General features: G+C 46.9%; 54 protein-coding genes (1 of these 54 running past the window's edge). 18 read left to right on the top strand and 36 right to left on the bottom strand.

Annotated features, from left to right (window positions below):
* The 3 genes in view from B3N34_RS00395 to B3N34_RS00385 are tightly spaced (at most 29 nt apart) and all read right to left on the bottom strand, a layout consistent with a single transcriptional unit that may run on beyond the window.
* Positions 1-595 carry the 5' end (the start) of a sensor histidine kinase gene (locus tag B3N34_RS00395; RefSeq protein ID WP_286973806.1) on the bottom strand. 785 nt of this gene lie to the left of the window's left edge, so 595 of the gene's 1,380 nt are visible here — the first part of the coding sequence; it begins with the start codon at positions 593-595; the stop codon falls past the left edge of the window.
* A complete protein-coding gene (locus B3N34_RS00390) occupies positions 592-1,275 on the bottom strand; it encodes a response regulator transcription factor (RefSeq protein ID WP_286973804.1) in 684 nt (227 codons plus the stop codon). Before B3N34_RS00390 ends, B3N34_RS00395 begins: the two co-directional genes overlap by 4 nt.
* A 29-nt stretch (positions 1,276-1,304) precedes the next feature.
* The gene (locus B3N34_RS00385) at positions 1,305-1,430 is read right to left on the bottom strand and encodes a hypothetical protein (RefSeq protein ID WP_286973803.1); all 126 of its coding nucleotides are present in this window, start codon (positions 1,428-1,430) and stop codon (positions 1,305-1,307) included.
* Between the two features lie 214 nt (positions 1,431-1,644).
* Between B3N34_RS00385 and B3N34_RS00380 the strand changes: the two genes are divergently transcribed.
* The 13 genes from B3N34_RS00380 (at position 1,645) to B3N34_RS00320 (ending at position 14,621) form a co-directional block, all read left to right on the top strand.
* A complete protein-coding gene (locus tag B3N34_RS00380) occupies positions 1,645-4,245 on the top strand; it encodes a glycosyltransferase family 39 protein (RefSeq protein ID WP_286973801.1) in 2,601 nt (866 codons plus the stop codon).
* Positions 4,246-4,256: 11 nt separating this feature from the next.
* Positions 4,257-5,276, top strand: a complete 1,020-nt coding sequence (locus B3N34_RS00375; RefSeq protein ID WP_286973800.1) for a GHMP kinase — start codon at positions 4,257-4,259, stop codon at positions 5,274-5,276.
* Positions 5,277-5,278: 2 nt separating this feature from the next.
* The gene (locus B3N34_RS00370) at positions 5,279-6,280 is read left to right on the top strand and encodes a GDP-mannose 4,6-dehydratase (protein ID WP_286973797.1); all 1,002 of its coding nucleotides are present in this window, start codon (positions 5,279-5,281) and stop codon (positions 6,278-6,280) included.
* A gap of 7 nt (positions 6,281-6,287) precedes the next feature.
* The gene (locus B3N34_RS00365) at positions 6,288-6,470 is read left to right on the top strand and encodes a lipid-A-disaccharide synthase N-terminal domain-containing protein (RefSeq protein WP_286973794.1); all 183 of its coding nucleotides are present in this window, start codon (positions 6,288-6,290) and stop codon (positions 6,468-6,470) included.
* Positions 6,454-6,783: a hypothetical protein gene (locus B3N34_RS00360; protein ID WP_286973792.1), complete on the top strand. Its 330-nt coding sequence runs from the start codon at positions 6,454-6,456 to the stop codon at positions 6,781-6,783. The genes B3N34_RS00365 and B3N34_RS00360 overlap by 17 nt, the downstream gene beginning before the upstream one ends.
* Positions 6,784-6,818: 35 nt before the next feature.
* The gene (locus tag B3N34_RS00355) at positions 6,819-7,184 is read left to right on the top strand and encodes a hypothetical protein (protein ID WP_286973789.1); all 366 of its coding nucleotides are present in this window, start codon (positions 6,819-6,821) and stop codon (positions 7,182-7,184) included.
* A 175-nt stretch (positions 7,185-7,359) separates the two neighbouring features.
* Complete coding sequence (locus tag B3N34_RS00350) at positions 7,360-8,139, top strand: DeoR/GlpR family DNA-binding transcription regulator (protein ID WP_286973787.1); 780 nt, start codon at positions 7,360-7,362, stop codon at positions 8,137-8,139.
* Positions 8,136-9,080, top strand: coding sequence for a 1-phosphofructokinase (pfkB, locus tag B3N34_RS00345; protein ID WP_286973786.1), 945 nt, complete (start codon positions 8,136-8,138; stop codon positions 9,078-9,080). Before B3N34_RS00350 ends, pfkB begins: the two co-directional genes overlap by 4 nt.
* On the top strand, positions 9,077-9,541 hold the full coding sequence (locus tag B3N34_RS00340) for a PTS sugar transporter subunit IIA (protein WP_286973784.1): 465 nt from the start codon (positions 9,077-9,079) through the stop codon (positions 9,539-9,541). Before pfkB ends, B3N34_RS00340 begins: the two co-directional genes overlap by 4 nt.
* A gap of 19 nt (positions 9,542-9,560) precedes the next feature.
* The gene (locus B3N34_RS00335; protein WP_286973782.1) at positions 9,561-10,931 is read left to right on the top strand and encodes a fructose-specific PTS transporter subunit EIIC; all 1,371 of its coding nucleotides are present in this window, start codon (positions 9,561-9,563) and stop codon (positions 10,929-10,931) included.
* A gap of 162 nt (positions 10,932-11,093) precedes the next feature.
* Complete coding sequence (locus tag B3N34_RS00330) at positions 11,094-12,188, top strand: succinylglutamate desuccinylase/aspartoacylase domain-containing protein (protein WP_286973781.1); 1,095 nt, start codon at positions 11,094-11,096, stop codon at positions 12,186-12,188.
* Between the two features lie 43 nt (positions 12,189-12,231).
* The gene (gene ggt, locus B3N34_RS00325) at positions 12,232-13,959 is read left to right on the top strand and encodes a gamma-glutamyltransferase (protein ID WP_286973779.1); all 1,728 of its coding nucleotides are present in this window, start codon (positions 12,232-12,234) and stop codon (positions 13,957-13,959) included.
* Positions 13,960-14,018: 59 nt separating this feature from the next.
* Positions 14,019-14,621, top strand: a complete 603-nt coding sequence (locus B3N34_RS00320) for a response regulator (RefSeq protein ID WP_349679677.1) — start codon at positions 14,019-14,021, stop codon at positions 14,619-14,621.
* 33 nt (positions 14,622-14,654) lie between these two features.
* Here the strand turns inward: B3N34_RS00320 and hydA are convergent, their stop codons facing one another.
* Entirely contained in the window at positions 14,655-16,013 is a 1,359-nt protein-coding gene (hydA, locus tag B3N34_RS00315; protein ID WP_286973778.1) for a dihydropyrimidinase, read from the bottom strand.
* A gap of 136 nt (positions 16,014-16,149) precedes the next feature.
* Between hydA and B3N34_RS00310 the strand changes: the two genes are divergently transcribed.
* The 4 genes from B3N34_RS00310 (at position 16,150) to B3N34_RS00295 (ending at position 19,461) form a co-directional block, all read left to right on the top strand.
* The gene (locus tag B3N34_RS00310; protein WP_286973777.1) at positions 16,150-17,313 is read left to right on the top strand and encodes a metallophosphoesterase; all 1,164 of its coding nucleotides are present in this window, start codon (positions 16,150-16,152) and stop codon (positions 17,311-17,313) included.
* Between the two features lies 1 nt (position 17,314).
* The gene (xth, locus tag B3N34_RS00305) at positions 17,315-18,100 is read left to right on the top strand and encodes an exodeoxyribonuclease III (protein WP_286973774.1); all 786 of its coding nucleotides are present in this window, start codon (positions 17,315-17,317) and stop codon (positions 18,098-18,100) included.
* 66 nt (positions 18,101-18,166) lie between these two features.
* A complete protein-coding gene (locus tag B3N34_RS00300; RefSeq protein ID WP_286973773.1) occupies positions 18,167-19,045 on the top strand; it encodes a DMT family transporter in 879 nt (292 codons plus the stop codon).
* Positions 19,046-19,092: 47 nt separating this feature from the next.
* On the top strand, positions 19,093-19,461 hold the full coding sequence (locus tag B3N34_RS00295) for a hypothetical protein (protein ID WP_286973772.1): 369 nt from the start codon (positions 19,093-19,095) through the stop codon (positions 19,459-19,461).
* A 60-nt stretch (positions 19,462-19,521) separates the two neighbouring features.
* Here the strand turns inward: B3N34_RS00295 and lpdA are convergent, their stop codons facing one another.
* From lpdA to B3N34_RS00215, 16 genes are all read right to left on the bottom strand, one after another.
* On the bottom strand, positions 19,522-20,919 hold the full coding sequence (lpdA, locus tag B3N34_RS00290; protein ID WP_286973771.1) for a dihydrolipoyl dehydrogenase: 1,398 nt from the start codon (positions 20,917-20,919) through the stop codon (positions 19,522-19,524).
* Between the two features lie 88 nt (positions 20,920-21,007).
* A complete protein-coding gene (gene gcvPB / locus B3N34_RS00285) occupies positions 21,008-22,465 on the bottom strand; it encodes an aminomethyl-transferring glycine dehydrogenase subunit GcvPB (RefSeq protein WP_286973767.1) in 1,458 nt (485 codons plus the stop codon).
* Complete coding sequence (gene gcvPA, locus B3N34_RS00280) at positions 22,462-23,805, bottom strand: aminomethyl-transferring glycine dehydrogenase subunit GcvPA (RefSeq protein WP_286973765.1); 1,344 nt, start codon at positions 23,803-23,805, stop codon at positions 22,462-22,464. Before gcvPA ends, gcvPB begins: the two co-directional genes overlap by 4 nt.
* A complete protein-coding gene (gene gcvH, locus B3N34_RS00275) occupies positions 23,805-24,200 on the bottom strand; it encodes a glycine cleavage system protein GcvH (RefSeq protein WP_286973764.1) in 396 nt (131 codons plus the stop codon). Before gcvH ends, gcvPA begins: the two co-directional genes overlap by 1 nt.
* A gap of 37 nt (positions 24,201-24,237) precedes the next feature.
* A complete protein-coding gene (gene gcvT, locus B3N34_RS00270; protein ID WP_286973763.1) occupies positions 24,238-25,335 on the bottom strand; it encodes a glycine cleavage system aminomethyltransferase GcvT in 1,098 nt (365 codons plus the stop codon).
* A gap of 111 nt (positions 25,336-25,446) precedes the next feature.
* Positions 25,447-26,814, bottom strand: a complete 1,368-nt coding sequence (locus B3N34_RS00265) for a V-type ATP synthase subunit B (protein ID WP_213698871.1) — start codon at positions 26,812-26,814, stop codon at positions 25,447-25,449.
* Positions 26,815-26,819: 5 nt separating this feature from the next.
* Positions 26,820-28,598, bottom strand: a complete 1,779-nt coding sequence (locus B3N34_RS00260) for a V-type ATP synthase subunit A (protein WP_286973758.1) — start codon at positions 28,596-28,598, stop codon at positions 26,820-26,822.
* A 13-nt stretch (positions 28,599-28,611) separates the two neighbouring features.
* Positions 28,612-29,229, bottom strand: coding sequence for an ATPase (locus B3N34_RS00255; protein WP_091461492.1), 618 nt, complete (start codon positions 29,227-29,229; stop codon positions 28,612-28,614).
* Positions 29,226-29,537 (bottom strand): V-type ATP synthase subunit F, encoded by a 312-nt coding sequence (locus tag B3N34_RS00250; protein WP_009202217.1) that lies wholly within the window; start codon positions 29,535-29,537, stop codon positions 29,226-29,228. Before B3N34_RS00250 ends, B3N34_RS00255 begins: the two co-directional genes overlap by 4 nt.
* A 1-nt stretch (position 29,538) precedes the next feature.
* Positions 29,539-29,943, bottom strand: a complete 405-nt coding sequence (locus B3N34_RS00245) for an ATP synthase subunit C (RefSeq protein WP_286973750.1) — start codon at positions 29,941-29,943, stop codon at positions 29,539-29,541.
* 24 nt (positions 29,944-29,967) lie between these two features.
* Positions 29,968-31,932 (bottom strand): V-type ATP synthase subunit I, encoded by a 1,965-nt coding sequence (locus tag B3N34_RS00240; protein WP_349679676.1) that lies wholly within the window; start codon positions 31,930-31,932, stop codon positions 29,968-29,970.
* Complete coding sequence (locus B3N34_RS00235; RefSeq protein WP_286973748.1) at positions 31,923-33,017, bottom strand: V-type ATPase subunit; 1,095 nt, start codon at positions 33,015-33,017, stop codon at positions 31,923-31,925. The genes B3N34_RS00240 and B3N34_RS00235 overlap by 10 nt, the downstream gene beginning before the upstream one ends.
* Positions 33,014-33,358: an ATPase gene (locus tag B3N34_RS00230; protein ID WP_009202213.1), complete on the bottom strand. Its 345-nt coding sequence runs from the start codon at positions 33,356-33,358 to the stop codon at positions 33,014-33,016. Before B3N34_RS00230 ends, B3N34_RS00235 begins: the two co-directional genes overlap by 4 nt.
* A gap of 18 nt (positions 33,359-33,376) precedes the next feature.
* Positions 33,377-34,000: a V-type ATP synthase subunit D gene (locus B3N34_RS00225; protein WP_286973744.1), complete on the bottom strand. Its 624-nt coding sequence runs from the start codon at positions 33,998-34,000 to the stop codon at positions 33,377-33,379.
* Positions 34,001-34,032: 32 nt separating this feature from the next.
* Entirely contained in the window at positions 34,033-36,219 is a 2,187-nt protein-coding gene (locus tag B3N34_RS00220) for an FAD-dependent oxidoreductase (RefSeq protein ID WP_286973743.1), read from the bottom strand.
* Between the two features lie 34 nt (positions 36,220-36,253).
* A complete protein-coding gene (locus B3N34_RS00215; protein WP_286973740.1) occupies positions 36,254-37,264 on the bottom strand; it encodes an alpha-hydroxy-acid oxidizing protein in 1,011 nt (336 codons plus the stop codon).
* Between the two features lie 81 nt (positions 37,265-37,345).
* On the opposite strand from B3N34_RS00215, the gene ade reads away from it, so the two are divergent.
* The gene (gene ade, locus B3N34_RS00210) at positions 37,346-39,139 is read left to right on the top strand and encodes an adenine deaminase (protein ID WP_286973739.1); all 1,794 of its coding nucleotides are present in this window, start codon (positions 37,346-37,348) and stop codon (positions 39,137-39,139) included.
* A 72-nt stretch (positions 39,140-39,211) separates the two neighbouring features.
* Here ade and B3N34_RS00205 read toward each other — a convergent pair whose 3' ends face one another.
* The 16 genes from B3N34_RS00205 to B3N34_RS00130 all read right to left on the bottom strand — a co-directional run bounded on the left by B3N34_RS00205 (position 39,212) and on the right by B3N34_RS00130 (position 57,459).
* Complete coding sequence (locus B3N34_RS00205) at positions 39,212-40,195, bottom strand: ornithine cyclodeaminase family protein (protein WP_286973738.1); 984 nt, start codon at positions 40,193-40,195, stop codon at positions 39,212-39,214.
* Between the two features lie 14 nt (positions 40,196-40,209).
* Positions 40,210-41,169, bottom strand: coding sequence for an MBL fold metallo-hydrolase (locus B3N34_RS00200; protein ID WP_286973737.1), 960 nt, complete (start codon positions 41,167-41,169; stop codon positions 40,210-40,212).
* A 108-nt stretch (positions 41,170-41,277) separates the two neighbouring features.
* Entirely contained in the window at positions 41,278-42,432 is a 1,155-nt protein-coding gene (locus tag B3N34_RS00195) for an NAD(P)/FAD-dependent oxidoreductase (RefSeq protein WP_286973736.1), read from the bottom strand.
* 1 nt (position 42,433) lies between these two features.
* Positions 42,434-42,724 carry a (2Fe-2S)-binding protein gene (locus tag B3N34_RS00190; RefSeq protein WP_286973735.1) on the bottom strand — a complete coding sequence of 97 codons (291 nt, stop codon included), beginning with the start codon at positions 42,722-42,724 and terminating at the stop codon, positions 42,434-42,436.
* Positions 42,721-43,236 (bottom strand): NADH-quinone oxidoreductase subunit I, encoded by a 516-nt coding sequence (locus tag B3N34_RS00185; RefSeq protein ID WP_286973733.1) that lies wholly within the window; start codon positions 43,234-43,236, stop codon positions 42,721-42,723. Before B3N34_RS00185 ends, B3N34_RS00190 begins: the two co-directional genes overlap by 4 nt.
* Positions 43,233-44,342 carry an NAD(P)/FAD-dependent oxidoreductase gene (locus B3N34_RS00180; RefSeq protein WP_286973730.1) on the bottom strand — a complete coding sequence of 370 codons (1,110 nt, stop codon included), beginning with the start codon at positions 44,340-44,342 and terminating at the stop codon, positions 43,233-43,235. The genes B3N34_RS00185 and B3N34_RS00180 overlap by 4 nt, the downstream gene beginning before the upstream one ends.
* Positions 44,339-44,671 (bottom strand): (2Fe-2S)-binding protein, encoded by a 333-nt coding sequence (locus B3N34_RS00175; protein ID WP_286973728.1) that lies wholly within the window; start codon positions 44,669-44,671, stop codon positions 44,339-44,341. Before B3N34_RS00175 ends, B3N34_RS00180 begins: the two co-directional genes overlap by 4 nt.
* A gap of 152 nt (positions 44,672-44,823) precedes the next feature.
* On the bottom strand, positions 44,824-44,946 hold the full coding sequence (locus tag B3N34_RS00170) for a MetS family NSS transporter small subunit (RefSeq protein ID WP_286973725.1): 123 nt from the start codon (positions 44,944-44,946) through the stop codon (positions 44,824-44,826).
* A gap of 12 nt (positions 44,947-44,958) precedes the next feature.
* Positions 44,959-46,419 (bottom strand): sodium-dependent transporter, encoded by a 1,461-nt coding sequence (locus tag B3N34_RS00165; protein WP_286973722.1) that lies wholly within the window; start codon positions 46,417-46,419, stop codon positions 44,959-44,961.
* 641 nt (positions 46,420-47,060) lie between these two features.
* On the bottom strand, positions 47,061-48,407 hold the full coding sequence (locus tag B3N34_RS00160) for a purine-cytosine permease family protein (RefSeq protein ID WP_286973721.1): 1,347 nt from the start codon (positions 48,405-48,407) through the stop codon (positions 47,061-47,063).
* 107 nt (positions 48,408-48,514) lie between these two features.
* Entirely contained in the window at positions 48,515-50,251 is a 1,737-nt protein-coding gene (locus B3N34_RS00155; protein ID WP_286973720.1) for a hydantoinase B/oxoprolinase family protein, read from the bottom strand.
* Between the two features lie 11 nt (positions 50,252-50,262).
* A complete protein-coding gene (locus B3N34_RS00150) occupies positions 50,263-50,598 on the bottom strand; it encodes a cupin domain-containing protein (RefSeq protein ID WP_286973718.1) in 336 nt (111 codons plus the stop codon).
* 4 nt (positions 50,599-50,602) lie between these two features.
* Entirely contained in the window at positions 50,603-52,684 is a 2,082-nt protein-coding gene (locus B3N34_RS00145) for a hydantoinase/oxoprolinase family protein (protein ID WP_286973716.1), read from the bottom strand.
* 233 nt (positions 52,685-52,917) lie between these two features.
* Positions 52,918-54,153: a metal-dependent hydrolase family protein gene (locus B3N34_RS00140; RefSeq protein ID WP_286973714.1), complete on the bottom strand. Its 1,236-nt coding sequence runs from the start codon at positions 54,151-54,153 to the stop codon at positions 52,918-52,920.
* 96 nt (positions 54,154-54,249) lie between these two features.
* Complete coding sequence (locus tag B3N34_RS00135; protein WP_286973713.1) at positions 54,250-55,605, bottom strand: purine-cytosine permease family protein; 1,356 nt, start codon at positions 55,603-55,605, stop codon at positions 54,250-54,252.
* 222 nt (positions 55,606-55,827) lie between these two features.
* Positions 55,828-57,459 carry an S-layer homology domain-containing protein gene (locus B3N34_RS00130; RefSeq protein ID WP_286973712.1) on the bottom strand — a complete coding sequence of 544 codons (1,632 nt, stop codon included), beginning with the start codon at positions 57,457-57,459 and terminating at the stop codon, positions 55,828-55,830.
* Between the last annotated feature and the right edge of the window lie 212 nt (positions 57,460-57,671).

The raw sequence follows: 57,671 nt of genomic DNA, 5'->3' as shown, positions 1-57,671 counted from the left end.
GTTCTAGATTCTTCTCGCTTATATCTCGTGCTAAATCTTTCATTTGACTTATGGGTTTTAGTATTTTGCCCGTTATAAAGTGACTGATGAGGATCAAAATTAAAACAGAAAAAATGAGGCCCAGTGGGATACCCCAAACCAGCTCTCTTATCTCTTCTTCAACCTTTCCCAAGGAACGACCGACTTGAACGATATAATCTTTATCGCCTAAGAAAACCGGAAAGGCCCTAAGCCTGAACGCTTCGACCTTACTTTTACCGGAGGCATCGTTTACGACTACATCTCTTATGGTGACAGCAGAGCTTGGTTTTACCGAAGGAAGCCTGACGAAGTCTGCCAGGTTTGAGCGAAAGATGACTTCGCTGCTTTGTCGGTCGTAAATCACGATCCAGTACCCGTCATCTATATGCAAATTGGGTTGTCCTTTTTCGTGTTCCAGCAACTCTATAACCTTATAAGCTTCCTCCTCAAGCATGGAATCTAAAAGCCTGAACGATTGCTCTATAAACTCATAAAACACCACACCGGAGAAGAGAAAGCCTGACACCAAACCTGTTCCAACGATGAGAAGCATAATCCTTTTTCTTACTGTCATTGTTCACCATCTTCGATCATATAACCAACGCTACGTACGGTCTGAATGATTTTATCGTTCCCGGCATCACCGAGTTTACGGCGCAAATTTTTAATATGAACATCTATAAAATTAGACATGGTAAAGGGATCAAAGGCGTCCCCCCATACATGTTCAGCCAAACTGAAACGCGATACGACCCTGTTTTTGTTGTATAGCAGAAATTCGAGGATTAAAAATTCTTTTTGGGTGAGATCTATCGGCTCTCCATCTTTCGTGACCTTGCGGCTTACCGTGTCTAATCTCAGTCCTTTGGCATCCAAAATCGCACTATGCCGGCCTTCAGATCTCCTCAATAACGCGCGAACGCGCGCAAGTAATTCGTCGATAGAAAAAGGTTTTGCCAGATAGTCATCAGCTCCTAGATTAAGCCCTTTGACCTTGTCCTCCACGTCCCCCTTTGCCGTAAGCATTAACACCGGAATATTGATCCCTCCTTTTCGTATTTGCTCAAGCAAATTCAACCCATCTATATGGGGCATCATGACGTCCAGTATCACCAAATCGAAGACAGCATCATAAAGCTTATCCATGGCCTCGATTCCATTGCTTGCAGTATCTACCGTGTAGCGCTCACTGGCCAAGATCTCTCGAAGTTGTTCGAGGAGAGAGGTATCGTCGTCTGCTATCAAAACCCTCATCATGTCACTCTCCTAGAATAATGTTAACGTTAATTATATACCAACGACTTGCCAGGTAATTTTGCCCAATTCGTAACCGCAACTTCATAAAATTCGATCTTATCTGTCGGCCTTCTAGCATCCGCATCGTTATGAGGGTTGCTGAAAAATGACAAGGGAAGCTGTCCCTCCATATTTATATCAACGGCAACCCGATTGAACGAAGCGTGCAATGCAACGAAAGCACCCTGACACAGAAATTTTCATGGGCTCAGGGCGTCAAGATCATCATTTTACGATCCCTCAAAGGTAATCTTCACGAAAACTTCATCATAGGGTAGCTAAAATTAGCTTCGCATCTTTTGAAATAAATATTTGGAGGGATTGAATTTGTCTAAGGTCTCGGTCATCGTTCCCACCATAAACGAGGTCGGAAATATCGATGATCTTATTTTCCGTATTTTCGCGCTTAAGGATGAGATTTCATATGACCTTGAAATATTGGTAGTAGACGATGGCTCTACCGACGGCACGCGCGAACACGTCCTGAAATGGCAAGAACATCACCCCATACGCCTCATTGCCCGCGACGACGACAAAGGCGTGGCCAAATCGGTAATAGCGGGAGCCCGTGCGGCCACCGGTGATATCCTGGTGGTCATGGACGCCGATTTGAGCCATCCGCCAGAGGTCATCCCCGACCTGGTCAAGCCCTTATTGGAAGGCACATGCGATATGACCGTAGCAAGCCGTTACATAAAGGGAGGATCCACGCCCGGATGGCCCTTCTACAGGAGGCTGGCGTCCTTTATCGCCACTGTCATAGCGAGGATCTTCGTCGACGTATGCGACCCCATGTCCGGCTTTTTTGCCGTACGTCCCCAACTGCTTCGCTCGCTCGATCCTGAGAAAGCTTGCTTTAAGGTGTGCATGGAGGCGCTCATAGCAGGAGGTCCATCCTTAAGGGTAATTGAGGTTCCCATAACTTTCAAGGATAGGGCAAGCGGACATTCAAAGATCAATCTCATAAAGATGGGATGGTCTTATCTGTGTCGGCTGGCTGCCTTAGCCGGAGGTAACATGTCGGCAAAAAGTGGCATTCGCTTTGGGATTGTGGGCCTTCTTGCCATGGTTCTCGATCTTTTTGTATTTTCTGTTCTTATCGCCTTAAAATTTCCCATTGGACAATCTCACGTGATTAGCTTTTTTGCCTCGACTGCATTTAACTTCACGTGCAATGCTAGATGGTCCTTTGCGCAAGACAATACACAAAGGCTTTCTTTCGCCGGCTTCGGACGTTTCCTGCTTTTGGCCTTGGCGTCGCTGTTTTTGCGGGGAGGAGTGCTTGCTACCTTAAATCAATTATTAGGATGGCCACCCTTATTAGCCGTAATTGGGGGGATCTTTGCTGCCGCCGTCTCAAATTACGTGGGGAATGCCTTCTTCGTGTTTCCTCTGAAACCTAAACATAAAGGGCTTCGCTGGCGGGCTGTATCTGTCATATTTCTGATTTATGCCATAGTGTTGCGCCTGTTTTATATGGGAGTGATGGAGCTGATTTATGAGGAAGCATACTACTGGAATTACGCTCAGCACCTGGACATAGGCTACCTCGACCACCCTCCCATGGTGGCCTGGATCATAGCCTTTTTTACGTCCGTCTTCGGCAACGCTGAATTTGGCGTAAGGATAGGAGCACTGGTTTCTTGGGCGGTTATGGGGGCGTTCGTCTTTGCCCTTGCACGAAAGCTCTACGGTAGGGAAATTGCCTTCGTCTCTCTTTTCTTAGTGACAGGACTCCCCTTTTTCTTTGGGATAGGCATGCTTATGACACCTGACGCTCCCCTTGCTGCCTGCTGGGCGGGGACGCTTTACTTCTTGGCCAAGGCATTTTTTGACAAACGACGTTCATCCTGGTGGGGCGTGGGCATTTGCGGCGGGCTGGGACTGCTTTCCAAATACACCATCGTCCTTCTGGCACCAGCAAGTTTGTTGTTCATGGCCATAGACCCGATGTCTCGTCAATGGTTAAAGAAAAAGGAGCCCTACTTGGCTGCCATCCTTGCTCTTTTTATCTTTTCGCCTGTCATCGTCTGGAACGCCAAACATGGATGGGCATCTTTCGTCTTTCAGGGATCCGACAGGCTTGCCGGTTCCTTTAGGTTCTATCTGCCTCAATTTCTGGGCTATGTAGCCGCGCTCCTTACGCCTGTCGGTTTAGTCGCTGTTTCTGGCACCTTTTTGGGCACAAAGGGCGACCGAAGATCTCGGTTTTGCATGATCATGGCGCTTTTTCCGGCATGTGTCTTTTTGGCCTTTAGCTTATTTCGAGAGGTCAAGTTGAACTGGACGGGGCCTGCCTGGATTTGCCTAATTCCTTTAATGGCATATCAGGTTATGGAAAGCGATACTACATCTCGAATTATTAATTTTCTCAGAAAGGCCTGGATCCCTACTGTTGTAGTTGTCTATCTTATCTTTGGAGCAGCTTTGCACTACTTCGTTTTAGGCCTACCCTTTGCTGCTTACCCCCGTGATCTGTCCTTACTTGGATGGAGCGATCTGGCCAGACAGGTTGAGGCCATAGAAAACGAGCTTGAGCTGTCTACGGGACACGAACCCCTGGTGTTGGGCATGGACAAGCACATGATTGCAAGCGAACTTTCCTTTTACAGGACGAAGTTGGCAGGCAAAAGCCGTGACCACGGTGAGGGCGTAAGATACACGGCCGGTCCCAACTTCTTCGGGCACGAAAGTCTGATGTTCAAATACTGGTTTCCCAAAGACAAAGGTTTACGTGCTTATAGTGACGTGATTGTGCTGGTCGGTCCGGATCCTAAGAGTCTATGTTTGGACGAATTGGTCAAAGATGGCTGGAACGTAGGAAGCGTAAAAGAGCTGATTGTACGAAAAAACGGCATTCCTGTTGGATGGTACTACTATGCCATAGGACGGTCGGCGAGCGCTAATTCTATAAGTGCTTTAAAGTGAGGATTGAAAACATGTTAATAAGATCAAGGGTTCCTTTGAGGATAAGCTTTGGCGGCGGCGGGACTGACGTCTCCCCGTACTGTGAGAGACACGGAGGCGTTGTCATGAATGCCACTATCGATCGATACGCTACCGTGAGCCTGTCTCCGCTCGTCGATAAGACCATAGAGATAGAAAGCATAGATTACGATGCAGCCCTGAAATACGACGTGGATCAGTTTTTGGCTTACGACGGACACCTCGACTTGATAAAAGGTGTAGTTAACTTCATGAGAAAAGCTTACAACGTCAGTCATGGTTTTAGGTTACGGATACATAACGATGCTCCTCCCGGTTCGGGTTTGGGGTCATCTTCTGCTGTCTGCGTCGCAGTCGTCGGGACATTTAGACATTGGCTCAACCTTCCCATGACGCCCTATGAGGTGGCCGAGATGGCCTACCAAATCGAAAGACATGAGCTGGGCATCAAAGGCGGTAGACAGGATCAATACGCTGCTGCCTTCGGTGGCTTTAACTTCATAGAGTTCAATGGCACGAAGACGATAGTCAACCCCTTGAGGCTGCGAAATGACGTGGTCTGCGAGCTCAATCATAGACTGATCCTGGCCTACGTGGGAGGCTCTCACGATTCGTCGAAGATCTTGAGCTCTCAGATAAAGGATATGGCCTCAGGCAACGAGGAGACATTAAAGTCACTTGACAAGGCCAAAGAGCTTGCCATAGCCATGAAGGCCGCGCTGCTGACTGATAATCTCGACGACTTTGGCCTTCTCTTAGACGAGGCATGGAAATCAAAAAAACGTTTTACCGCAGGCATAACGACCCCAAAGATCGACGCCATCTACGAAAAGGCCAAATCGGTCGGCGCTTTGGGAGGAAAAGTCTCGGGAGCAGGTGGCGGCGGGTTCATGTTCTTTTTCGCCAAACCCGACAAAAGATATGCAATTACTAAAGTGCTGCAGGACGAAGGGGTACAAACCGTCAATTATTCCTTCACTGATATGGGATTATACAGCTGGGAGGTGCGATGATCTTGATATTAATAACAGGAGCCGGCGGAATGATAGGAAGTCATCTCATAGACAGGCTCTCTTGCCTTGCGGGAAAAGACAATATCATAGCTTCTTATTACAAACCTACGATTGATATGAAAGAAATCGAGGGGAAGGCCATATTTGTGGAGACGGACGTACGCTACTTCGAGGATCTCTACAGAATTGTCGAACGATACAGGCCAAATTTCATATATCATCTGGCAGCCCAAAGCTTCCCTGCCGTCTCGTGGGACAGGCCGCAAGAGACCTTGGAGACAAACGTCATAGGCACTGCAAATTTATTCGAGGCGATAAAGCTCATACAAGCCAAAGATTTCTACGACCCTACGGTGGTCGTGGCATGCTCCAGCGCCGCTTACGGCTATGTTAGCGAGCAAGAAGTCCCAATAAATGAAGATCACGCCTTGCTTCCCCTGCATCCGTACGGAGTAAGCAAGGCCGCCCAAGATCTCCTTACATATCAATATTGGGCCACATGGGGCATCAAAGGCATAAGGGCCAGGATATTTAACACAACGGGGCCGAGAAAGACGGGCGACGTATGTTCAGATCTGACCTTTAGAGCAGCCCAGATAGAAAAGGGCAACATCCCACCCATACTTCGGGTAGGAAACACAAAAAGCCGCAGGGCCATACTTGACGTCAGGGACTTGGTTTCCGCCCTTATCTTGCTTGCCCAAAGGGGCATGCCTGGCGAAGCTTACAACATCAGTGCCCAGAAAGCATATGCAGTTAATGAGATTATAGAAATCATTGAGAAAGAGCTGAATACTTCCTTCGATGTGCAAATAGACTCGATGCTGCTGCGGCCTAAAGACGAACCCATAATACTGGGGGATTCGTCAAAGCTCATATTAGCCACAGGCTGGAGGCCCAAACATGATCTTGCCGCCACTGTAAGGGATATGCTGCAGTATTGGCGCCAAAAGGTGCAGGCGGGCCTTGACAGTAACAAATTAAAGCCGGTGCTTGCACATTAAGGGAACCATGATTAAGTTCTCCTCTCCCTTTTGGATATTGAGCCTCGTAGGGGGGATATTGCTTTTCATATATGCTGCAGCAAGGCGTGACCCCGTTTTCATGGTTGGGCAGGCCAGTGGGGTATTCATCTATATACGAAACATATACTTCATCCTAAGAGAACATAAAGAAATTGTCCACGCAAAGTAAAACTTCCTCACGCAGGCAATTTCTCTTCGTAGTCCTTTTGGCATTGCTTGCCTCCATAGCCTTTCAGGGAAGCAGGGGCTTATACGAGACCACCGAAGGAAGGTACGCTGAAGTGGCCCGCGAGATGTTGCGCAGCGGGAATTACCTTGAGCCGACACTGCTTGGCCTTCAGCTGCTGTCGCTGGTCCTGTTTTTCATGGCTAAGTCCAAGCTCCAGCTTTACATATTGCCGCTTTTTCTTCCCCTGTCCTTGATCATGGGACGGGCACTGGCGGCCTTTTTAGATCTCAACGTGATAAAAAAAGAAGCATAATACGAATCCTTGCCATATCCAGTTGCATCTTCATCGTGGCGCTTAAGGCCCTTTCGGGCACTTCCGTCGTCTCCTCACCCCACGACATGAAAAGGCTTAGTGCGAGCATTGATGAAGCCATCGCTGCCAGGAGTTTTCAGCTTCTTGTAGTCTACGATAAAAAGCTGAACGGCCTTGCTTTCTATAGGGATGAGATATTGGATCACATAAACCCCGGCATGTCGGACCAGTTGTCAGAAAAGGTCATAGCAACGTTTCGCAATGGCAAAACGCCGGTAGTGTTGCTTCGGGCAGGCAATGTAAACTTGGTATCAGATGCATTGAGGCGATCAGGAATACCCATTACCGTAAAGGACCTGTATGGAGGTTGGATGCTCATCACCTGTGAGCAACGATCGTAATCGAGCAATAACGAAACCCCCATTAATTAAAACACTAAAAGCAGGACAGACGTCTTAAGCATCGTCTGTCCTTTTTTATTTTTCATCAACTTTCTACAAAAGGGTATTGCATTTTTGAAAGAGGCGTAATATAATGATCACAAACAATCATAAATGATCAAAAACAATCAAGGTGATGGCAGTGTTCGCAGAGGAAAGAAGGGCCGCCATAATAAGCAAGATCAAATCGGGTGCTCCCATATACGTGGCAGACCTGGTTCAAGAGTTCGGCGTCTCCGAGGCTACGATACGTCGGGACCTGGCAGTTCTTGAAGACATGAACCTGCTCAAGCGGACTCACGGCGGGGCCGTTCCTCCCAATTACGGCCTTGAACCCACCTTTCAAGAGAAGGAAATTCAAAACCTTAACCTCAAGGCAGCTATCGGAAAAATGGCCGCATCCTTAGTAAAAGACGGAGAAACCGTATTGCTTGATGCTGGCACCACTACCCTGCAGATCGCCTCAAACCTTCGCGGACGCAATGTGACAGTCGCCACCAACTGCATAGATGTTGCAAATGTATTCCTCGACGATCCTTCGGTAGAGGTTTGGTTATTGGGCGGAATCCTGCGAAAGGGCCCCCGATCCCTCGTCGGATTTTTGACCAACCAAGCGTTAAAGGCCCTTCGCTTTGACAAGGTCTTTCTGGCAGCAAATGCCATTGACGCCGATTTCGGCGTTACCACACCAAATATGACGGAAGCCGAGACAAAGCGCCATATGCTCTTCGCCGGCAAAAAAAAGATACTCGTCGCAGACCATTCAAAGATAGGTCTGGAGGGCTTATGCAAGATATGTGATCTCAATGAACTTGATTTGTTCATCACCGACGACAAGGGAGATGAAAGAAAGGTCGAGCAATTAAAAAGAAAGGTAAAAGTAATTATCGCTAGCGAAGGGAGCGATGAAAGGTGACATCTATCGTAACGGTCACCCCAAACCCTGCAATAGACCATACCATATTTATCCCTGACTTCACGGCAGGAAGGGTGAACAGAGTCAAAAAGGAGCGCAAAGACATCGGGGGCAAGGGTTTCAACGTGGCTTCTTTTTTAAAGGACTACGGCATAGAAGAAGTAGTTGCTACAGGTTTTCTGGGCAAGCACAACAAAGAGTTGTTCGAGAACTTCCTTGCAGCCAGAGGGATAAAAGACGAATTCGTGCTTTTAGACGGAGAAACGCGCACCAACATCAAGATCGTTGATGAGCAAAAAAAGGAGATAACGGACATAAATTTTCCCGGGCTTCAATGCGACGAAAAAGTGCGCGCCAATTTACAAAATATATTAACACGATTGGCCGAAAATAACGATTATTTCGCCCTCTGTGGCAGCCTTCCTCCCGGTATCTACGACGATTTTTTTGCCGAAGTTACATCCATACTTAAATCCCTGGGCAAATTTGTAGCTTTAGACACGAGTGGCCCCGCATTGAAAAAGGCCTTGAAATCTAAGCCTGACCTCATAAAGCCCAACATCGCAGAATTTTGCGAGATTTTTGGCCTCTCAAATCCCTCCTTCGACCAAATCGTAGAGGGCTTAAAAAAACTGCTTTCCCTGGGTATCAAAACCGTATGTCTCTCCATGGGCGAGAAGGGAGCTTTGTTCGCTGAAGACCACACCCTCATACAGGCCATACCTCCCAAAATCGACGTTTTGACCACTGTTGGCGCCGGAGATGCAATGGTAACCGGTTTAATTGCAGGTGCGGTAAAAGGAGAAGCTCTATTGGAACGGGCTAAACTAGCGACGGCTTTTTCCCTCTGTGCCCTCACAAAATTGGGAACAGAACGAACGACACGGGAAAGAGTCCTGTCCGTTATTGAGAAAATTTCCGTAAAGGAGGTCAAGATATGAATATCAAGGATTTATTATCGGAAGGAAGGATACTGCTCGACTTAACGGCCGACGCAAAGGAGGATGTCTGGAAGGCTCTGGCAAACAAGATGTATGAGGATGGGATAGTCGCAGATGTAGAGGCATATTTAAGGGATGTGACCGAGAGGGAAAAACAGGGGACTACGGGAGTCGGATTCGGAGTTGCCATACCTCACGCTAAATCCGAAGCAGTAAAGGCTGCCGGCTTAGCTATGGCCAGGACCACCCAAGGAATAGACGTAGCATCCCTCGACGGGACAAAGGCCGACATCTTCTTTCTGATCGCTGCGCCAAAGGATGCAGATAAAGTTTATCTGCAAGCCCTTTCTAAGCTCGCAAGGTTGCTTATGCACGAAAACTTCAGGGAGTCGCTGAGAAACGCCAAGTCTCCCCGGGACGTCTTGGGCGTCATCGAAAAACAAGAAGAACAGATGAGTTAGAGGGAAGGAGGAAACAAAGATGGCAAAGATAGTTGCTGTAACAGCTTGTCCGACAGGAATTGCCCATACCTACATGGCAGCAGAATCTTTGAAGGTTGGAGCAGAAAAGTTAGGCCACGAAATAAAGGTCGAGACAATGGGGTCGGCGGGTTCTGAGAATAAGCTAACGGATGAAGATATAGCACAAGCTGACATCGTCATCATCGCAGCCGACACAAACGTAAATACGGAGAGGTTTGCAGGGAAACCAATATACATGACATCTACGGGAATAGCGATCAAAGACGGCGTTGCCGTGATAAATGAGGCATTAAAGAAAGCCACGGTTACCATGGAAAAAGAGGTCGCCAAGATAGAGGAGATGAAGGCTCAGCGATCGGCACAAAGGTCAGGCGTGTACAAGCACCTCATGACGGGCGTTTCCTACATAATACCCGTCGTAGTGGCGGGAGGTTTGTGCATCGCCTTGTCGTTTGCCTTTGGAATACATGCCGCAGAACAGGAAGGCAGCTTGGCTGCTGCGCTCATGAGGATAGGCGGCGGAGCGGCGTTTGCCCTCATGGTCCCGGTCCTTGCCGGTTATATCGCCTACTCCATAGCCGATAGGCCAGGCCTTACTCCGGGCCTCATAGGCGGTATGCTCGCCAATCAAATAGGAGCAGGTTTTCTCGGGGGTATATTGGCAGGTTTTATCGCCGGTTATATTACGCTTGGGCTTAAAAAATCCATAAAACTCCCGAAAAGCCTGGAGGGGCTCATGCCCGTTTTAGTCCTGCCTCTTTTATCTTCTCTAGCAACGGGATTGCTCATGATATACGTTATAGGCACGCCGGTAAAAGGCATAATGGACTGGCTTACCGTGAGCCTTAACAATATGAGCACCGCTAACGCGGCTATTTTGGGACTGATACTTGGAGCAATGATGGCCGTCGATATGGGAGGCCCCGTCAATAAGGCAGCTTACGCCTTTGCCGTGGGTCTTCTTGGGAGTAACACTTTCGAGCCCATGGCCGCGGTTATGGCCGCAGGTATGACGCCTCCATTGGGAATTGCTTTGGCCACGTTCATCGCAAAAAATAAGTTCACAAAAGAAGAAAGGGAAGCCGGCAAAGCCGCAGCGATCCTTGGAGTGTCCTTTATAACTGAAGGAGCTATACCCTTTGCCGCTGCCGATCCTTTGAGGGTAATACCCTCAATCATTGCCGGCTCAGCCGTCACTGGAGCACTTTCCATGTTCTTCCGCTGTACCCTCAGAGCTCCCCATGGAGGTTTTTTCGTCCTCCCCATCCCGAATGCCGTCGGAAATCTTGGGTTTTATATAATAGCCATAATCGCCGGAACTCTAGTAACGGCTGCCTTGGTAAGCGCACTGAAACCCAGGAAACAATAAAAGCTAAACATGCCTTAAACAAACAAAGAGGTGTCCGCAAAGGGCGCCTCTTTGTTTGTTTAAGTTAGCATAGTTCTATTTTTAGCAATTTATTATAGTTAGCCATGAGAAAAATGAGAAATATTATGTACTTGGACTGGGGTATCGTAATAGGTTAGGACCATGACTCTATTTTGGCCCGAGGGTTTTTACAAAATTCTCATGGTTGGCACCTTTGTCTTTGGTGCCTTCTTTTTAAAACTCCCTATAGCAATATCCATGGTCTTGGCGGCAATTGCGGGTAGTATTGTGGCAGGCGAGGGGCTTCCTTTACGACATCTCGTCGAAGGCACTTTTGGATATCTAGACACTATTTTAAGCATTGCAACGGCTGGATATCTTGCTGCAATCCTCTTCCTAGAACGCGCACAAGTTCAGAAGGGGCGACTTATCGTGGTTCCCTTCGCTAACAATATGGGCTTTACCCATAATTCGCCACAGGAAGCGCATCCTCAATTTATTCACTTTTCCCTTCCCGACGGTTCGACGAGAATGTTCAGATATGGCTCCAGAAGTACAAACCCCATATTTCAGTGGCCCAACCCCGACGTTTTCATACACCCACAGTCAGGGCAAAAGCTTGCGGGAAGCGAAAAAAGCAATCTCAATAGAGCTCACCCAGGAACCCCCGATGGCGCTCTCACTCAACGTCTAGCCTATGCTCTTCGCCAGCTTGTCATTGCGGAAAATGTTGACCTTGCCTTCGATCTGCACGAGGCATCTCCCGAATATCCCGTCGTCAATGCCATAGTTGCTCACGAACGCAGCATGGAATTAGCCGCCATGGTTGCCATTGAGATGGAAACCGCCGGAATTCCAATACGCCTGGAGCCGTCGCCAAAGAACTTGCGTGGACTCACCCATCGAGAATGGGGAGATGCAACAAATTCCATGCCAATTTTGATGGAAACGGGCAACCCTAGCCAAGGTCGACTAAGGGGCAAAACGAACGAAGAGCTGGTCCTAACGGGCAGAGATAAATATTACGCATGGGCTTCGAAATTGGGACTACTCTTTATCCCCTATGAAGAAGACCAATCAATTGGCCTGCGCATAGCAAGACATGTAACTGCAATTCAATCCTTTTTTGATGCAATTGGCTTTTGCGACCCTACAAAGGAAATTGTTATCTACGGAATTCCAAAATTCAATGAGCTACTCCATAAGGGGCTAGGATCGTTTTTGTCACCCCTAAATTCTGACAATCTAAGAATGTAATGTTATATTAATGTTAAAATATAAAAAAAGGGGAGGAATAGGTATGAAAAAAATTCTTTCGTTGATGGTAAGCATTATCATAGCAATCGTAGTAATGTCAACAATGGCGCCGGCTCAGGAGCCTCTTATTAAGGACGTATATGTAAAACACGGCATGGTATCGTCGGCACATTTATTGGCCTCAAGAGCGGGTGTAGAGATACTCAAAAAAGGGGGCAACGCTATAGATGCTGCTGTAGCGACAGCTTTAGCGCTCAACGTCGTGGAACCAAACGCCTCAGGCATTGGTGGCGGGGGGTTCATGATCATTCGATTTGCAAAAACAGGAGAGATTATAGAACTGGACTACAGGGAAACCGCTCCAGCTAGCGCTACCAAGGATATGTTTGCCTCTGAGAAAGCTAAGGAAGAAAAATGGTCTCAGCTCGGCGGGAAATCCGTTGGAGTTCCCGGTTACATCATGGGAATGTGGATGGCCCTAGAAAAATATGGCACAATGCCATGGTCTGAGGTGGCAAAACCTGCGATCAAACTTGCCGAGGAAAGTTTCGTTATAGTGGAAATGCAAACAGAGATCATTACGGACAATCTCGAGAAACTCTACGCCTTTAACGATCCCTCTGACGTCCCTTTCCTGAAGGATGGCTACCCCATTGAAGCCGGAAAGGTCTTAAAGCAGCCAAATTTAGCCAAGGCCTTCAGGATGATAGGTGAACATGGACCGAAGGTATTTTATGACGGCCCAATTGGAGAAGCCTTTGTAAACGCTGTGAACAAAAATGGCGGGAATATGACGATGGATGATCTCAGAAACTATAAAGTTGAAACAAGAGAACCGGTGAGCGGCACCTACAGAGGTTACCACGTATATTCTACACCGCCAGCATCAAGCGGAGGAACCCACATTGTTCAATTGTTAAATATCATGGAGAACTTTCCTATCTCCGATTGGGGACACAATAGCCCAAGATACCTCCATACTCTAGGCGAAGCAATGAAACTGGTCTTTGCCGACAGAGACGCCTACATGGCAGATTCTGCTTTCATAGAAGTTCCTCTAAAAGGACTTACCAACAAAGATTACGCAAGAAAACTTGCAGAAAAAATACGGCGCAATGCGGTAATGACTGAGGTTCAGCCCGACGATCCCTGGATGTTCCAAGACAACATGACGACGAACCACATCGCAGTGGCAAATGATACCCACATATCTACGAGCCATTTTTCTGTTGCCGACGAAGAAGGGAACGTCGTAGCATCCACCAATACAATTAATTATTTCTTCGGTTCAGGAATTGTGGTCCCCGAATATGGCATTGTAGCCAACAATGAAATGGATGACTTCTCGCCTAATCCTAATAGCGTTAATGCTCCAGAACCGGGTAAACGGCCACTCTCATCGATGTCGCCCAGTATATTACTGGATCCTGCTGGGAAGCCATTTATGACTGTTGGCGCGGCAGGCGCGCAGAGGATCATAACCGCTGTAACTCAAATTATAATGAACGTAGTAGATTTCGGCATGAGCATGGATGAGGCCATTGAACAGCCAAGAATCTTCACCAGAGCCTACGACGGAAAGGCCGGGGCTTTTCTTTTAGAAGACACGATGAACCAGACGACAATTCAAATGCTCCAAATACGTGGTCACAATATAGAAGTAAGACCAAAATCTGGGTATTTCGGCACTGCCCAGGGCATTCTCTTCACAGATAAATTACTTAACGGTGGAGCTGATAGTCGACGTTTAGGAATACCCATCGGGTATTAATGATAACCTGAAGAGAAACAAGAAAAAGATGCGAGAAAGACTTTCTCGCATCTTTTTCTATTCTATATTGGGAAATACACACGAACACTAGATGCAAAGATGTCATATCGTGGATACAGAGAAAAGAGATAGATATATTGCTGGTAGATTACCACATGCCCCTGACTAATGGTGCCGAAGTAATTAAAAGATGCAGAAAAGTATCCAAAGAGGTCACCATCCTCGTTCTGACTATCGAAGAAGATCAGAAGATAGCAAGAGATCTACTCTTAATAGGCGCCGATGACTTTGTTTTAAAACCAATTCGACTTGCAGATTTTGCAGCGCGCATTGCCTTACATGGCCGTCTTTTAGATTACCGTCGATATTCTGGCCTGGAAAATTTGAATAAGGGAATTCATCAAGAAACGCTTAGAACCATCCTTTTGGCCCTTGACGACATAGGAAACAAAGGAGCTACCATCCAAGATGTCGTAGAGAAAACCGATCTCTCCTACCCTACTGCTCATAGATACCTGGAGTATCTAGCAATGTCAGGCTTGGCTTCCAAAGAACCCAAATACCGAGATGGGCGCTCTGGAAGACCTAGATTTATCTACTACCTTTTAGATTCTTGCACTTCACCAAAACACCCCTTCACCAGGATGTCTTTCAGAGGTTAAGGCCAAGAATTTGTGAAGCTTTATTTGAAAGGATCATATGCTTCGACCCAAAAATTTTCCCCTTCCTTCCCTTGCTTTAAAAAGGCCATTATCGTATATTACTTCACCTCGCGATAATGTAGTACAAACTTTGCCCTTTATCGTCATTCCTTCGTAGGGAGAAAAGTCCGTATTCATATGCAAATTACTGGAACTTATTGTCCATTCTTGATTGGGATCCAGAATTGTCATATCGGCATCGGATCCAATTTGAAGCGCCCCTTTTCTGGGAAAAAGGCCATATATCCTGGCTGGATTTTCCGCAAAAAGCTTCACCATGACCTCCAGGGAAATACCTCGTTTTAAGACGCCTTCGCTAAAGAATAAAGGCAGCGAAGTCTCCACGCCGGGCAAACCGTAGGGCAGGTCGAGAAAGCTATCCTTCCATCTTTTTTGCTCTCTAGTAAAGGGACAGTGATCCGTCGCTATCAAGGAAATATCTCCGTTGCTGATGCCTTCCCAGAGAGCCTGAGCGTCCATGGAGGTCCTCAATGCGGGAGAAGCGGAGTATAAGTGGCCCTCCACACCCTCATATACTTCCTTCGTAAGCAGGAGATATTGGGGACATGTCTCAGCTGTCGCATTTGAATAAAAGCTCCTGGCTCTCTTAAAGGCCTCTAAACCTAAAGCGGAGGATAAATGCACTATATGCACCCTGGCGTTTGTCCTTTCCGCCAAGTAAATGACATTGCCTACTGCCAGGGCTTCGCAAAGAGGTGGCCTCGCCTTGGCCAGAGTACTCATATCGCCGATCTCACTACGATCCAATGAACTAACGATATGGTCAATTATCTCCTCGTCTTCTGCATGTACTATGGCCAATGCTCCCAAGTCGCCAATCGTCTCAAAGGCATCAAAGAGCGCTCCTCTGTCAGTCCTTCTGCCGGAGGAGCTGTAGGCAGTGAAAAACTTAAAACTGGTAACTCCCATTTGCGTTGCCTTCAAGATCTCCCACGACCTGGATCTGTGCCAACCGATAATTTCGGCGTGAAACGTATAATCGATGTAGGATTTTTTGGCTTCATCGAGCCTGCTTTCTATATCTTCAGGAAGGGTTGAATCTCTGTCGCCCACCGTAAAATCTATGACGGTCGTGACTCCGCCACAGGCTGCAGCTTTTGTGCCGGAAGCAAAATCATCGCTCGAACGGGTGCCCGAAACGGGAAGCTCCATGTGAACATGAGCATCTATCGCGCCCGGCAACACGAGTTTGCCAGAGGCATCGACAACATGTTTTCCTTTTAAACCATAACCTATCGCCGCTATGCATTCGCCTGCGATGCCGATATCCCCTTTAATCGTTCCAAAGGGGCTACCCACTATTTTGCCACCTTTAATTACCACATCATACATCAGATCAACCCCCGATCGTCTGGGTTTCCCGGCCATAAAAAAGCTTCATGTTTATCGATATGTCAAGATGGGAGATTTATCGGATTCCTAAAGGATATCTATTTGCATTATACTATCAAAGAGAAGGGGGAGTTGTATGGGATTAGGATTAATGGTTTTCATTGGATCTGTTTCTTTGATATATTTTCTTGCCAATTACTATATCTACAGGCACATATCTCCCTTATGCCAATCTCCTGTGGGAATAGTTATGTTGATTGTCCTTGTTTTGGCCATGATCGCCTACCCCTGCGGCCGTCTGCTACAGGCCTTCACCTCCTTTGAAGGTATCGCCAAAATATCCACCATGGCCGGTTCTTACTATTTTGCTTTCATGGCCTATGCATTTTTATTGAGCCTCTTCATAGACATTTACAGACTCATGTCTTCTCTCTTCTCTTTTATGCCGCTTTTGGATGTCACTTTAAGAGCGCACATATGGAGAATAGGCGTCGTCCTCATGATGGTCCTGATCGTAATTGGCAGCATTAACGCAAGAAGAACGCGAACAGTGGCATTAAACCTGGAGATGTCGAATGTCAATGCGACTTTGGATTCCATCCGGGCCGTAGCCGTATCGGACGTGCATGTAGGTCTCTTCATGAACAACTCTCGCATAAAAGATCTTGTGAGCAAAATTAACGATCTGTCCCCGGACATGGTGCTTTTCGTGGGTGATATAGTAGACGAAAGCGTTTCCGTTGCGATGGAAGAAAGCCTGGCGGAGGAATTAAAACAATTGAATGCTCCCTTAGGTGTATATGCTGTTGCCGGCAACCACGAATATTACGCGGGAATAGAGGAAGTCGAGAAATACCTCGCCAGGGCAGGAGTGAAGCTGCTCCAAGATGAATTCGCGATCATAGAAAATTCACTAATTCTTGTAGGCAGAAGGGATATTACGGCAAATCGCATAGAAAGGTCAAAACGCATTCCCTTAAACGAAATACTCCAAGAGGTTTCAAAAGATCTCCCTGTCATGGTTTTAGACCACACGCCTGTCAATTTAGACGAGTCGGCATCTCAGGGAGTTGCCATTCAGCTGTCAGGCCATACGCACAACGGTCAAATGTGGCCATTTAATTTAATAACTAAATTGATATTCGAAAAAAGCTGGGGGGTTTTGCAAAAGGACAAAACCTTAATTTACGTATCCAGCGGGTATGGAACTTGGGGACCTCCGGTCCGTCTCGGATCAATGCCGGAGATAATCCTTTTGAACCTAAGGTTCATCAATTCAGCACAAGGAGGTAGTGAGTGAAATGCCCTTTTTTACGATATCAACCTTTAACGCAAATTCCGTCAGAAGCAGGCTTCAAATCCTCGAAAGATGGTTGATAAAAAACCCGGTAGACGTCTTGTGTCTGCAAGAGACGAAGGTAAGCGACGATCAATTTCCGGCATCGGTCTTCGATTCCTGGGGATACCACGTCTTTTTCAGGGGAAGGAAAGCTTACGCCGGTGTGGCAATTGCTTGCCAAGGGGAACCCAATGAGATCATTTACGGCTTCCCCGACGGCAAAGACGGAAAGGACGACGACAGACTGATGATCGCCAGGTTCAACGATCTGTGGGTAATAAACACTTACGTCCCCCAGGGCAAGTCCATTGACCATCCCGATTACCGATACAAAAAGGACTTTTTCCGGCGATTCCTCGATTTACTGGAATCGGAGTTTAAGGCAGATGACAAGATAATTTGGGTGGGAGACATGAACGTAGCCCCAGAGGAAAAGGACGTAACGAAACCGGAAACGAAAAGAAACCACGTATGCTTTCATGAAGAGATAAGGGATATTTTCGACACCGTCAAATCCTGGGGTTTTGTGGACGTCTTCAGAAAACACCACCCAGAAGAAGGACAGTACACTTTTTGGGACTATAGGGTCAAAAATGCTCTTGAACACAACATAGGCTGGCGCGTAGACCACATATTAGCTACGCCTTCCGTGGCAGATCGCTCAGTGGATTGCTACATAGACAGGGAACCCAGATCATGGGAAAAGCCGTCGGATCATACTTTTCTCGTCGGCATATTCGATCTTTAATTTAATCTTAAAAATTACCCACAAAAGCCAATGGATACGCTTGGGAGTACCGTGAGGGGAATATTTTTGGTCCTTGGGGCGACCACGATTTGGGGAACGAACGGTCCCGTAGTTCGTTTCGTCAACGGTTTTGGAGTCGGCCCCTTTCTCATAACGCTTTTTCGCATAACCGTCAGCACCTGTATCATCATCTCTCTCGCTCCCAAACCCCGAAGCGCTTTGATAATTCCCCGTAAAGAGGAGATGGGCAGCGCCCTTTTTTGGTTGAGCTCCCTTGGGCTTATCAGCTCGAACTTGGGCCTTAGCATAGCCTTTTTGAGGATATCCGTAGGAATGACGTTGATCCTGTATTACACCGCTCCGATTTGGGCCATGATAGGAGCCTGGGCTATAGCCCGAGAGCGCCCCTCTCTGGTGCAAATTCTGGCCTTGATACTCTCTCTGTCGGGAGTTTACTTTGCCGTATGGGATCCCGGCGAGGGCTTGAAGTTCGACATCATTGGCGTTCTCTGCGCACTGGCCGGCGGTGCCGGTTATGCCCTCTACCTTTTAAACGGAAGATACGGACTCGGCAAAAAATCGCAGTATAAGGCCTATTTGCAGAGTTTTTTATGGGCATCGGTAATCTGTTGGGTCGCCGGGCTTTATGGAGGAAAAGCAGCGGATCTGTTCAAGGCCCCGCCGAAAGCCTACCTTGGCCTAATGTATATGGCATTATGCACCTCCGCCATTGCCTTTGGCATGATCTCGAGATCCCTTAAATATCTGTCTAGCTCTATAGCTTCGGTATTATCCATGAGCGAAATTCCCCTCTCTATGATGTGGGCCTTTCTATTGCTTGGAGAAAGGCCGGAAAAAAGCGCGATCATCGGCGGAGTCTTCATATGCATTGCAGTCATCATGTTGTCGCTGGAACCTTTATTCTATTGTAGAAGTAATAAATAGATGTTATATTATATGCGTCAGAGCTTGAGGTAAAAGGGGTGTGAGAGATGGAACACTACTGGAAGATCAAATGCCCGGTTTGCGGTGCCGAAACTATATCGTCCACAAAAGAAGACACACAAGTTCATTGCTCGCACTTCAGCAGATTTTTCCCTGAAAAATCTCTCGTCATCTATTACAACGATCTGGGAGAAGAGGTCGCAGTAAGCCTTGAATCCGTCGGACAGGCATGCTACAACTTCTCCTGCCCTCTCTGCAAGGAGAAAATAGAGGCCTGTGCAACGGAAGGGGCACATCAATATTTCATAAAAACCAATTGCACTCATTTCGTATCCCTGCAAAGGGGAGAAGGAGATAAAATCTCTGCAATCTTTACAGATTCCTACAATAACATTTTTCCCATGGAAATAGGGTAGTATTCAACTCGAGTTTCATCCCTCCCTTTTTCTAGAAAAAGGGAGGGATGAAACTAAATTTTACCTTTTTTTGGGCAGCTGATGAATGGCCTCTCCTTTGACTCCCATCACCGCCTCGTGGAAAGCTTCCGCCAGTGTTGGGTGGGCATGAATGCAAGAGATCAACTCCTCTGCGGGTATGCTGGCATGCATGGCTAAGGCCGCTTCGTGTATGAGGTCGCTGGCGTGGGGTCCGATGATATGAACGCCCGCCAATTTGCCGTCGCCGTAGGCCAATACCTTTACCAATCCATCTTCTTCGCCCATGGCAATGGCCTTGCCGTTGCCGGCGAAGAGGAACTTGCCGACGGAGTAATCGATGTTATCTTTTTTCAATTCCTCTTCGGTCTTCCCTACAGAAGCGACCTCGGGAATGGTAAAGACCGCTGCAGGAATGGCGTCATAATTTATCCTGCCGGGTTTAAGTCCGAACATGGCCTCGACAGCCACTTTACCCTCCTCTGAAGCGACATGGGCAAGATAGGGCGGACCTATTACATCGCCAATGGCGTAAATTCCTTCAACGGAAGTTCGATAGAATTCGTCTACGATTATACCCTTCTTCCCCGTTTCAATTCCCACATCCTCGCAACCAAGGCCTTCAACGTTGGGGACGTTGCCCGTCGCTACCAAGACCAGGTCTGCATTTAGCGTAGCCTCTTCCCTGTCGCTCGAAGCGTAAACGGTTAGGCCCTCTTTTCCCTGCTCTATTCTGTCTACGAGCATGCCCTCATAAAAGGTTATGCCCCTCTTCTTTAAAAGCAGCTTTATTCGCTTGGATATTTCGCCGTCCATTAACCTGAGGATTCTGCTTCTAACCATTACCGTAACGTTAGATCCCAGAGCATTGTATATGCTGGCAAATTCCATGGCTATATATCCGCCGCCATAGATAAAGAGATTATCGGGCAGATCCTCGTACTCGAGCAACTCCCTGCTGGTCACTACCCCCCTCAAACCCATCCCTGGAATATCAGGTACGGCCTGTTTGGAACCGGTGGCGATAAGAATGAATTTAGCCTCAATCTCCTCCTTGCTACCATCGGACTTCGTTACAGATATCGTATTCTTGCCCGATAATTTAGCCTCTCCCTCGATGACGTTAACCTTGTACCCCTTTAATAATTGAGCCACTCCTCCCGTAAGTTTGTCGACGGATCTCCTCTTCCAGGCATGCACTTTGGCCATGTCCACCTTCGCTTCGCTGACGACAATCCCGGCCTCTTCCATTCTTTGGGCCAACAGGACGCTTTCGGCACTTTGACACAAAGCCTTCGTGGGAATGCAACCATAATTAAGACAGGTTCCTCCAATTCTATCCCTTTCGACGACGGTAACCGTGGCTCCAAGCTGTGCGGCTCTTATGGCGGCCACGTAACCCCCGGGTCCTCCGCCAATTACGACTAGGTCGCTCTTCATCGACTCTACCCCCTTTCTCAAATATTTAAAGGCGCCTCTTGCGCCATTATTTTACGGCAAGAGACGCCCTTCGTCCGGATTTACGAGTTTACGCTTCGAAGTCCCATTTCACCACGGGTTTTTTGGCTGCCGTCACTTCGTCCAAGCGAGTAATAGGAGTGTTCTTCGGTGATTCCTTTACAAGGTCTGGGTTTTCTTCCGCTTCTTTTGCTATAGAAATCATCGTCTCGGCAAAGGCGTCCAGCGTCTCGACGCTTTCAGTCTCCGTGGGCTCTACCATCATGGCCTCCGGTACGATCAGCGGGAAGTACACGGTCGGGGGATGGAAACCGTAATCTATTAGCCTCTTTACCATATCAAGAGTAGTGACGCCCGTAGCTTTCTTCTGCCTGTTGCCGGAGATGACGAACTCGTGCTTGCACCAACGATCGAAGGGAAGTTCAAAATAATCTCTAAGTTTTTTCAAGAGATAATTCGCGTTCAAGACGGAGCATTCGGCAACTTCCCTCAAGCCCTCAGGTCCCATGGTCAAAATGTAAGCGTAAGCTTTAACCATTACGTTGAAGTTACCGTAGAAGGACCTTACCTTTCCGATGGAAAGGGGCCTATCGTAATCGAGATAGTATCTTTCGCCCTCTTTTTCCACAGTGGGAACAGGCAAGAAGGGGGCGAGCTCCTTTGTAACAGCTATCGGTCCCGATCCAGGCCCGCCTCCGCCGTGGGGAGTGCTGAAGGTCTTGTGAAGGTTTAAATGCACTACGTCAAAGCCCATGTCGCCCGGTCGCGCCTTCCCTAGGTTTGCATTGAGGTTGGCCCCGTCGTAATACAAAAGACCGCCTGCGCCGTGTATTATCCTGGCAATTTCGGTTATTCTTTCCTCGAACAACCCGAGCGTATTGGGGTTCGTCAGCATGATGCCGGCCACTTCGTCGCTCATCAGTTTCTTTAGATCTTCGACATCCACGTTTCCGCGCTCGTCGGATTTCACTTCCAGCACTTCGAATCCCACCATGCTGGCCGACGCAGGGTTCGTGCCGTGAGCCGAATCGGGTATTATGATCTTCTTCCTCTTGCCCTCTCCCCTCTCTTCCAGGGCGGCCTTTATGATCATCAAACCCGTCATCTCGCCATGAGCACCTGCAGCAGGCTGTAACGTGGCCCTATCCATGCCCGTTATCTCGCACAACATCTTCTCCAGGTCGTACATGAGTTTCAGCGCGCCCTGTACCGTCTCCTCCGGCTGATAGGGGTGAAGCTGCAAAAAACCCGGTAGGCGCGAGACGGCCTCGTTTATCTTCGGGTTGTACTTCATCGTACATGACCCGAGGGGGTAAAAGCCTAAGTCTACGGCGTAGTTGAGTTGAGATAACCTGGTAAAATGTCTGACTACGTCGACCTCAAATACTTCGGGCAGTCTGGCATCGATCTTTCTCGCGAACTTTTCCGGGATTTTTTCGCCTGCTTCAGGCACATCACAAGCAGGAAGAGAGTAGGCCTTCCTTCCCGATTTACTCAACTCAAATATGAGCTCAACGGGCTTTTTCATCGCACTTCACCCCCTGCGATCCCGACAAACCTGTCTATCTCTTCTTTTGTCCTGCGTTCTGTCACGGCGATCAGCCAGCCGTTTTTGATCTCCGGGTACTGCCCGGAAAGATCGTAGCCCCCGATAAACCCTTCCTTTAGGAGCTTCTCGTTGATCTCCTTTACCGGCTTGGGAGCGATAAGGACGAACTCTTTGAAGAAGGGAGCGTTGAAGGCGCGCTTAAAACCCCTCTTTACGAGCTCATCCATTGCGTAGTGCGCCTTGTTGTAACAAAGTTTAGCTACCTCCTTAAGTCCTTCCTTTCCCATAGCGCTCATATATACCGCACCCATCAGGGCGCATAAGCTCTGGTTGGTGCATATATTAGAGGTTGCCTTTTCGCGACGTATGTGCTGCTCTCTAGCCTGCAGTGTCAAGACGAAGCCGCGACGACCTTCGGTATCGACGGTCTGTCCGACTATGCGTCCCGGCATTTTCCTCAAAAGTTTCTCCGTCGCCGCCAAAAAGCCAAAATGGGGGCCACCGAAGGATGCCGGATTGCCGAGGGCCTGTCCCTCACCAGTAACGATATCGGCTCCCAGTTTTCCCGGGGCTTCCAATAGTGCTAGAGAGATGGGGTCAGCACTTACGATAAGCATGGCACCCTTAGAGTGAGCCAGTTCCGCTATGGACGCCAAGTCTTCGATAACGCCGAAGAAGTTTGGACTTTGAATCATGATTGCCGCAACTTTGTCGTTCAATTTACCCTTAACGTCCTCTAGATCAACCTGTCCGTCCTTGTATCCGAATTCCTCCACCTCAACTCCCCTAAAACGGGTGTACGTCCTTAAGACCGATCTGTATTCGGGGTTTACCGCTTTAGAACAAAGCACCTTTTCCCTTTTGGTCGCAGAGCAGGCCATGAAGGCAGATTCGGCGAAGGAAGAGGCGCCATCGTACATGGAAGCATTGGTCACGTACATGCCTGTAAGCTCGCATATCATGGATTGATATTCAAATATCGCCTGCAACGTCCCCTGACTTATTTCCGGTTGATAGGGAGTATAGGCAGTGTAGAATTCTCCCCTCGATATAATCGCGTCGACTATGGAAGGAACGAAATGATCGTAAACGCCCGCTCCCAAAAAGCAAGCGCAGTTGCCCAAATGCAAGTTCTTGCCGGCCAATTCCTGCATATGTCTGACCAAACAGTCCTCTGCTAGGGGCCCCGGTATATCGTAATTCTTCTCCATTCGCACCTCTTTGGGAATATCCTCAAAGAGTTCGTCCACAGATTTGATTCCAAGGGCCTCGAGCATCCTCTCCTTATCTTCACGCGTATGGGGGATGTAATTCCACATTATCCCATCGCCTCCTCCTCTTCTTCGCAATGCTTGGCGTAGCTTGCAGCGTCTAAGAGAGTCTCCACCTCCTCGGGATTATTCATTTCGATCGTGGCGATCCAGTTCTCATAGGGATCCTCGTTGAGTAACCCCGGCTCACCTTCGAGAGCATCGTTTACTTCGGCTATTTCTCCCGAGACGGGGGAATATACATCGGAGGCGGCTTTGACCGATTCTATAGAACAAAGCGCCTCTCCCGCCTCGACCAGCGAACCCACTTCAGGAAGCTCGACGTAAACGATATCGCCTAGGTGCCCCTGGGCGAAATCAGTAATTCCGACGTAAGCTTTATTGCCCTCCACTCTCACCCATTCGTGCGTTTTCGTATACTTTAAATTTTCCGGTATGTTCATGACTCGATGCACCTCCTGCTTCTTTTTTTTGCTTTTTTTACTTCTTGTAACGCCTTTTGTAGAAAGGCGTCTCTACCACCTTGGCAAGCCTGTCCTTTCCCCTTATATCGACATACACTTCTCGACCGATTTCGACGTAATCGCTATCCAACAATGCCAGAGCAAGATACTTTTCAAGCGACGGGGCATACGAACCTGATGTTATCACACCAACACTTTTGCCCTGTGACTTCACCTCGTAACCATGTCTCGGAACGCCCTTCTCGACCATCTCAAGGCCAGCTATCTTGCGCTTTAAACCCTTCTCCTTTTGTTCCAGGAGGCTCGCTCTCCCAATAAAATCTTCCTTGGACAGCTTAACGAAGAAGTCCAGACCGGCCTCAAGGGGGGTTATATCCTCCGACAGCTCCTGTCCGTATAAGGGCAGGCATGCCTCAAAACGCAAGGTGTCTCTTGCCCCAAGTCCCGCCGGGACCAGGCCTTCCTCCTTTCCGGCTTTGAGCAATTCGTCCCAAATATGACCTGCATCGCCAGGCGGCAGATAAAGTTCGAAGCCGTCCTCGCCGGTGTATCCGGTCCGCGAAAGCAAAAGGTCCACACCTCCCACCGATGCACGGTCCTTAAAAGTATAGAATTTCATTTCATCCAAAGCGACATCGGTAAGCTTTTGAAGTATGCCTTCTGCTTTGGGGCCTTGGATGGCTATCTGAGCGTATGAATCCGATACGTCTTCCGCCTTGACGTCGAACTTTTTCGATTTATCAGCAATCCATTGGTAATCCTTATCTTTATTGGCAGCGTTTACGACCAAGAGGAAGCGATTTTCATCGTACATGTATATCAACAAATCGTCTACAACTCCGCCATGTTCGTAGCACATAGGAGAATACATCACCTTACCCGGGACCAACTTAGTTACGTCGTTGGTTACGAGGTAATTGATGAATTTCAAAGCGTCCTTACCCTCGATAGTTATTTCCCCCATGTGAGAGACATCGAACAGGCCTGCCGCCTTTCTGGTGGCCAAATGCTCTTCGACTATGCCGCTGTATTGCACGGGAAGGGCCCATCCAAAGAAATCTACCACACGACCGCCCAACGCGACGTGTTTCTCGTAAAGAGGCGTCTTTCTCATTTCTCTCTCCTCCTTTTTTCGTATTTCATCCATCCGCTTCTTATTCGATTACATCGAAGATGTACCATATATCATAGCATAGTGGCAATTGACAGGTAATATCTCAATTAACTATTTTAGCCTGGCATCGGCTTCTTCTTTAGATATTCTGGTGAGTTCGTTGCGGGGCAACATCTTCAGCAGCTTCCAGCCAATATCCAGAGATTCGCTTATATCCCTATCCTCATCGTAGCTTTGTTTTATAAAGGTGTTCTCGAAGGACTTCCCAAAGTCCATGTAGGAGATATCTATTTGGCTAAGCTCATCTTCCCCGATTACGCTCGCCAGAGCCCTGACGTCTTGGACCCTGCTGTAAGAAGCATACAGCTGGCTTGCAAGGTCAGGATGGTCTTCTCTGGTGTAACCCTTGCCTATTCCGTCCTTCATGAGCCGCGAAAGGCTGGCCAATACATCTATGGGAGGATAGATTCCCCTGGAATCCAGCTCCCTCGATAACACGATCTGACCTTCCGTTATGAATCCCGTGAGGTCCGGGATGGGGTGAGTAATATCGTCGTTGGGCATCGTGAGGATCGGGATTTGCGTCAGGCTTCCCTGGATCCCCTTCAAGACCCCGGCTCTTTCATAGAGGGAAGCAAGGTCGCTGTACAAATAGCCCGGATAGCCCTTACGGCTTGGCACCTCGCCTTTGGCGACACCTACCTCCCTCAAGGCCTCACAGTAGTTCGTGATGTCGGTCATGATGACCAACACGTGCATGTTGAGCTCGAAGGCCAAATACTCTCCCACGGTCAGGGCAAAGCGCGGCGTGGCTATTCGCTCGATGACGGGATCATCGGCGAGGTTTAAGAAGACAACCATGTTTTTGGTGCGCCCCTTCTCGAAAAGTTCCTCCATGAAGTAAGCTGCATCATCTCGTTTCACGCCTATTCCCGCAAAAACGACGGCGAAGTTTTCCTCCCCTACCAACTGGGACTGGTTGGCAATCTGCACGGCAAGCCTGTTATGAGGCAGCCCGTTTCCCGAAAATATGGGAAGTTTCTGCCCTCTGATGAGCGTGGCCAATACGTCTATGGCCGATATTCCCGTTTGAATGAAGTTTCTGGGATATACCCTTGCCATGGGATTTAAAGGAGATCCGTTCACATCTCTGCTGTAGGCAGAATAAACGGGACCGCAATCGTCCCTCGGTTCGCCCAAACCGGAAAACACTCTGCCGATGAGCGCGGGGGATAGTTTCATCTCGAGAGGCCTCCCTAAAAACCTTACGGCAGTCGTTTCTGGAACCAGGTCCGAAGTACCGCTGAAAACCTGCACCAACGTAGCATCTTCGCCGTTCAAAACAACCTGTCCCAACCTGTGATCGCCGTTTTTCATCCTAATTTGGGCAAGCTCTCCAAAGCCCACGTCTGATGCTCCTTTAAGCAGGACAAAGGGCCCATATATCTGGTCTACGCCCACGTGATCTACTAAAGGCATCGATATCACCTTCCCCTTGCAGCCAAACGTTCGCTGCCGGTCTTTTCCATGAAAGCATCAAGTTTCTCCCGTATTTTAGGCAGTTGAGCTTCCAACTCCTCTGACGATAACTCTTTTAGATGCGCGAGGTTTGCCACAGCATCTCCTCCTCTCAGAAGGGAAAAGGGCACCCCCTGCCTGATCAAGGCGGAAGCCCTGTCGTAAAAGTGCATTATCAAAGAAAGAATGGCAAATCCCTTCGAAGGAGGCGAAAAAGAATCCGGACCAAAGGCGCCCTGCTGCAAGTAGCCGTTTTTAATCAAATAAGAAGTAAAGGCAATCAATCTCTCGCTGTCGGGCAATACATCCTCGCCAACAAGACGCACTACCTGCTGGATCCTTTCGTCCTCTGCCAATAGGTCCTTGGCCCTCTTTCTGAGCTCGCTCCAACCGGTATCCACATTCAAGGAAAACCAGTCCTCGACCTCGCCAACATATTCGCTGTAGGAATCCACCCAGTTGATCGCAGGAAAGTGCCTGGCATTGGCCAAGCTTTTGTCCAGCGCCCAGAAACATCTCACGAACCTCTTGGTATGCCTTGTTACGGGCTCAGTGAAGTCTCCGCCAGGAGGCGATACGGCACCGATTATTGTGACGCTTCCCATGTCGCCGTTAAGCGTTACCACCCTACCGGCACGCTCATAAAATTCAGCAAGTCGGCTAGGCAAATAGGCGGGAAATCCCTCCTCTGCCGGTATCTCTTCCATCCTTCCGGAGATCTCCCTCAAAGCTTCCGCCCATCTCGATGTCGAGTCGGCCATCACGGCCACATCGTATCCCATATCCCTGTAATATTCGGCCATGGTAATGCCGGTGTAGATGGAAGCTTCCCTTGCGGCCACAGGCATGTTTGACGTATTTGCCACCAATATGGTCCGCTCCATCAATGGCCTGCCCGAACGGGGGTCTTCCAGTTCAGGAAACTCCTCCAGGACATCGGTCATCTCGTTGCCTCGCTCCCCGCAACCTATGTACACGACAACTGTGGCCTCGCTCCATTTTGCCAACTGATGTTGAGTTACTGTCTTTCCCGTGCCAAATCCACCGGGGATGGCCGCGACGCCACCCTTAGCGATCGGGAAAAATCCGTCTATGACGCGCTGCCCTGTTATGAGGGGCTCTTTGGGCGCCAGGTGCTGCCTGCATGGCCTAGGCACCCTAACGGGCCAACGCTGTACCATAGGAATCTCTATCTCCTGGCCACGGCTATCCCTTACTTTAGCCACAGTTACGTCTGCTTTAAAGGTTCCCTTTGGCAGCACGAAGGTAAATTCGCCTTCCAGGCCCGGAGGGACCATTACCTTATGGGAAACCAGAGGGGTTTCTTTTATAGTTGCTATGACGGTCCCCGAAGTTGCGATATCTCCAACTTTTACCTCGGGTTCTAACTCCCACGTCTTTTCGGTATCTATCTCAGGAACTTTTATGCCTCTGGGGATGAAAATGCCGCCCTTCTCGTAAAGCGCCCCCAAAGGTCTTCCCACTCCGTCAAATATGTTGCCTAGCAATCCGGGCCCAAGGGCGATGGAAAGCGGTTCTCCCCTGCCAAATACCGGCTCACCCGCTTTGAGTCCTTGAGTATCTTCGTAAACCTGTATTGTGGCCTCGTCTTCATCGATGCGTATGATTTCGCCCATCAGTCGCATTTCGCCCACATAAACCATCTCGTGCATAGCAAACTCACGTATGCCCCTGGCTTTGACCACAGGACCGTTTGTCATGATAATTATGCCCTGTTTTTCCAATTTCGTTCCTCCCCTATTGCCAAATCGCCATCAGCCTTTCCGTCAACGTATCGCTCATCTCGACGACCTTGGTCTGCCAATCGGAGTTGACCTGCCGGTTGCCCATGTCGTCGATCAACCACAGCCCCCCAAGTATAGGGGCTGGAGTGGAGTCAAACCTCATATCGATTTGAGGACGAAGCTCCTTGCTTCTGGATACGATCCTTTCTCCGAGGGGAGAATCTATCGCCGCAAGCCTCAAAGACCCCTTCTTAAGATCGACAAGGGCCTCTTGAGCTTCCAAAAGGAGGCCAAGGAGTATCATCCAATGATCTTCTCTGGACCTCAAGGCAACGAGTTCGTCCAAAAACACGGCCTTGGCCTGGGTGATCAATCTATTCTGAAGGCGCAGCTTTTCCCTGGATACCTCCCTTTCGGCGGCCAGCAACTCCCGGCGTCTTATCTCTTCGGCCCTACGACGGGCATCGTTTATTATCAGATCGGCCTCCTGATCGATCTTGACCAATTCTTGAGAAAGCCATTCATCGGCTTCCCGTTGAGCCTTTTGCGTTATCCTCATAACCTCGGCTTCTGCCTTATCCAAGATGAGATCTCTCAAAGCACCCAATTTCTGCGTATCTACGTCAGTCACTCTATCTTCACCCCGATCGCTTCATGGAGGTACTTGGTCAGAAAATCGGCCTCTCTCGTCGTTCCGTGCCTATCGGGGATCTCAACCACCAGGGGAAGCTTTGCCTTTTCCCTGATTTCCTTGATAAGATCTGGGATTGTTGCAGCCGCCTTTTCGGTGATGAGAAGTATTCCTACGTCCTCCATCTGCAGCGCTTCATTTACGGCCTTCGCAGTCTCTTCAGATCCGTGTGCTTCCACTCCGGAGACCCCTGCAAGACGCATCCCGACGATGGAATCGTGATTATCGCTGATCAAATGTGCCCTCATTTCACATCCTTCCCAGTATCAAGAGGGCTATGATAAGACCGTAAATGGCGATCCCTTCGGCCAGCCCCAAGAAGATCAAGGTCGAACCTAGCATCTCCGGCTTTTCGCCCACAACCCCCAGAGCCGATGATCCCACAATGGCCACTGCAATGCCTGCCCCCAGACATCCAAGGCCTGCTGACAGAGCAGCTCCAAGATACCCCCATCCTGAAACGCTCGCTGCATCACCCTGAGCGTAGCTTGCCGTCGGAAATATGGTCAAACAAAAGCCAATGCCCGTGGCCAATGCCGTCAAAAATACGAAAGCCCTCAAAAGCCCTTTGCTATTCCTTGCCTTTCTTTTGCCCATGATCGCTCCTGTGCAAACCAAAAGGACAACCGCCATAACGACCAACTTAACTCCCATAACGTTCATCCCCTTCTTGAAAGATTACATTTGACTACGGCTGACAGACTCGCCGGTCTTTTCCCATCTGACGGGCTTGAAAGAAACGCCGCCACCCTTATAGAACTTGCTGAAGAACTCATAGTATTCCAACCTCAACGTCTGAATGAACACAATAAGCCCTTCCAGGCCAATTATCACGACGTTGCCTATAACCAATATGGCTATCTTGGCAAAGAGTCCTCCCGGCAATGAAGTAACCATATCGGACAGCATGAACACGGCCAGCGACAACCCCACATGGTTCAAAGCAAAGGCGGCCAGACGTAAAAAGGAAATTGTATTACTCAAGAAACTCAACAGATTGTGGAATACTTCAAAAAGGTATAATCCTCCACTCTCATTTGCTGAAGAGGAAATCCTCTCCTTCAACAATATCCTGGCCAAAAGGTCTCTCAATATAATACATGTCAACAGGACACAAAGGAGAGTCGCCACCACCCAACCCGGTATAGGCAGGGGTTTATGGCTCATCACCGCATATATTGCCCACGCTGCGGTAAGATAAAATATCAAACCGGCCATACCCCTCCCGTCGAACAACATTCTTCCAAAATCCCGCTGCCTATAACAAAGTATCATGTTTAGTATCATGCCAATCGTTACTATGGAAACGCCTATGACGAGCGAAAGGGACAGCATCTTGCCCATATCCTTCATTGGAGACATCCAAATAGCTGGTATTATGTCCTCGAAACCAAAGATGCTGCCGTAAAGAAAGCCAAAAAGGACCGAACTGCATGCAGCTGCCTTAACCACCGTGCCGAGGGATTTGCTCATCTTGCGTTTCCTTTGCAGCAGATGGGCAAGCAATCCCAAGACTAAGCCATGTCCTACATCCCCGAACATGAAACCGAAGAAAAGACAAAAGGTGACGGCGACAAAAAAGGACGGGTCAATTTCTCCGTAAGAGGGCAAGCTGTACATGGCCACGACGTGCTGGAAAGCCCTAACAAGCGGCAGGTTTCGCAGATACGTAGGGACCCTGATCTCGCTATAGGGAAGGTTCTTTTCCTCCTCGATCATTACCGTTGTCTTCGGCGCCTGATGCTCGATCAAGCTTTTAAGCTGTGCTAACATGTCCTCGGGTATCCATCCCGAGAGCACGTAAATATCGCCTATCTCACCTCTTCCCTTACACAGGTCATATATACGCTGCATGGTATAAACGGAGGAGTAAAGCTTTTCCAGCTCTTTCCTGCGCTCGTCTAAATAATCCTTTGCTGCCTTGGACAGGCCTTCTATGGCTCTAATTTTATTGTCTATCCTTTTTTTTAACGCTTCCGCAGGATTATCCGAAATTGTTTTTAATACATCATCTATGGAATAACCCTTGAAATAGACGGAATCTAAAAGCTTTTCTGCACCTTCTTTGTATTCAGGAATGGCGAAGGCCAACATCCACGTTTCATGGCGCCAACTGTCAAGCTTCATGACTAACATGGGAACTGATTGTATGCTTTCTTCAAGGCGCTTGAAGTTTTCGTCGGATAATTTGCCGAAGAACATCAACAAGTTCTGCGTATCAAGAAGCTCTTTCGGATCCATCTTGTTTTTAATCAATGCTTCGGCACAGACTAATATGGCTTTTAATTCATCCACTTCCTCCTGAAGAGATGACTTGCGCTCCGCCCAAAGTCGTAACTTTTCCGTTACTTTGCGAACCTCTGCCCTCATTCTCTCATAGGTTTGTTCTTTCGTTACGGGTACAGGATGCGCTTCAGGAAGGCTTTCGCCGGCTGCCTGCCAGACGTAGGCCATCTCGGATAACAGTTCGTCATACGGATTGTCGGTGGAAGTCTTTACTTTCGACCGCAGAGATCGATCACCCAATATGAGATCGAGCGACAGAGGTTGGAAACCTCCAAGCAGTATCATTTGGTTAGCAACATATTCCATTTCATCCTTTGGCCCTATCAGTGTAACGGCCAACATCCTTATTATCGCCAAGATAAAGCACCTCCCGGTATCAGAGGGCGTGCCAAAAAGGCTGCGGCAATTCGCCTGTTATAATCGTACCTCACGTCCTCGATGATGGTAATAATATCACCGACCTCAAGCTCCAGCAGCATCAAATAGGCAATCACGGTATGAAAAGAAGGAGATCCCCTGCGAAAGGTGGATAAAGCCCTTTCGCGCAAGAACCTCTTCATATCCCTTTCCAAGGCAAGCTCGTCGTTGGGCGGCTCCGTACCGAATGCACGCAAGTAATGAGTGGTAGATAAGACGGACCAAAAGGACTCCATGTCCTCAGAAGAAGCTAACCTGTTTATCGTCGGCCCCTTTATCTTAAAGCGCACAGGGAGCAGGCGGTTTACGATCTCCTCGCGATTCATGGCATAGAAGCGCTTAGCCCTGTAACAAAAGTAGATGTTGAGGATATCGATCAAATTTCCCAATAAATTCAATACTTCAGTGCGTTCTAGGATGGGCAAATTCAGGGCTGCACGATATATATTAGAGATCACATGAGCATCTACGGCAGATTCGCAGGAGTACAAGTTCCCCCTGCCTTTGAGCAACCAATCCACGGGTTCCCTCAGGACCGGATAATACTTCGTGGCCTTTAACGTCTTTATGAACTCCTCAAAGTCTTTGCAGGAAAGCAATGCGTCGAAGGGCAGAGTCACAAAAGGCAGTCCTTTAAGGCCCGACCTGAGAGATTCCCTTTCGCCTCTACCGGCAAAGAGCCATCGCATGACCTGCTTCAGCAATCCCGCCTGAAACCTCTCAACCCAGGCCTTCAAAAAAGCCATCCTTGCGCCGTTCAAATAGGGCAAAAAGGAGGCGGAGACGTACAGCGGAACGGCCAGCAGAGCGTGTTCCAGCTCAGCCCTGTGGACATTAGCCAACACGATCGTCTCCAGGTAGGGGGCATAACCTTCCTTCCTCCTCAGATAACCCGCTATTTCCTGAGGCGAATCGCACTCGAGCAAGGCCCAAAAGTCGTTATCGTCTAGCATCTTCCCAAAGAGGACGTGGGCCTTTGCTCCCGTAGCTACACATTCGCCTGCGGATACGGGAGAGTAGCTCATTGACCTCTCGCCTTCTGCAAATAGGCGTTCACCAATTCGGCTACGAGTCCTTTTATTACGGCTGGAGCGTTTTCGTTAAACCTCTTTTCCATTCTCTCTAACTCCTGCCGACCCAACGCTTCGATCTGCTGAGCTTCGGTCTGGGCGGAGGCCCTTGCAGAATCTACTATGGCCTTTGCCTGTTCTCTGGCTGCCTTTAATCTGGCCTCCCTCTCGGAAGCTGCTTTGCGCTTAGCTTCTTCTTCTATTTCTTCGGCCTTTCTCTTCGCTTCTTCTGTGATGTTTTTTGCTTCGCTGTCGGCGCCTAAAAGCATCGCCAAAGCTTCCTGTATAGAAGCCATCTTTCATGCTCCTTTCCTTCACTTCTTCTTTTCTAAATTTTCCTTCGCCTTTTTCATCCGTACGATGTCTTCCCTTTCGCCCTCTTCCAACACGTTTTCGATATACGCTATGGAGGATTTGTAGAAGGGAATGGCCACCTTTTCCAGTGCATTTACTCTTTTATGCGTCTTTTTAATTTGCACGGCCAACCTGTATACGCTCGTCTCCACAGCAGCCAATCGGGATATAAGCTCGAGCACTCTCCTGAAGGCGCTGTAGGCTATATCCAGAGAGCCCGAAGTGCCGTAAAAGGAATAGCTTGGTTTCAGAGAGGCATCTACGGGATCGATCTCCGGAATCTCGACTCCCATGATGGATTTAAGCCTTATGATGAAATCCTCTTCCTCAGGAACTGCCATGGCGATATCCTCTACGACGTCTATACCCATAGATATATTCGCCCTTTCCAAGGCCTTATAGGCATCGGCAAAGACGGATGCCATCTCCCTTTGCAAATTCTTAGCATCATCTATATGTTTGACCAACTCCATCATGAGAATTTGCCGTTTTCTCTCGAGCAGGTCGTGTCCTTTTTGCGCCAGGGACGCCGTGCGGATCATTCGCATCAATGCGCCTCGAGTCGGCGTAACTTTAGAAGCCACTATCCACCAGCTCCTTTAAAGGCTTGCCTTTGCTAATTCGTCAAGACCTCCATGACAATCTTTAGGGCCTCTCCTCTGGTAAGGCCTTCTTCTAAATCCCTTTTATCAACGGACAGAATCGGAGATAGCTTTTTATGGGCCCACGAGATCTTATCTTCTTTCGTGGTAATGGGCTTAGGCTCCTCGGAGGGGTAAAGCGCTCGACATAAAGCGAAAATAAATTCTCCCCTTGGGATGGGCTCTTCGCTCATACCGTTATGTAAATCAACTTTTCCTTGACCTCCCAGGTCATCAAGTATAGCACTAAGAAATTCCTTTGCAACTTTCCAGCTCAAAGGCTCGTCCACTCCAAAAATTCCCTTGGTGCGGCCTTTTCGGGAGGCTTGTAAAATGTCATTGTAGTTATCGATCCTCGAGGCTGCGAGCGATGGTAAGCTCTTCGGCTTCATCCAACCCCTAACAGTCGCCATCTGAACGGCTGCCCAGTGGGGATGGCTTTCTGGAACGTCTGAGTAAATACAAAGGGCTAGCCTATCCTTTGCTTCCAATAAAGTTTTCTGTACCTTCATGACATTAACATCTCTGGGCTGCACGCCTTCTTTTACTGCAAGTGCCGCTATCGCACCAACCGCCTGCCCGGTGAGCATGGTTATCGGCTGAAGCCTCAGCGCCCCCGAAGCCAGACGGGTAACGGACAGGTTCTTCTCCGCCACCAGGAATCCGTCCGTCTCCTTCGGAATAAATATCTCGAAGGGAACCTGGAAGGGTCCCAAGGGCTTGTTTTTGGCTATAGACTCCCTGGTTTCGCCGAATTCCGCCTCTAGCTGCTCCGTTTCATCGGCGCCGTGCAAATCAAGCACGTAACGACCTACGGCAAGCGAGCTTCGCAATTCCCTGCCCTCGTTTCTCATGTAACTCTCGGAGTTTTCCCGAATTTCGCGGGACGTCAACGTCTTTATTCCCACAACTCTTCTGCTTTCCCGTACGTAAGGGCGGGGAGGAAAGTGTTTTGCAATCTCAGCGTACTCAGACGGGAGGTGGTCCTTAACGTTCTCGTACGTCGCTTCCGACTCGAAGATGTCAGATGCTACAGACCAATCGCAACCGAGCTCGTTTTGCAGGTAATAGATAAACCCAATGGTTACAAGCATCGCCCTGGCATCCGCTTCTTTCCTGAAAGCCGGATCCTCGAGGTATGTAACGGGAAGGCCGCTTTTCCCCTTATATCCCTCCTTGCCTGGGTAGTCGTTAGCCCAATTAACCTCTGTCTTGGTCAGCATAAGCCAGGTCAAGGGGCTGGAGGCATCGGCGTTTCCGCGGGCCAGGCTGTCTGGCAACCCTCTATAGGCGTTGTGCGTTAAAACGTCCACGGGATATTTAAGGGGGTATCGCTTGAAGGTGGAGCCATCCCTAGCTACATAGGAGATGAAGGTCTTTCTCATATCTTCGTATCCAGGCGGCGGGGTCTTTACTTTAAGCTCATCGGGCACGCCGCCGGGATAGTGTTTTATTACGGCTACCCAAGTAATGTCCTGCACCCTTGCGTCTTCATCAAAACTTCTCGACTCGCTGTCAACTAAATTCTTCCCGACTCTATAATCGGCTCCAGCAAGGGGAAGTAAATCCCCATATTCTGTGGCATCTATCAAGACCTTGCTATAGCATAAAAGCTTGGTTCCGTCCGCCTCTGCAACTATGCCCGTGACTGTTTTGTCGTCGCCCGACTTCAGTACGCTACGCACCTTGGCTCCTGTATAAAGGTCCAAAACGCCGGGCTTCTTATCCCGGGTCGTCTTCCCTTCCCTTACCCCTTTGATCATATTGGCCAACACGTACTCTCCAACATGGGGCTCGAAGGCTACTGTTATGGGAGTCCAGTAGCATGTTCCCAGGGACTTGCCTCGAGAGGAGTAGTATTCAAAAATTCCTTCAAGAAATTCTCCGTAAATGCCCCATCTAGTGCCGTACATATCGTCCATTGTGGAGACAGCGGAGGCGATCATTTGGCCACCTAAGACCGTGGTCTCCTCAAATACCGCCACCTTGACGCCAAGACGAGCCGCCTGAATTGCAGCCCCAAGCCCTCCTGTTCCGGCACCAACCACGATGACATCGTAATCCCTTTTCTCTAAAGCATCAGCCGAGCTTGAAAAGGGCAGCATAACCACCAAAATAAAAACTAACCAAAGAAAAGGAAAGCGCCCTTTTTTCTCTCTCATGATCTTCCCTCCGTATAGTTATCATATCTGCGCACTATAGAGCTAACAAATCAGTCGAGGCTTCAGCAACGCTCTGACAGGATGTAAGTATCATGGCCACACTCAGTTCATCAGCCAATTTTTCGTACAAAAGCCTTACTCCATCCCTGCCACCTCCAAAGACGCCCCATACGACGGGACGTCCTACCAACACGGCACGGGCACCTAAAGCCAAAAATTTCAATACGTCGGAACCGCTTCTGACGCCCCCATCTGCCAACACCATACACCTATCCTTTATTTTTGAGGCAATTTTAGGCAATACAGAAACAGTGCCGGGGAGATCATCCAATACCCTGCCGCCGTGATTCGAAACCACGATGGCACCGGCACCGGCATTACAGGCAGCGACCGCCTCTTCCTCCGTCATTATGCCCTTAACGATCATGGGAAGAGCCGTCTTGCTGCATATCTCCTCCAAAACCTTGCAACTTATGGGTCCTACATATTCCCCCGACTTTCTCATGTTGACCAATCCGGCTGCATCCACGTCGATCCCAACGGCCAAAGCTCCGGCCTCTTCGGCAATTCTTATTCGTCTAATTATCTCATCAAGTTTTCTTGGCTTTATAATGACAATCCCTTTCCCAACCTCAGTCAATGCATCTATCGTTTTTTCGTAGAGATCTCCCGGCCCGTCTCCAATCATTGCGATGGTACCAGCATCCAATGCCCCTTCAAGTTGGGCCTTGGCAAACTCCTTTTCCTCGATCCTGCCGGAGAAATTTACTCTGGCGCCTGCCACGGCTGCGCCGATCACGGGCAACGTCAATTTTTGCCCGAAAAGCTCAACGCCGATGTCGGGTTTATCCACCTCGTGAATGGCTTTCATCCTAAACTTGATCTCGCGAAGCGCTTCATAATTATTTTTAGCGCTGCCTCCGGTGCCTATGCCGCCTATGCCCGGCACTTTTCCGGCACAGGCCTTCATGTCACAAATCGGACACAGATGGCAAATTCCCCTCAAAGCCTCTCTGGCATTTACCAAAACCTCATCCCACTTCATATTCGCACCACCTTGTTTTTATTTGGCTTATAATAATATTAATACTATTTTAAACTAAGACGCAAAAAGGAGTGACCGCTTATGTCGAAGTTTTTAGGAAGACATGCCCTTCACGAGATTACACGCGACCTAACGCTTGCAGCCCAAGGCAAAATAAAGGCAGATACCGTGATAAAGGGAGGACTTGTGGTAAACGTCTTCACGAAGGAGATATTTACTGCAGACATAAGTATATACAAAGGGCGCATCGTCCTCGTAGGGAACGCGGATCACACGATCGGCCCAAACACGAACATTATAGATGCTTCTGGATTTTATTTGACGCCGGGACTTCTTGACGGCCATATGCATGTAGAATCCAGCATGGTCACGGTGACGCAGTTTGCCAGGGCAGCGCTTCCTTGCGGCACTACCACCATCTTCATGGATCCCCACGAGATAGCAAACGTCTTGGGATTAAGGGGCGTCAAGCTAATGGTGGACGAGGGCAAAAATTTGCCCCTAAAAGTGTTTGCCACCATGCCGTCGTGCGTGCCATCGGCACCGGGATTTGAGGATGCCGGAGCTGTCATAACGCCAAGAGAGATAGCCGAGGCCATGAAGTGGGACGAGGTAATAGGCTTGGGCGAGATGATGAACTTCCCCGGCGTGTTAGCAGGCGACGAAAACGTACACGAGATGCTTAAAATAACGATGCAGTCAGGAAAGGTCGTAACCGGACATTACTCCATACCTGAAACGGAGGTAGGCTTACAGGCTTACGCGGCCTCAGGCGTGGCATCTTGCCATGAAGGCACAAGAAAAGAGGATGCCCTGGCCAGAATGCGCCTGGGCATGTACAACAAGATGCGAGAGGGATCGGCCTGGCAGGACATAAAGGCCACCATCAAGAGTTTGACCGAGACCTTCGTCGACGACAGAAGGGCATTGCTCGTCACCGACGACACTCACCCTCACACCATACTGACGCTTGGCCACATGAACCACGTAGTAAAAAGGGCCATCGAAGAGGGCATGAACCCCATAAGCGCCATACAGATGGCTACTATAAACACCGCCGAGTGCTTCAGGGTAAGCCACGAAATCGGAGCTATTGCTCCCGGAAGATGCGCCGATATTCTTTTCCTTAGGGACTTGGCCGATTTTAGCCCAGAGATAGTCATGGCGGACGGAGAGATCGTTGCCCGGGAGGGCAAGTTGACGACGGAACTAAAAGCTTTAAACTATCCCGATTGGGCCTTAAACTCCGTGCGGATAAAACGCGAGCTTTCCGCAAGCGACTTCGAGGTCAAATACGGTGGGCCTGAAAAGGAAGTAACTGTCAGGGTAATCCAAGTGGTCGAGGCAAGGGTAAATACCTTTCACAGTACTGCGAAGCTTAAGGTTCACGACCAAAGGATAGAAGCTGATCTTTCGCAAGACCTGGCAAAGGTCGCCGTTGTAGAGCGTCACGGTGGACCCGGCAACATGGGGATTGGCTTTGTCGGGGGATTTGGCCTGAAGCGGGGGGCAGTGGCTTCCACCGTGGCACACGACAGCCATAACCTTTTGATCATGGGCACCAACGACGCCGACATGGCCTTTGCGGGAAACGTCCTGCACAAGTGCGGCGGCGGCATGGTTGCCGTATGCGACGGCAAGGTGCTGGCCTTGGTAGAGCTTCCCATAGCAGGTTTGATGTCAGATAAACCTGTGGAAGAGGTGGATGCCCATGTCAAGGCCTTGGACGAAGCATGGCATAAACTAGGATGCACCATGGAATCACCCTTCATGACCATGGCTCTGCTTTCGCTTCCCGTAATTCCTGAGCTTCGAATAACCAACAGGGGATTGGTCGATACCTTGAACTTCAAGTTCGTAGACCTGATCGTCTAGTCAATAAGTCGCGGCGAAGGCTTAACCTATATTTTATCCCTCGCCGCGCGTAAATTATAGTTTAATATTTTACTATATCTCAATCCACTGGCCGATGCCTTTGTCTAAGGCCTTTTCATAGGCCAATTGGGCTGTCATCACGTCGTGACTTGCAATGCCCATGAGTACGGCGCCACGACGGCCTTTTCTTACGTGACTTTTCAAGCCTGCACAAAGTTCGCCCATGTCCGCGTAGATCTTATCCTTTGTCGGATAGCCGTCCTGGAAGTAAACTCCCTGCTCCTGTGTCCAAAGGTATTGGCCGGAATCGTCGCACACGAATACGTCTGCCTCCGCCATTACGGGGGCGCAAAAGGACGAGTCGTAGTCCACGGCAATGGCCAGCACGTCTTCCTTGAGACATTCGGCGCGAACGTACCTTTTCGGGTCTTCGACAATCGGGGTACAGGTAACGACGATATCTGCCCCGGTTACTGTTTCCTTTGGATTATCGCAGGCCACAAATTCGCATCCTTCATAGAGGGATGACATATCTTCAACATACCGCTTCGTCTGCGAAGGCATTACGTCGTAAACTCTGACCTGTCGCACTTCTTTAAATACTTCCATCAAAGCCATGAGGTTCATCCTTCCCTGCACGCCTAGACCTATTACTGCGATCACCTTTGAATCGGGGTCGCCCAGGTATTTGGCGCACACGGCAGAGGCGGCCCCTGTGCGATAGGCCGTGATCCAAGACGCGTCCATTATGGCCTTTACCAGCCCCGTATCGCTTTCGTTCAAGCACATGATGCCGCTTATATAGGGTAGCCCCTTCTCTTGGTTGGACGGATAGCCTGCTACCCACTTGATGCCTGAAGCATCAACCTCCCCTCCAATGTAGCATGGCATGGCATGGATAAAACAATCCTTTCTGGGATGTATGCCTATCTTCGCAGGCACGCTCACCTTGCCTTCTCCCTTTAACCTAAACCCGCGCTCCACGGCTTCTATAATGTCAGCCATCTTTATGTTCAGCTCCTCAAGGGAGCTTCTGGAAAGCAGCAAAGATCTCATGTCAATATCCTCCCCTATATTATTTTGGACAGGTAATCCAAAAAGCCATTGACCGAAGAAAGGATGTTGCCCATTTCGCGAACCTTGATGTCCTCGGGCAAATGCGAGAAATCGCTCAAAAGAGGATCCCGTTCAATCAAATAATACGCTACGTCCTCCGGGTCGACAGGTAATCCCTGATGGTCGGATAAATAGTCGCGAATCAGATCGTTCCAATGCAGGAGTTGCCTTTCCTCCAAATCGAGGAACTTATTTACCTCATCAGTATAACCAAAGTGAGCATAGCACATAATGCCTGCGTCCAAAGCCTTTAACTCCTTTATGCTTAAAAGAGCGCTGTCAAGGTAAAATTTCGGCGGCGTAGCCGGGCGTAATATAAACGTGCCGTCGCTAACTCCAGAGTAGGCGAATCCCCTTTTGTAATACGTTCCTGCCGCTTCGCCTGCAAAGAGGATCTTCGACCCAAGATCGTAAAGAAACGAATAATGATGGGATGCATGACCCGGCGTTTCAATCTTGGTTATACGATCCAATCTGACATCTTCCGGCAAAAAGCAAGACTCGTTTACGGGAATGGGCCTGCCGTATGCCAAAGCTACGTCGCCCAACACGTCAACGCTTGATTTCCAAAGACGATCGGGATTTACCAAGTGCCTCTTGCCCTTTGGATGCACCAAAGCCTTGGCAGAGCCAAATGCTTCAAGCAGCTGTCCTAGCCCTCCCGAGTGGTCGAGATGCACGTGCGTCAGTAAAATCAAATCCAACTTCGATATGCCAAGTTCCTCGATATTCTTCACTAAAACGGGCACAGTCGAAGCCGGACCAACATCGACCAACGAGACCCTATCCAAAGTTTTGTCCACGATGAGCCAGCTGCTTAAGAAATGATGAAATCCCTGGAGGTTGTCGATGAGCAGATCGATCAAGGTAATATTGAAGCCTTCTCCAATGTTCAACGTAAACTTGGCGTGCACAAGCTTTTCGTCGGCTATTTCAAGTCATCCTTTCTTCGTATAAAATTTGGAGATATCATGATTTAGATTTTATTCATGATATCCCCTTTATTTTACGCCCTTATGCTACTATACTACGGCGGGTTCCTCTATCAATTCGCCCCTTTCGAAACGGTCATAATTCAATACATCAATCGGTATGGAGCTCGTCCCTGTGACGATAAGCTCAGCAAGGAGCTTGCCTGAAATGGGACCAAACATGAACCCATGCCCCGAAAAGCCCGCGGAGATGTAAAAGCCCTTCACTTCTTTGGATTCCCCAATGACGGGCTGCTTGTCAGGCGACATGTTGTACATGCCGGACCACTGCCTTACGACCCTTACTCCTCCAAGCTTTGGCAGCAGTTTGACTATCACCCTCGACATATGTTCCAGAAAGTTCCACGTGTTTCCAAGGGAGTAATCCTCAGGATGCCCTTCGGGACTACATCCTGCTATTATCGATCCTATTGGCCTCTGCTGTATGTAATAATTGCCGGAAAAGCTCATGAGCATGCAAGGGCAAACCCCGAATTCGACGGGCTCCGTGACCAATATCTCGTGTCTTTCGGAATAGAAGGGAAGCTTAATGCCTGCCATGGCAGCGATATGCTGCGAGTAAGGACCGGCTGCATCCACGACTACCGGGGTATCTATCTCTCCCCTTGTCGTAACGACGCCTTTAACCTCGCCTTTCACCTTTATGCCCGTACATTCAGTAAATTTATAAAACCTCACTCCTTTCTCGCTTGCAGCCTTGTGGTAGGCTATGGTCGTAAGAAAGGGATCGGCATGTCCGTCTCTGTGGTGATAGGTAAATCCGACGGCATCTTCGGCCGAGAGGGTCGGGCATATCTCGTATGCCTCTTCTTTGTTCACCACCCTTGAGGTGATGCCCAAGCTGTTTTGCAAAGCCACATTTTTTTTCAACTGCTCAAATTCGCTTTCTTTATAGGCAACCATGAGGTAGCCGCCCTGATGAAGGCCTATGTCCATTCCGAGCTCTTCATGGAGGTGTTCTAATATCTCGAGGGAGGCCAATCCCAACTGACAGTTCATCTTCGTTCCCCACTGAGCCCTGATGCCGGCGGCACACCTTCCGGTCGAACCTGCCGTTGGAGTATCCTTTTCGAGAACGACGACATCTTTCACGCCCAACTTGGCCAAATTATAGGCTATGGAACACCCCTGAATACCGGCGCCTATAATTACGACATCGGCGCTCCTTTTCCACTCTTCGGCCATCTTATTCGCCCCCTTCTTTCTTCGCTAGCAGTTCCAGTTTCACCGGTTTGGAAGGCGGACGAAAGGTTCCCGGATCAACCTGAGTTATCGGAACGTTTTTCATCTTGGCTATCTCCCTCAAGATGATCTCCCTGCATCCTCTGCCCTGACAGGGACCCATGCCTACTCGCAGGATGTGTTTGAGCTCGTCGAAGGTGTCGTATCCTCTTGCGATCCAGTCCCGTATTTCCCCCATGGTTATCTCTTCGCATCTGCATACGATTACATTTCTTTCCTTTTCTTCTTCTGTCATCTGCTCCTCACCACCCTTATGGCCCTTATCTCCATCACAAAGGATTTGGGGACCACCACATGTACGACTTTAGTTTTGTCCTTCCAGGGCTCCACGACCTTCAAGACTTTTCCCTTAGAAACGACCTTGCCCTCGCGGTTTAGGCATTCGACCTCTTCTCCTTCATTAGGCAACGGTAACATCTCATAGGGCAGCTTAAGAAGAGCCTCTTCGTCGCCTCCATAAGTAAGATCTGCGACGAAACAGGCAAGTCCGGGACATTTAGCAACGCACATAGCGCATCCTGTGCACTTTTCGTAGTCAATCTGCGGGGTATCGTTTATGTCGGCAAATTCCTTTATCGCACCAGTGGGACATCCCGTGTGGCAGGGGTTGCATGGAATCCTCTGGGGACATTCGACGAAGACCAAACCGTTTTTCTTGCTCTCCCAAAGTTCCTTAGGCGGTTCATGCTTCTCGTACATCTCAGGGGGCAATACCCCGCTGTTATAAAGACCTTCGCTTTTGCTCATCTTTCCATACCTCCAGAGCTTTCCATCAGAACCTGTGCTATGCCCTCTCTTATCTTGGCGCTGGCTTCTCCGTTTCTCAAAGCGTTAAGCCTTTCCCAATAGAGAGCGGACTTCTCGCGATACTCTTTATCCTCAACATAACCCAGTTCGTGAGCCATGCTCAATCCCGCAATACGCCCTTCCACCATGGCACTCGAGGCTTCCTCTATGCCTGCAGCGTCGCCGGCTACCCAAACATTCGGGTTAGTCGTGCGCATCGATCTGTCGCGAATTGCGACGTGTCCGCAAAGCTGAGGTATATATTTCATCTCACATCCCGCTTGCCATAAAAGCTCACACGTGGGGTTCAAACCGACAGCCATGCATATGACGTCGCAATCGACGTGGATCTCCTCCCCTATAAAGCCACAGCCTGGACTTATCTGCTGTATTATGGCACCTTCTACTACGTCTTTACCCAAGGCCTCTTTGATGGAGTGCTCCAGTAGGATGGGAACGCCAAGCCTTCTGACCTTGGCAGCATGCACCCAGTATCCACCTATCCTTGGCATCGCTTCAACTATGGCCGCTACTTCTACGCCCGCTTGCAGCAACTGGTAACTCACGATAAGACCTATGTTGCCGGCACCTACCATCAAAATCCTCTTGCCGGGCACAACCCCGTAGACGTTCATGAGCGTTTGTACCGCTCCGGCTCCGTAGACGCCTGGGAGGTCGTTGTTTGGGAAGGGAATCAGGCGTTCTTGGGCTCCCGTGGCCACCAAGATCTTCTTGGGCAAAACCTTAAAGTAATTTTCCTCGCCCTCCATGCAGCTGACCACGCCGTCGTCCTTGTAGTAGCCCAGGGCCGTGCAATTGGTGTAAGTCTCGACCCTATCGCCGTATCCTTTAAGTTCGTCTAGCAACATATCGGATATGACGAATCCCCGCGTGCCCGCTCGCTCGAATGCGGAACCGAAAAACTTATGCGTCTGTTTTATCAGTTGGCCTCCAAGCCTTAGATCGCTATCTACGATCATCACCTTAGCGCCGAAGAATGCCGCCTCGGCCGCCGCAGACAACCCGGCAGGCCCTCCTCCTATCACTAAAACCTCAGTGTTTTTCACTTCGGATCACCTTCGTGATTGAGCTTAATTTTCCCCTTGCCCCGCTGCACTTCGATGCGCATTCCCTCTTTCAACGGAGTTATACAGGTTCGCACGTTAGGCACTCCGTCCACGACCATAAAGCAGGAAGAGCACTTGCCTATGGCGCAAAAAAAGCCGCGAGGCCTCTTCATTTCGGGCGTCTCGCGGTATACCCTAATCCCGTTGGCATGAAGGGCCATGGCTATAGGTTCCCCTTCGAAACCTTCCATTTCCCTCCCCTCGAAGGTGAACTTAACCAACCTGCCATGGCGAAACTCCAGTACCGGGTGTTCCCTGATCAGTTCCAAGCTTTACACCCCCTCGATTAAATTGATCGCTAACATTTTTTCGAAATACTACTAAATTGAAGTTTAAAACAAATTCTTATTCATACAGTATACTACCTACAACCTTCCTCCATTGGTTATAAAAATTATATTAAATTCCTTCAAGCCAATCTTTAACTTAAACTTTCATGTGCTTTCTTTTTCTCGCTCTTAAATGCCACATTGATAAAATACAGCGCTCCTCCCCACACCAAACCTAAGACAATTATCATTGTAATAAGGCTTCCAACGGACATTTGTATCCCCCCTTAGGTGAGTTGTTCTGTATTATCTGGTTTAATGATCTTGGCCAAAGTATTGTTGAATAATATGAAAATCACTATTACGGCTGCCCACTGCAAGAACATAGTTCCAGGGCTATAAGTTTCCAAAGGATTCCACCAAGTTTCAGGGTACCATGTAAATTGTTGATAGGTCCACCAACCACAGACGATAAGAAACATTACAGGAAAGAAAATGATGCAATAGTTCCACCACTTGCCCACGTGTAATTCTGAAACAGGATTGATTATTTCACGCCTTGCCTTTTCTACGCCATATTTCATCATTGCTATGGCAACAAACAAACCACTAACCAATAGACCAACTCCCCAAACCTGATCTTGATTGTTCAAAAATTCAACGTTGATAGCCGAAGGCAAGCCACCCAAGAAACACATTCCTACAACTATTGAAGCAGCTTTTTTTCTTGACCAACCCGCATCGATAAAGAAGCTTTTTATCCCCACTTCATACATAGCATACAAGGATGTTACTGCAGCAAAGCCCATACCAAGGAAAAAGAAAGCAGAGACAAGTCTTCCTAATGGCATTGCTGGCAATAACCTGGCCAACCATATAAAGGTAAGCCCTGTATTACCTGCACCTATCGCTTCGTATAGACTTTCTGGGGCAAGTGCATATATTGTAGGTATAACCGTCATTGCAGCCAATAATGCCGCCGAAGTATCGGAAAGCCCTACAATGAAAGCATTACAACCTATATCTTCCTTAGAACGACTGTAAGCAGCATATGTAGTCATGAAACCCCATCCTGCACCTGTAGACCAAGCCGCTTGCGTAAATGCCTCAAGCCAAACTTTACCGTTTAAAAGCTGAGTGAAGTCAGGGTTGAAGAGGTAATTCAAGCCTCCGATAGCGCCTGGAAGCGTCAATGCTCTTACCATAGCTATTATTAAAAGTAAAAAAAGGGTCGGTATCATAAACTTAGACGCCAACTCTATTCCTTTGCTAACCCCCCTAAAAACCACTATTGCGGCAATAATAACAGCTATTGCATGAAAAATAATACCTTGCCAGGGAGACGAAATAAAACTATTCCAAATATATTCCGTATCTACTCCAGGCTTTAATGTAGTGATACTTAACACGAAATACCTAATTGCCCATCCCATGGTAACTGAATAATAAGCTCCCAAAGCAAGACAGACAAAAGCATGCCAACCCCCCATCCACGTATATTTTTTCCCCATAAAATCCCTAAACGCTCCAACTGAACCCTTCCTTGTGTGCATACCAAGGCACATCTCTGCCATGAGCAAAGGAATCGCCCATACGAATATAGCTATTATGTATGCAACCATAAAAGGGCCTCCCCCATTCGCTGTCGCTACTCTGGGAAATCTCCATAAATTACCCGTTCCAATAGCTTGTCCCATCGCAGCAGTTACAAAACCCAACCTGGTTACAAAAGCATCCTTATCTGTCACTTAGCGCCACTCCCTTCTTATCTCTCAAGGTCAACGCGCAAGCACCATAAAATACTTAAATTTTAAGCATTTTCATACCCCCCTTTTCACGAATTTTTTTATGCCTACCCTAATAATGAGCAAAAGTGAATATAATTGAATAATATCAAATACTACGTTACTGTTATGTAAGATTTAATTATTCATCTGGCAACATAACAAATCTATATGAAACAATATCACACTAAACAAATATAAATGTAATGTATCGTTTGATACAAACCAAAATCCTCAAGGTAAGTAAAGTAACGGAAAAACCTATGCAATATATACATGAAAATATAATTTGTAGATAATTCATCCAAGTCCAACTATTGAAATATATCATAATGTATTTGTTATTCAATATAATTCTGCTTAATTTTGCTGTCAAGATTCGAGTGACTCTATTTCAAATAGTGTGGAAACATTTCTGGGGCAAGAACCCCAGCATCATCTTTTTTTGTATAGACCTCTATGTTTCTTAGACCGAAGAAGATATGTTTCATCATATGGAACTTAATAATTGTCACATACAACAGTACAGACCCTACAAAAGAGAACTGCAGTTATCTTTTGTAGGGTCGCTTAAGCTTTTATATTTAATAGGTAGTGATTTGCTGTCATAAAACCTTTCTTGAAATCCAATGCTTCGGTGTGAATTGATCGGGAGATAACGTGGCCTTGATCTTCATTGTAATATAATAAACAATACCTGTTAAAATATATGTCTGAAGGGGTGGAATTCCAAAAGAGTATTTATAACCGCTGAAATATCCAATTACGATACCAATTATCAAAGAAAGAGTCGCCATTTTATTCCAGCCTCGAATATCCTCCCATTGTTCTTTTCGTAAAAATAAAAAGTCAACAGTCATAATGCTCGCTAATGGCGGGAAAACCACCGATAGAGCGATAAGCCAATCCATAAATTTTTCTAAAATACCTGCAATCCCTAATAAAATTCCCAGAACTCCTATTATTAAAGTGAGAATTTTTTGCGTTTTGGCGTCACGTGCATTTAACATGTTGCCAAAGGATAATCCAGCACTATAAACCGCGACAATTTGACTAGTCCATTGTGCAATAAACAATAAAAGGTATGCCCAAAAGGGATACCCCAAAGCAATCATCAACTGAACTATGTCAAATGTACCTATACCAACGGTCATTATTGCACCCAAGATAATTTCAATAAACCCCACTATAATTAAAAGAGAAGGCATCATAAGAGAATCTCTCCATGTAGGACGATGCATTCTGCTATAGTCAGATATCATAGCCCACTGACATACACAGGTACCAACTACCGTTGAGATTGCAACTGACCACGGCATTCTTTGTGCTGGGGACCATTCTTTTATGCCCGCGATACCCTGACTTTTGATCGCCAAATAGGCTCCCATTGCAAAAAGAAAGATTCCAGCGGGTACTGCTATATAATCCATCCATTTCATTGAAAGATATCCTAAGACCGCGGGTATTATAAAAATTATCCCTAGCACAATCACTAATAAAGCCCAGGGTAAAAATTGTTTTGTATAATCAATGCCCAAAAAAGTACAAAAAGCATTGGCAACCAATGATGTATTAATTGCCCACCATCCGGTGTGCAGCAGGACCATAATTAGAGAAGTTATTATGCGTGCTTGGATATCTCCAAAGCTTTGTCGTGCAATTACAGCACCAGGGAGGCCAGTTTTTGCCCCCAGGTACGCATTAACAGAATCACCTATCCAGGAAAGGATTACTAAACCAATAATTGTTACCCATAGAACTTCCATAATGGTCAATCCCGCGCCGAGACCAGCTCCTGCCATAACAACCGCAAAACTGAATTGAACTCCAGCATATACAATGGCAGGGCCTAACCATGAGCTTCTTTTTTCAATGGGAACCGGATTTAAGGGAACATCGAGCGTTTCCGATTCTGTTGTTAATTTATCTTTTAGCTTCTTCCAGAACCCCATCTGTAATCCCTCCTTAAAGCTAAGTTTATTCAATTAAAATATAGCCTAAGGCCTCGTTTCGTTTAATGCATACACATGGCCTTAGGCTATTAGTATTTTGTGGCAAATTATTTTGTGTCTTCTCTTAATTTCTTTGTTTCTTCAAAGTCTATTGAAAGGTCACTTGGATTTATTGCTACTCCATAGATCTCCTTTGCCATTTCTAATGACAGCAAGCCATCCCTATAATCCTCCAACACTAATTTAGGATCACGCTTTGTAGCCAAACCCCATCCACCACCTCCTCCACTTCTAATGCTTACGATGTCGTTCTTTATAACCGTAAAATTCGAGGCTCTTCCGCCATCCCAAATAACTTTATCATCTCTTGTAATGACTATATGGTTACAGGAACCAAGTTGTCCTCCATCTACTCCCCAAGGTGGGTATTTAATTCTATTAATAGAACAAACCATATTAGCTTCATCGGCCAATAATCTATAATCCTTCTTCATACCAAAACCACCTCTAAAGTTACCATGCCCAACTCCGTCTTCTAAGTTGTATCTCATACATTCGACACGAATAGGGTAATCTCTCTCTATGACTTCAACTGGATGACAATAGGTTTCACCATCTGCAGCAGAAACAAGACAAGATTCGCCGTCTTTATCAATTCCTGCCCCCCAACCCCCTGGGTTAGGTTCGCATAGAATTTTATACTTACCATCCCTAGGATCTATCATGCTTAGGGTTTCGCTTACCACTGATAAAAAGTGACCTGCCGTAAGCTTATCAGGAAAATGAGGAGCCAAAGCTTTCCATATTAAATCTACGGCATAGAACATAGTTTCCCAATAACAACTTACAGGCGCTGGAGGCAATGCATTAAACAGGGAACCTTCTGGGCTTATCACTTCCAAAGGCTCTAAATACCCCTGATTAAGGGGAACGTGAGGATCTGTCAATGCCGTAAAAATAGTTGCAACTGCAGTATATACCCCAGCAAATGTCGTGTTAATAGGAGCTTTAACTTGTTTCGGATTGTCAGTAAAATCAGCTATGAATTTATCATCGGTTATCTTAACTTTTACTGTTATTTTTAAATCTTCATCCATGCCTTCATATTTTTCTATAAATTCTTCCGCATAAAACTCACCCTTCTTTAAATTAGCCAATCTATTTTTTGCCATAATTCTGCCATCGTTTATTCTATCGTCCATCGCCTCTTTAACAAGCTCAGTCCCATATTTACCGCATAACTCATTTACTCTTATATATGCGTATCTTAAGGCCGCAGCGAATGCTTCTAAATCTCCATAGACAAAATCCGGAATTCTGCTATTGTGCAATATTAATCTTACTACCTCTTTATTTAACTTCCCTTCTTTATAAAAGTGTGAGGTAGGTATAATAAGTCCTTCCTGAAATATTTCTGACGCATCTGGCCCCCAACTTCCAGGGTTCATTCCTCCTACGTCATTAACATGTCCTCTTATAGTTGCCGTTGCTATATGTTCATCCTTATAAAATATAGGCATTGCTAAAGCGACATCATTCAGATGGGTGCTGATTCTATATGCGTCATTTATGACAAATATGTCCCCCGGCGCAAAACCTAAATCATACTGTTTTGCATCTTCCATTACTGCTCTTGCAACCATCGGCATGATCCCGAGAAATACTGCTATACCTGTGCCTATGGATACTAAATCACCTTTGGCATTTGTAAGAGCTGGAGCAAAATCAAAAGTTTCGTAAATTATGCTACTTTTAGCAGTTCTTATCGTTGCCCAAAACATTTCCTTAGCTATACTATCTAAAGCTCCTTTTATTATCCTAATTGTTACTACATCTTTAACCATTTTAATCACCTCTAATTATTTAACGGTGGTATTAAAAACCAAAGAACTTTAGAGGGTTTTGTTGTATTATTTAAAGTATAATGAGGCGTACCGGGATCGTTATAAAACATTTCTCCCTCTTTTATTTCTCGCTCTTCTTCGTCATTAGCAATTATTACGTTTCCTTCAAGCACATAGCCAAATTCGTGAGAGTTTTCATGAATACTAAATCCGGACTCAGGCAACTTTGCTAACGGCTCCACCTTTAGGATTCCAATTTCCACTGCATTTGCCAACTTAAAAATTGTCTGTGCCTTGTTAATCGCATTTTCCCAAGAATTTGAACATGACAAAATATGCGTTCCCACTTCCCTACTCCCCTCTCCTAATAACAAGGTCTCCATATTCATTCAATGTTGCCACATAATCCCTGGTAACTATAATTGTCGAAGTATCTGACTCAATTATGCATGGACCTGAAAGCGTGACCGAATTTGGAAGTTGTTCTCGTTTATATATAGGCATCAAGATATTTTCTGAACCATTAAACACCAATCGCTTTTCCAATAAGGCATCCTGCAACGAACCATGATTTATTTGTTTCTCAACTTTTGGACGATCAACCCTATATAATCCCGTTGTGTCACAATTAACTATCTCGACTGTGCTGCCTGGCAAACTGAAACCATACTCTCTATTATGGGTGTCATGAAATGCTTTCAATATATCTTTAACTTCCTCGACTCCCAACCTGCCGTTGGGACATGGGATTTTTACTGTGTGGGCTTGGCCTTCATATTTCATATCCACATACCTCAGTATTTCCACCTTATTTGGGTCAATGTTTTCACTCCTGAATGCAGCCTTGATTTTTCCCTCTAGGTCATTAAACGTCGAGTTTATAACCTCAAGAGTATTCTCAGGTTCTTCTACAGATATTGTATTAGTTTGAACTAATTGGTGTTTAATATCTAAGCCCAGCATACCCCATGCATTAAAGACGCCACTTTGAACTGAAGGAATTATTATTTGAGGTATTCCCAAGTCTTCTACAATAAATGGTGCCATCATAGGGCCAGACCCACCATGAGCTATTAGAGAAAACTCCCTTGGATCAAAGCCTCTCCTCATAGATATTTGTCTTATAAGATTTGACGAATTTTCATTTGCCACTACAATTGCTCCATAAGCAGCTTCTTTAATACTGATATTAAGTTTCTTTGCGATATTGGCAAAAGCCTTTTCGGCTAAGTCCTTATGAATCCTCAATTTGCCCCCAAGTAAATAATTTGGGTTCAAATATCCAGTTACAACATATGCATCTGTTAATGTAGGTTCATGACCTCCCATGCCATAACATGCCGGTCCAGGCCTAGATCCCGCAGCTTCTGGCCCAACTTGCAAATTCCCAGCCTCGTCAACCCATACTATACTTGTACCACCTGTACCTATCTCGTTAATATTTAAAACCGGAACTCTTGTAGGATAACCTGCATGCCAATCGTCTTGTTCGATCCAGTATTCCGTATTGATTTGTGGTGTTAAGTCCTTGGCAAGGCCCGCTTTTGTGGTTGTACTTCCTCCATCTATTACCATGATATTATTTTCCTGTAACACTTCAGATATCATTATGCCACCCATAAAACCCGATATAGGCCCTCCCTCTACGGTAATAATTGGAAACTTTTTAACGTAGTCCGAAGTAGCCATGCCCCCTGAAGCCAAGGTCAAATAAAATGTCCCATTAAAACCCTTTTCACTGAGGGCTATTTCCAATTTTTCAAGATAATTTACGAAGATTGGATGGACGTAAGCATTCAAAACGGCAGTATTGAAACGCTCATATTCTCGCCATTCTCTGCTTAAATCGCTTGAAATCGTAACAAGAGGTGTTGTAACACCATGTTCTATAAGTGTTTGTTCCACTATATTTTTAGCCTTTATTTCATGAATAGGATTAATATAGCTATTTATAAACCCTATTGCGATAGCATCTGCGCCTTTGCTAAGAAGTGATGCAGCTGCTAATTTAACGTTTTGCTCATTCAATGGTTTATATATACTTTTATCAGAGTCAATGCGCTCTTCGACCCATTCTGTCATATATTTAGACACGAAAGGAGTTGGCTTTCTGTACTTAAAATTAAAAACATCTCTTCTGTTAGCTCTTTGTATATCTAAAATATCATATCCAGATGTTGTGATAAAACCAACGTTTCCCCCGCTTTTGGTTATAATCGTATTTATTACCACAGTTTGGCCATGAATTACTTGACTAGCTTCATTTAGAAATACACCTCGGCTTTCTAACTCTTCAAAACCTCTTATCACACCTTCCTCAAAATTTGGCGGCGATGATTCTACCTTTACCCATTCTGTTTTTCCCGTTTCTAGGTTCGACGCATACAAATCAGTAAATGCGCCTCCAATATCCACCCCTATTCTCCACGACATTTTTAAGCCTCCTATTCCATATTAAGTTACATTTTATATTTAACATTTCCTTAAATGAATTAATTAAACTATAATTAATATGCTAAGAAACTTGAAAATACAATATCAAGATATTGCTCTATCAACAAATTATTAAAAATATAGTGGAAATTAATGTAAAGATAATCTCTTAATTAATGGTATATACATAATTATGATATGTGAATAGAATACCTCTGACAAATTAGCGAGATTTAATTAATAGTATTTTTGATAAATGTACCTCCCTGCATAATAACACATATCCTACTTCTATCCTGTAATAAGCTGATTTCATTTAGTGGATCCCCATCTACAACTATTAAATCTGCGAGTTTGCCAGGTTCGATAGTTCCTACTTTGTCGTCCATACAAAGTATCGCTGAATTCACTCTTGTTGCTGACACTATAGCCCCCATTGGTCCAAGAACACGGGCCTTAAGTTCCAATTCCATCGCTTTATAGGGCTGAGCCGGACCTATGACATCCGATCCCGATCCAATAACAACTCCTTCATGGTATGCATTTGTAACTGCCTCAATTGCAGTCTCGTAAACCATCTTCATCTTTCTTAAAAAATAGTCAGGGATGCCAAATTCTTCTCCTTTTCTCGTCATTACTTCATAAGTCGTCAGCGTTGGCACATACCAACAGTCTGCATCATGTAATAATTTTGCAGTTTCACGATCCATAAAATTGCCATGTTCTATGCTTTTGATACCAGCTTTTACACAATTTTGTATGCTTCTATTCGAATAACAATGCGCCAAGGCATATTTCCCTGCAGAATTAGCTTCATAAGCTATAGCCTCCAGCTCTTCTAAGCTATATTGACAAGCATCGGGCTCGTCAGTCGGACTTGAACATCCTCCGCCTGCCATTATTTTGATGTGATCAGCTCCACGACGAAGTTCTTCTCTGGCAGCTTTCCTCACTTCGCTAACACCATCACAAATGACACTGCAACCTAATATCTCATCATAGGGATTTCTTCGATCCGTAGACAAACGACAATCACCATGCCCACCTGTCATTGAAAGAGGCCTCCCGCTCACCTTTAATTGAGGCCCCTTTATTAAACCTAATTTCTGAGCTTCTCTAAATCCAGCATCAACTCCCCCGGCATCTCTGCAAGTTGTAAAGCCCTGGTATAAAGTATCTTCCATTACTTTTAAAGCTTTAATAATAAGCATGCTTGGGTGATTTTGCCTGGGCTGCTCATTCTCGTCTCCGTCAAAAAGACCTACATGGATGTGCGCATCAATCAATCCTGGAAGCAATGTTTTTCCATAACAATTGACTGTCATGGCATCAGCTGGAATTGCCATTTTAAACTTGCCTACTGTAATCTCGCGAATCACACCATCTTCCACAACTATGGTTGCTGGACTTAGGGGATCGCCCCCCTTCCCGTCTATGAGTGTAGCATCACGAAAAATTATGAGAGCCAACGAATCACCTGCTTTAATATGAGACAATAAATATAGTTTAAATACGATACAAGAAATAGCCGACAATGATTATTGCTGCACAAGCATTACAAATAACTAGTTTTGCTCACTATACTGCATTTCTTTTAAAATCCATTTTTTAGGCGTAAATTGATCTGGCTTAATCTTCGCTTTTAAACGCATAAGACAATAATAGACAACCCCTGTTACAATAAATGACTGTACTGCCGGAATTCCAATCTCAATGATATTTTGAGTAACATAACCAACCAACAAACCAACAACGAGACCTACAGTTGCCATCACGTTCCATCCAGGTATTTCATCCCATTCTTTATTTCTGAGTAACAAAAAGTCTGTTGCCATTATTGAAGCAATAGGCGGATAAAGAAGGACGAATAATAGGAGCAATCCTTCATATCTGGATAAAACTCCTAGCAGCGCAGCTATAATTCCCCCAATAGCTCCCAATAAGGTCATAATTGCTCTACCTCTGTTTGTCTCTATATTAAACATGTTACATAATGCCAAACCAAGACTATAGTTATTGACAAGTTGCGTTGTCCATTGTGCTAGAAATAGCAAAATAAAAGCTTGAGCGGGAAAACCTAATTGCACCATTATTTTAATTAAATCCCATTCACCTCTACCTATAGCTAAAATAGCACCAATAGAAAACATAGCAAATCCTGTTACCACAACCCCCGATGGCATTAAAATACTATCCTTCAGACGAGGTTTGCAGTACCTGCTGTAATCTGAAATCATCATCCATTGACAAATATTAGGTCCTAGCAACAAAGATACCGCTGTCACCCAGGTTATCGTAGGAACAGGGTCCCATGCAAATATCTGCGCCCAACCCAGATCTCTTACAGCAAGCCATAACCCCCAAACCATGACCAACACGCCACCTGGAACCGCTATGTAATCCGTCCACGCCATGGAGGTATAACCAAGCACAGCAGGTATAGCAAAAACGAGACCGCACACGATGGTAACCATAGCCCAAGACCAATATTGCACAGAATAATCAATACCAAACATCGTGCTCATAGCATTGCCCGCTATTGCCGTTTGTAAAGCCCACCAGGCCCCGGAATTAAATAAGACCACAAAAGCAACCAATATTCTCGATTGAGCAACTCCAAAGCTGGATCTCGTTATGACCGATGACGGTCTTCCCGTCATGGCTCCAAGATAACTGTTTACTGCATTACCTGCCCATGTGATTATCACTAACGCAAGAAGAGTCAATAAGAAAAATTTTTGCAAACTATAGCTGCCGATTACCATGGCACCAACCATAGAAACTGAAATAGTGAACTCACAACCTGCATAAATTATGGCTGGAGTTAACCATGAAGTCCTATTATCAATAGGCACAGCTTTAATTGCCGAATCTTCAGCGCCACCAGAAAAAGCCGAACTACCTTTGTCTTTGCTTGCCATTCAGACACACCTCCCACTTATCTATTTAAAGTTAAAGGTTTGATTATAACGCTTATGAAATCTGAGGATCGGAGTGTTATCTGAAATATTAATATTTCTCCTCACGTAGTTTATAAACATTACCCACTCCGATCCTCTTTACTGCACATTATTACCTGATACAATTTACATGACTAATGACACATATTTGGGATAAATATTAAATAAAGTGAAATTTAAAAATTAAAAGAAGAAATGCGTTCTAAATCTAATCAAATGATCATCTTTTAAATCATTGTCGAACTCTTGCCATCCATCATCGTAATCAACGTTATCATAGGCAAGTTCAAATTTTACGTTTGGGGTATACCAATACTGTACTCCTAAGCTCCAATTTGAGATGTCGAAATCCCTTCTGCCACTGTAAACATGACTAGCGTAACCTTCTATATCATGATTGTATTGCCCAAAACGTTGAAAAGTGGACCATTTATCGGACCATTTTTGTTCTAATCTAACAAATATTATCTCCCTTTCCCAAACGTTAGCCACTGCTGGTCCGGAAAGCATCGGCGTAACTTCAACAGCAAAAAAAGTATCCCAAGGTTGAATTGCAGTCTTAAAATAAGAATCTATTTTAGCATATTCTAGCCATACTCTAGTAAACTTTAAAACATCTTGGCTTATATCCAATACTAACTTATAAGCATTTGGAGAATCGTCGAAGTGCGAGTATTCAGAACCGGAAGGCCCATCGTGGTCTTGAACGAAATATACGCCTCTCAAATCAAATCCTGGAGTAAAAGTCAAGGTAAAATCAGTCCAGTAAACAGCCGAATCATATAGGCCATATTCAAATAAATCATTCTTTTTTACTTTATCGTTTGCCATATCGTAAAAATATCGTGGGGCTCCTTGAGTCCACTTTGTGGTTTTTACGCCATCGTTGTCGTAGTCGTACCAAATTCCAGTCAGTGCAATTCTAAATTTGTCGTTCATCTGCCAATTCATACGTAATCCATAGTTGTAGTTATCAGTGGCTCCTCCTATATGAGTACCTTCTATCTCCATAGGATCTTCGTTATGAGACAGGAAAGCTGACAAATCGCCTTTTGCGAAACGCTTGGAATAATAAAACCCGGTAGGACACTGGTTAGTGAACCAGGCATCTTCTACATCACCAATATATAAACCCGCATCAGCCTCCCAATCATACCACCACAAGCCTATCCACATGAATGAATCATCCGTAGGTGCAATGGTAACAAAATATCTCCACCATTGAACATCAGTATTGTCGTTATTGCACAAATCCAGTCTTGCAGTAAACGAAGTCCTTTCGTCCATTTGTTTAAATAACCAAAAATAAAACCTACCAGTATCAAATTCCGTATCTCCCGCCTGATGTTGTTCAGCCGTCGTATGATCGCTATTAGCATATGCTCCATCAGCTTTGTCCGACCATCGAGCATCAAAACGAACCTCGCCAAAGAAGTTCCATCCTCCGAGGTTCTCTTCGAGGACAGCTACGCGCTCGTCAAGGGCATCTACTCTTACGCCTAGGGCATCGAGCTCATCCTTGAACTCTACGACGAGTTTCTTCAACATCTCGACGTCTTCTTTGCTGGCCTTATCCATGTCGACAGTAGCAAGAGCCCTTGCCACGAGCATGGACATCTCATACCTCGTCATGGGTTGGTTACCCCTGTAGGTACCATCGGGATAACCCTGAATTATCCCCTTTGCGGCCAGCTGAGATATGGCGTCGTAAGCCCAGTGGTTCATGGGAACGTCGACGAAGGGATTGGCCGCAAATGCGGGAGCCGCAAATGCCACAAGGGCAAATACAGCTACTAAAGCTAATAACTTCTTCATGTTCGTTTAACCCCCTTGGTTAATATATATTTTGCGGATCGGCAAGGACTTTGTGCTTTCGGGGGTCTTTTAAGGAAGTTTCCTCGTTTCCTTCTCTTTCCCCACGAAAGGTATCTTCCGTCCTGCCCTTTTTCCGCCTTCCTCACCCGCTCTCCCTTTTTGGCCGGGGGTCTTCGCACCTCCTTTCCGTGCCTTCGGGGATCGACGCAGGT

Origin of the sequence: Acetomicrobium sp. UBA5826, assembly GCF_002433005.1 — a bacterium.
Lineage (GTDB): Bacteria > Synergistota > Synergistia > Synergistales > Acetomicrobiaceae > Acetomicrobium.
This window is presented reverse-complemented; position numbering and strand designations above follow the sequence as displayed.

What these genes read in the sequence shown, in the direction of transcription:
- B3N34_RS00390 (WP_286973804.1), bottom strand. Translation starts at nt 1,275, where the DNA reads ATGAGGGTTTTGATAGCAGACGACGATACCTCTCTCCTCGAACAACTT.
- B3N34_RS00375 (WP_286973800.1), top strand. Translation starts at nt 4,257, where the DNA reads ATGTTAATAAGATCAAGGGTTCCTTTGAGGATAAGCTTTGGCGGCGGC.
- B3N34_RS00365 (WP_286973794.1), top strand. Translation starts at nt 6,288, where the DNA reads ATGATTAAGTTCTCCTCTCCCTTTTGGATATTGAGCCTCGTAGGGGGG.
- B3N34_RS00350 (WP_286973787.1), top strand. Translation starts at nt 7,360, where the DNA reads ATGGCAGTGTTCGCAGAGGAAAGAAGGGCCGCCATAATAAGCAAGATC.
- B3N34_RS00340 (WP_286973784.1), top strand. Translation starts at nt 9,077, where the DNA reads ATGAATATCAAGGATTTATTATCGGAAGGAAGGATACTGCTCGACTTA.
- B3N34_RS00335 (WP_286973782.1), top strand. Translation starts at nt 9,561, where the DNA reads ATGGCAAAGATAGTTGCTGTAACAGCTTGTCCGACAGGAATTGCCCAT.
- B3N34_RS00330 (WP_286973781.1), top strand. Translation starts at nt 11,094, where the DNA reads ATGACTCTATTTTGGCCCGAGGGTTTTTACAAAATTCTCATGGTTGGC.
- ggt (WP_286973779.1), top strand. Translation starts at nt 12,232, where the DNA reads ATGAAAAAAATTCTTTCGTTGATGGTAAGCATTATCATAGCAATCGTA.
- hydA (WP_286973778.1), bottom strand. Translation starts at nt 16,013, where the DNA reads ATGTATGATGTGGTAATTAAAGGTGGCAAAATAGTGGGTAGCCCCTTT.
- B3N34_RS00310 (WP_286973777.1), top strand. Translation starts at nt 16,150, where the DNA reads ATGGGATTAGGATTAATGGTTTTCATTGGATCTGTTTCTTTGATATAT.
- xth (WP_286973774.1), top strand. Translation starts at nt 17,315, where the DNA reads ATGCCCTTTTTTACGATATCAACCTTTAACGCAAATTCCGTCAGAAGC.
- B3N34_RS00295 (WP_286973772.1), top strand. Translation starts at nt 19,093, where the DNA reads ATGGAACACTACTGGAAGATCAAATGCCCGGTTTGCGGTGCCGAAACT.
- lpdA (WP_286973771.1), bottom strand. Translation starts at nt 20,919, where the DNA reads ATGAAGAGCGACCTAGTCGTAATTGGCGGAGGACCCGGGGGTTACGTG.
- gcvPB (WP_286973767.1), bottom strand. Translation starts at nt 22,465, where the DNA reads ATGAAAAAGCCCGTTGAGCTCATATTTGAGTTGAGTAAATCGGGAAGG.
- gcvPA (WP_286973765.1), bottom strand. Translation starts at nt 23,805, where the DNA reads ATGTGGAATTACATCCCCCATACGCGTGAAGATAAGGAGAGGATGCTC.
- gcvH (WP_286973764.1), bottom strand. Translation starts at nt 24,200, where the DNA reads ATGAACATACCGGAAAATTTAAAGTATACGAAAACGCACGAATGGGTG.
- gcvT (WP_286973763.1), bottom strand. Translation starts at nt 25,335, where the DNA reads ATGAGAAAGACGCCTCTTTACGAGAAACACGTCGCGTTGGGCGGTCGT.
- B3N34_RS00265 (WP_213698871.1), bottom strand. Translation starts at nt 26,814, where the DNA reads ATGCCTTTAGTAGATCACGTGGGCGTAGACCAGATATATGGGCCCTTT.
- B3N34_RS00250 (WP_009202217.1), bottom strand. Translation starts at nt 29,537, where the DNA reads ATGAGGGCACATTTGATCAGCGATAATCACGATTCCATCGTCGGGATG.
- B3N34_RS00245 (WP_286973750.1), bottom strand. Translation starts at nt 29,943, where the DNA reads ATGGGAGTTAAGTTGGTCGTTATGGCGGTTGTCCTTTTGGTTTGCACA.
- B3N34_RS00235 (WP_286973748.1), bottom strand. Translation starts at nt 33,017, where the DNA reads ATGAGCTACTCTCCCGTATCCGCAGGCGAATGTGTAGCTACGGGAGCA.
- B3N34_RS00230 (WP_009202213.1), bottom strand. Translation starts at nt 33,358, where the DNA reads ATGGCTTCTATACAGGAAGCTTTGGCGATGCTTTTAGGCGCCGACAGC.
- B3N34_RS00220 (WP_286973743.1), bottom strand. Translation starts at nt 36,219, where the DNA reads ATGAGAGAGAAAAAAGGGCGCTTTCCTTTTCTTTGGTTAGTTTTTATT.
- B3N34_RS00215 (WP_286973740.1), bottom strand. Translation starts at nt 37,264, where the DNA reads ATGAAGTGGGATGAGGTTTTGGTAAATGCCAGAGAGGCTTTGAGGGGA.
- ade (WP_286973739.1), top strand. Translation starts at nt 37,346, where the DNA reads ATGTCGAAGTTTTTAGGAAGACATGCCCTTCACGAGATTACACGCGAC.
- B3N34_RS00205 (WP_286973738.1), bottom strand. Translation starts at nt 40,195, where the DNA reads ATGAGATCTTTGCTGCTTTCCAGAAGCTCCCTTGAGGAGCTGAACATA.
- B3N34_RS00195 (WP_286973736.1), bottom strand. Translation starts at nt 42,432, where the DNA reads ATGGCCGAAGAGTGGAAAAGGAGCGCCGATGTCGTAATTATAGGCGCC.
- B3N34_RS00190 (WP_286973735.1), bottom strand. Translation starts at nt 42,724, where the DNA reads ATGACAGAAGAAGAAAAGGAAAGAAATGTAATCGTATGCAGATGCGAA.
- B3N34_RS00185 (WP_286973733.1), bottom strand. Translation starts at nt 43,236, where the DNA reads ATGAGCAAAAGCGAAGGTCTTTATAACAGCGGGGTATTGCCCCCTGAG.
- B3N34_RS00170 (WP_286973725.1), bottom strand. Translation starts at nt 44,946, where the DNA reads ATGTCCGTTGGAAGCCTTATTACAATGATAATTGTCTTAGGTTTGGTG.
- B3N34_RS00160 (WP_286973721.1), bottom strand. Translation starts at nt 48,407, where the DNA reads ATGGGGTTCTGGAAGAAGCTAAAAGATAAATTAACAACAGAATCGGAA.
- B3N34_RS00155 (WP_286973720.1), bottom strand. Translation starts at nt 50,251, where the DNA reads ATGGTTAAAGATGTAGTAACAATTAGGATAATAAAAGGAGCTTTAGAT.
- B3N34_RS00145 (WP_286973716.1), bottom strand. Translation starts at nt 52,684, where the DNA reads ATGTCGTGGAGAATAGGGGTGGATATTGGAGGCGCATTTACTGATTTG.
- B3N34_RS00135 (WP_286973713.1), bottom strand. Translation starts at nt 55,605, where the DNA reads ATGGCAAGCAAAGACAAAGGTAGTTCGGCTTTTTCTGGTGGCGCTGAA.
- B3N34_RS00130 (WP_286973712.1), bottom strand. Translation starts at nt 57,459, where the DNA reads ATGAAGAAGTTATTAGCTTTAGTAGCTGTATTTGCCCTTGTGGCATTT.